Below are 55,992 nucleotides of genomic sequence, written 5' to 3'. Positions count from 1 at the left end.
GTCAACGAGATGGAGGGCGAGCAGACCGTCGCCCCGCTGCCGGCCGCCCTGGTGGACCGGGTGAAGCAGGTGCCGGGGGCGGCCTCGGCGACCGGTGTGGTCAACGCCGACGGCGCCCGGGTGATCGGCAGCAACGGCAAGGTCGTCACCTCGTTCGGCCCGCCGCAGTTGGGCGAGAACTGGACCGGCGAGAGCGAGCTGCTGAAGCTGCGTGAGGGGCGCGCGCCGCAGGCCGAGGACGAGATCGTCATCAACAAGGCGTTGGCCACGGCCGCGAAGGTGCAGGTCGGCCAGAAGGTCGGCGTGCTGACCGCGTTCGAGTCGAAGAAGCGGGACTTCACACTGGTCGGCGTCTTCGGTTACAGCGGTGACCGGGACTCGATCGGCGGGGTCAACGAGGTCTTCTTCACCACGCCGGTGGCCCAGCGGCTGATGCTGGGCGAGCCGGACGTGTTCAGCAGCATCACCGTTCAGGCCGCCGACGGGGTCTCGGACGAGAAGCTGCGCGACGACGTGGCACGCACCCTGGGCGCGGACTTCGAGGTGAAGACCGGCGAGCAGGTGGCCGCGGATGCCTCGGCCAGCCTGAAGGAGGGCCTGTCCTTCTTCAACAAGATCCTGCTCGGCTTCGCCGCGGTGGCGCTGCTGGTGGGCACCTTCCTGATCCTCAACACCTTCTCGATCATCGTGGCGCAGCGGACCCGGGAGTTGGCGCTGATGCGCGCCATCGGGGCCAGCGGCCGGCAGATCATCGGTTCGGTGGTGCTGGAGGCCATCGCGGTGGGGTTGATCGCGTCGGTGCTCGGCTTTGCCGCCGGTATCGGGGTGGGCGCGTTGCTGGCGTTCCTGTTCGGCAAGCTCGCCGGTGGGCTCACCCTGGCCGGCATCGGCGTGCCGGCGGCTGCGGTGATCGGTTCGTTCGCCGTCGGTCTGGTGATCACCGTGGTGGCGGCACTGCTGCCGGCGCTGCGGGCGTCCCGGATCCCGCCGATCGCGGCCATGCAGGACGTGGCCACCCCGGACCGACCGTTGACCAAGATCACCGTGGCCGGGTCGCTGGTCACCGGTATCGGCGCGGTGCTGCTGTTCCTCGGGCTCAGCGGCAACGCCGGTGGTCAGACGCTGTCGACCATCCTCGGTGGGGTGCTGTTCGCCTTCATCGGGGTGGCGCTGCTGACCCCGCTGATCAGCAAGCCGGTGGTGAGCCTGCTCGGGGCGATCTTCTCCTGGTCGGTGCCGGGCAAGCTGGGCCGGCTCAACTCGGGGCGCAACCCCCGTCGTACGGCCATCACGGCCGCCGCGCTGATGGTCGGCATCGCGCTGGTCACCGGCGTCACGGTGATCCTCGACTCGGCCAAGGGCAGCATCAGCGCGCTCGCCCAGGACACCATCAAGGCCGAGCTGGTGATCGCCGGCCAGCAGGGCGGCCCGCGTCCGCCGACCTTCGACCCGGGTGTGCTGGACCAGGCCAAGGCCCTGCCCGGTGTGCGGTTGGTCGACGGCGAGTACGGCGACATGGCGCGTATCGACGGCGAGGGCACCTGGGTCGCGGCGAGCAGTGACATCGCGTCGCTGCGGCAGATCTTCGGCGCGAAGCCCACCGCCGGTGACATCGACCGGCTCGGGCCGACCCAGATGCTCGCCAGCTCGGACACGGCCACGTCCCGTGGCTGGTCGGTGGGCTCCACGGTCAATGTGCAGCTGACCCGGGGCGAGGCACGCACCTACACGATCAGCGGCATCTACGAGTCGTCGCAGCTGACCAACCCGGTGACGCTGCCGGTGACCGCGGCGAAGGACTTCGCCATTCCGCAGCCCATCCAGGGCTTCATCCAGCTGGACCCGGGCACCCGGGTGTCCGACGTCCAGCCGCAGGTGGAGGCGTTGCTCGCGGACAGCCCCGAGGTGTCGGTGGCCGACCGCGACGCGTTCATCAAGCAGCAGACCAGTTCGCTCGACGGGCTGCTCACGATGATCCAGATCCTGCTCGCGCTGGCCATCGTGATCGCCGTGCTGGGCATCATCAACACCCTGGCCCTGTCGGTGCTGGAGCGGACCCGCGAGTTGGGTCTGCTGCGGGCGATCGGCCTGCGCCGGTCCCAGACCATGGGCATGATCACCGTCGAGGCGGTGGTGATCTCGGTGTTCGGCGCGCTGCTCGGCGTGGTGGTGGGCACCGGCCTCGGCGCCGCGGTGGTCGAGGCCCTCAAGGACGAGGGCATCACCGACCTGATCCTGCCGTGGGGGCAGATGGGTGTCTTCCTCGGTCTCGCCGCCATCATCGGCGTGGTGGCCGCGGTGCTCCCGGCCGTCCGGGCGGCCCGGATCAACGTCCTGGGCGCCATCGCCCACGACTGATCGGCACTGCCGAGGCCCCCGGTCGCCATCCGCGCGACCGGGGGCCTCGGCCTGTCCCATTCCCCCTCGGCCACCCGTACGCGACTGCCCGGCTGGTGTGCCGGCAGGACGGCGGGCGGGTCAGCTGGTCGCCGCGGCCCGATCGGTCAGCAGAACCGCGAGCAACGGCAGGTCCACGCCGGTCAGGCTCTCCACCTGGTGTACGCCGACAGTGCTCGGCAACGCCACCTCCGCCGGTACGGCCAGGACCGCCGCGCCCGAGGCGAGCGCGCTGGCCACCCCGGTCGGTGAGTCCTCGATCGCCACACAACGCTCGATCGGCACACCCAGCAGCCGGGCCGCGGTCAGGTACGGCTCGGGGTGCGGCTTTGCCGCCACCACCTCGTCGCCGGCGACCACCGTGTCGAAGTTGTCGCGACCGAGGGTGTCCAGGGCGATCTCGACCAGCGCCCGAGGGCTGGAGGTGACCAGCGCGGTGGGGATTCCCGCCGCGCGGACCGCGCGCAACAGGTCGAACGCGCCCGGCTGCCAGCGCAGACCGGTGCGGAACAGGTCCAGGATCCGGGCGTTGATCCACGCCGCGCTGATCTCCGGATCCCGTTCGGGCTGCCCCAGGTCGTCGTGCAGGATGCGCATCGACTCGGCCATGGCGGTGCCGATGATCGACTGACGGGCGTCGACGGAGAGTTCCCCGCCGTACTCCTTCGCGAGTTCCTGCAACGCGACGTCCCACAGCTTCTCGCTGTCGACCAACGTGCCGTCCATGTCGAAGAGCACAGCGGCGGGGTGATGGCTGCTCAGCGGAACCTCCAGGGTGGTGACCGACACCGGCGATCCTGCCAGCACCCCCCGGGGCCGGTGGCGGCAACGGGCGCCAGGGTGATCCGGGCAACCCCGTTCAGCCCAGGTCGCACTCCTTCAGGGAACCCTCGTAACCCCGGAAGAACATGTCGGTGCGCTGCTCGGCGGTGCCGTGCGCCCCTTCCGCGAACCACGGCTGGTCCGGGTCGTCGCCGACCGCCGCCACCCCCTCCCGGAACTCGTCCAGGTCGCCCTCGGCGAGGGTCAGGGCCTCCGAGCGCACCGAGTCGCCGAGGTACGCCCCGGCCATGCAGTCGGCCTGCAACTCCTGCTGGATGGTGAAGCTGTAGTTGATGCCGAGCCGCACCTGGATTGCGTGCGCGTACTCGTGCCCGAGCAGGTAGAACACGAACGCGTCGCCGACCTGGCGGAACGCCGCCACCGACCAGGTGACGTCGTACGCGATGAAGTCGCCCTGCGAGCAGTAGACGGCGTTGTTGCGGGGCAACGCCTGGCCGCCGCAGGACACCTCGCCGTCACGCTGGTACGGGATGATCCGCCGGATCGGTTGGAACCGCTGCCCGGATTCCTTGAACTGGGCCGCCCAGTACCGCTCGGCGACCGCCTGCGCGTCGGCGACGTCCTGCTCGAACTCGGCGACGCTGGTGGTGCTGTCGGCCCGGGTGGTGCTCGGCCCCGGTGAGGCTGCCGGCGGCTTCGCCCCGGGGCGCTCGGCCTCCGGCTCGGCCAGCCCACCGCCGGCGCAGGCGAGGGAGACCAGGGCGGCGACCAGCAGACCCGCCAACGGGCCCCGCGCATCGCGTCCGAACCGTGCGCCCACTGTGCCTCCCCAGACATCGGTGCTCAGGCTGGTAGTACCCCGACGACAGGACCGAAACGCCCGTCACCGGTTTCACGCACGGCACGGCCGGACGGTTCACGTGCCCTGGGGCCGGACGGGCTGCGGCGCAGCGGCCTGGGGTGGTGTCGCGCGGTCAACCACCGGCTGCGCCGCTCGTACGGCCAGTAGGGTCGCTCAACCGCTCGAATCCCGACCGCGCTGCCACGTGTCGCCCTGGTCACCGTGCCGCTCGGCCTCGTACCGCTGCTGCCGCACCCGAGCGTCCCGCCCGGCCCGAGGTTCGTCGCCCCCAACCTCACCGACCCGCCCCCGCCGCACCACAACGCCAAACGCCACCCCCGCCACGACGACGAAGACTCCCGCCACGACCCACACCACCGTCATACCGCCAATCTAGGCCTCACCCACCACCCCTGAACCCCGGTGATCATGGAGTTGCCGTCGTCCCACTCGGCGTGTCGTGACGCCAACTTCATGATCACCGGTTCTGGTGGGAGGCAGACCCGGGTGGGTGGGGTGTCCGGGTGGGGGTTTGGGGTTCGACGTTTCCTGTGGGGGCGCCGGGGTGGTGTCCTCGCAGGAGGAGGGGAAGAACCGTGAAGTACATGATTTTGCTCTACGGGTCGCAGCAGGACTACGACGTGCTGTCCGGGCGGGCTTCCAACCGGCCGGCGATGTCGGCCGAGCAGATCGCGGCGATGCACCAGCACATGGAGACCTTCCACCAGGCGCTGGCCGAGTCCGGGGAGCTGGTCGACGCCCGGGGCCTGAGCGAGCCGGTGCACGCCCGCCGTGTGCAGGTGCGCGAGGGAGCACCCGTGATCACCGACGGCCCGTACCCGGAGACGCAGGAGGTCCTCGCCGGTTACACCATCGTGGAGTGCGCCAGCTTCGACCGGGCCACCGAGATCGCCGCCGGCCTGGTCGACCCGGACGCCCCCGGTGGGTACGTGGACGTACGACCGGTGCTCGACGGTGTCGAGGACCTGGCCGGCTGACCCGGTGCCGGAGACTCCCGCCGAGGACCTGCTGCGCGAGCTGGCGCCGCAGGTCCTCGGCGCGCTGGTCCGCCGCTACGGGCACTTCGACACGGCCGAGGACGCGGTGCAGGAGGCGCTGATCACCGCGGCGCACGGTTGGCCGCGCGACGGCGTACCGGAGAATCCGCGTGGCTGGCTGATCACCGTGGCGTCCCGTCGGCTGACCGACCTGCTGCGTCGCGAGCAGGCCCGGATGCGGCGGGAGGACACGGTGGCCCGGTGGGTGCTGCCGGAGCAGTGGCGCGCCCCCGCCGCCGACCGTCCGCCGGCGGACGCCGACGACACGCTCATCCTCTTGTTCCTGTGCTGCCACCCGGCGCTGTCGGCGGCGTCGCAGATCGCGCTCACCCTGCGGGCGGTGGGCGGGCTGAGCACCGCCGAGGTGGCGCGCGCGTTCCTGGTGCCGGAGACGACGATGACCCGGCGGATCAGCCGGGGCAAGCAGCGGATCCGTGACAGTGGGCTGCGGTTCGCGCCGCCCACCGGCCCGGAGCGCGCCGACCGGCTCGCCGCCGTGCTGCACGTGCTCTACCTGATCTTCACGGAGGGGTACGCCCGCACTGCCGGGCCGGGGTTGCTGCGCGCCGACCTGACCGCCGAGGCGATCCGGCTGACCCGGCTGGTGCGCCGGCTGGTGCCCGAGGATCCCGAGGTCACCGGGCTGCTCGCGTTGATGCTGCTCACCGACGCCCGCGCTCCGGCGCGGATCGGCCCGCACGGTGAGCTGGTGCCGATGGCCGAGCAGGACCGCTCCCGGTGGCGGGCCGAGCAGATCGCCGAGGGGGTCGAGCTGATCACCGGGGCGCTGCCGCGCGGGGTGGTCGGGGCGTACCAGCTCCAGGCGGCCATCGCGGCCGTGCACGACGAGGCGCCCAGCGCGGCGGCCACCGACTGGGCGCAGATCACCGCCCTGTACGAGGTGCTTCTCGGGATGTCCGACAACCCGGTGGTGGGGCTCAACCACGCGGTGGCGGTGGCCATGAGCAGGGGCGGACCGGCCGGGTTGGCGCTGCTCGCCGACCTGGCCGACGACCCCCGCCTCGCCGACGACCCGCGACTGCCGGCCGCCCGCGCCCACCTGTGGGAACTGGAGGGCGAGCGGCTCGCCGCGCGGGAGGCGTACCGGATGGCGGCGGCCCGTTCGACGAACCTGGCGCAGCAGCGCTACCTGAACGCCCGCGCGGAGCGCCTCGCGGGCGACCCGCCGCCCGCCGGCTGATCCGCGCGGGCCCGTGCGGATCACGGCTGAGCCGGCCGGCCGTGCGGATCACGGGCTGAGCCGGCCGGCCGTGCGGATCACGGGCTGGCGGCCAGGAAGACGAAGGCGGCCATCAGCACCAGGTGTACGCCGCCCTGCAACACGTTGGCCCGGCCGGGCACCACCGTGAGGACGGCGGTCACGGCGGTGAGCGCGAGCAGCGTGAGCTGGGTGCCGCCGAGGCCGAGCAGCAGCGGGCCGTCCAGCCAGATCGAGGCGATCGCTATGGCCGGGATGGTCAGGCCGATGCTGGCCATCGCGGAGCCGAGCGCGAGGTTCAGGCTGGTCTGGACCCGGTCTCGGCGGGCGGCGCGGGCGGCGGCCAGGGTCTCCGGCAGCAGCACCAGCAGGGCGATGATCACGCCGACGAACGCGTGCGGCAGGTTCGCCGCCGCGACCCCGGCCTCGATGGTCGGGGAGACCGTCTTGGCGTCGCCGACCACCGCGACCAGCGCCACCAGCAGCAGGCCCAGGCTGACCAACGCCGCGCGGGTCGTGGGCGGCTTGGCGTGCTCCTCCGTCTCGATGACCTTGCCCCGGCTGTCGACCGGCAGGAAGTAGTCGCGGTGCCGGCCGGTCTGCACGAGCACGAACAGCCCGTACAGGGCCAGCGACGCGACGGCGGCGAAGACGAGTTGGGCCGGGCTGAACTCCGGGCCGGGGCGGGCCGTGGTGAAGCTGGGGATGACCAGGCTCAGGGTGGCCAGGGTGATCACGGTGGCCAGCGCACCGCCGGTGCCCTCCGGGTTGAACACGGCCACTCGGCGGCGCAGCGCACCGAGCAGCAGGGACAGGCCCAGTATCCCGTTACAGGTGATCATGACTGCGGCGAAGACGGTGTCGCGGGCGAGTGACTGGGTCTTCTCCGGCCCGCTGATCATGAGCGTGACGATCAGGGCCACCTCGATCACGGTGACCGCGACGGCGAGCACGAGGGACCCGTACGGCTCCCCCACCCGGTGGGCGACCACCTCAGCGTGGTGCACCGCCGCGAGCACCGCGCCGCCCAGCAGCACCGCGACAACCACGATGACGGGCCCAGGCAGGCTCCGCCCCCAGGTGACCATCAATATCAGGACGGCGAGCACAGGTACGACGAACGTCCAGTCGGTCAGGCGGGAGCGAAGGAGGGCGGCCATGCCATAAAGAGTGCCAGGTCAAGTGATCATGTGCCCACCATCGACGCGGCGACATGCGGCCGTTCGTGGCCTTCACCACGTCAACCCGTAACTCGGAGGTTACGCTTTCCCGGTGAACGAGGTGGCCACCGCGATCGCGGACCCGGTACGACGGCACATCCTGACCCTGCTGCGCGACGAGCCGTTGTCCGCTGGTGACATCGCCCGGCGATTCGTGATCAGCCGACCCGCGATCAGCCGCCACCTGCGGCTACTGCGCGAGAGCGGTCTGGTGCACGACGAGATGGTCGGCCGACAGAGGATCTACCGACTTGATCCGCGCCCGCTCGCCCCGCTGGTCGACTGGCTCGCCGCACTCGCGGCCACCGATCGGTGGGGCCGGCACCTCGACGCGCTGGAGACCGAGGTCTATCGCACCCGCCGAGAGAGCCGCAGCCGCGGCCCGGCGGAGCACCGAAGGGAGCACACGGCATGAACCGCACACCCGCCGGACGCCTGTTCCACACCGACACCGGCCACGATCTCGTCCTCACCCGGACCTTCCGCGCCCCGGCGGCGGACGTCTGGGCCAGCCTGACCGAGCCGGAGCGTACGGCCCGCTGGTTCGGCCCGTGGGAGGGCGACGCCAGCCCCGGACGGACCATCCGGGTCCAGATGGCGTACGAGGAGCAGCAGCCCTGGTGCGAGATGCGCATCGACGCGTGCGAACCGCGGCAGCGCCTCGCCGTGTCGATGGTCGACGACTACGGCAGCTGGCTGCTGGAGCTGTCGCTGACCGAGACCAATGGCACCACCGAACTGCGCTTCGTGCAGCACCTGAGCAGCGTGGAGGGCATCGCCGAGGTGGGCGCCGGTTGGGAGTACTACCTGGACATGCTGGTCGCCTCCCGGGACGGTTCGCCCCGCCCCGAGTTCGACGACTACCACCCGGCCATGCAGCAGTACTACCAAGGGCTGGTCACCACGCCCTAAGGGTCGAGGGCCTGCCGCAGCTTGGCGAACTCGGCGGTCAACGCCGGCAGCGGGAAGTGCGCGTTCAGGCCGCTGGGGTTCGGCAGCACCCAGACCTGGGCCGGCCCCAGCCGGTCCGGTCGCGGGCCCAGCCCGGCCTTCGGTCGGGCGAAGGCGATGCGGTACGCGCTCACCCCGAGGATCGCCACGCAGCGCGGCCGGTAGCGCTCGGCCTTCACCGCCAGCCCGGTCACCCCGGCCACCAGCTCCTCCGAGGTCAACTCGGCGGCGCGGGCGGTGGCCCGGTTGCTCAGGCTGGTGATGCCCAGACCCTGCCGCAGCAGCTCGTCGCGTTCCCAGGAGTGCAGCTGGCGGTCGGTGAAGCCGGCTCCGTGCAGGGCCGGCCAGAATCGGCTGCCCCGGCGGGCGAAGGGCTCCCCCACGGCGGCCGAGTAGAGGCCAGGGTTGTAGCCGCAGAACAGCACTCGCAGCCCGGGGCCGATGATGTCCGGCAGACCCCGGCCGGCCGCCGCCGCCACCTCCTGCGGGGTCGGCCGCCGCGCCGGCCCCGCACTCCCCGTCCACTTCACCGATCCTGCCGTACGCCCCGGCGCCGGACCCGGCGCACGCCGTGACACCCTCGACGGATGCAGTCAACCGACCACCTCGCCGCCAGCCGTTACGCGCGGATGCGCTGGAACACTCCGCTCTCGCCGGAGCACGCCGCGTTGCTGCTGCAACGGCTCGACGTCCGGCCCGGCGCGCGTGTGCTCGACCTCGGCTGTGGCTGGGGTGAGCTGCTGCTGCGGGCGGTCGCCGCCGGTGGTGTCTCCGGCCCGGTCGCGACGCGCGGCGTCGGCGTCGACACCGACGAGGCCGCGCTCGACCGAGGGCGGCGGCTGGCCGCGGGACGGTCGCTGAACCGGCACGTCGCCTTCGTGATGGGGGAAGCGGCGGCCTGGCAGGAGCCGGCCGACCGGGTCCTCTGCATCGGCTCGGCACACGCCTTCGGCGGCACCGAGGCCGCCCTCGACGCCCTCGCCGCCGTGGTAGGGCCCGGTGGGCGGCTGCTGTTCGGCGACGCGTACTGGGAACGGTCCCCCACGGCGGAGATCGCTGAGATCTTCGGCCCGGAGGTCCCGACCCTTCCCGGGCTGGTCGAGGCCGCCCGCCGGCGGGGCTGGCGGTTGCTGCACCTGAGCACCGCCGACCAGCGGGAGTGGGACGACTTCGAGTCCACCTGGCTCGCCGGCCGGCAGGAGTGGCTGCTGGCGTACCCGGAGGATCCCCGTGCGGCCGAGGTCCGTGCGGAACTCGACGACCGGTTGCGCCAGTACGTCGGCGGTTACCGGGGTGTCCTCGGCCTCGCCTACCTCGTCCTCGGCCGCTGACCGTCCGCAGTTGACGCCGCTGGCTACGCTGCGCGTGGTGAGCGCCGGATCCCGTCTCGCCCTGCCCTGGCGGATCCTCGTCGTGTCCGTCGGCGCCGTGCTGGTGTGGCTGCTTCTCGGGGCTCTTCTCGATCGCGATTACGACCGCCCGATCCACGTGGCCAGGGCCATCCTTACGACGGTGCTCGTCGTGCCCCTGGTGGTGGCCGCCCGTCGCCTGCTCGACCGTCGCCCCTGGACCGGTCTCGGGCTGCCTTCCCTGCGCGCCGGTTGGCGACGACTGCTGCTCGGCATGGCCTGCTGGCTCATTCCCGCCGCCGTGGGGTTCGCGCTCTGCCTCGGCTTCGGTTGGGTCGAGATCCGCCTGCGCACCTCCGCGACGGACGCCCTGGGGGTGGCGGCGCTACTGGTCGTCCTCGTCTTCCTGTACGAGGCGCTGCCGGAAGAGCTCGTCTTCCGCGGCTACCTCCAGCGCAACCTCGCCACCCGGTTACCGGCCTGGCAGGCCGTCCTCGGACAGTCGGTGTTGTTCACCCTGTTCGGGTTCCTCGTCGGCGCCGCCACCTCCCTAGACAGACTGCTGCTGTTCTTCGTCTTCGCTCTGCTCCTTGGTGGCTTCCGGGTCGCCACCGGCGACATCTGGGCGGGCATCGGCTTCCACGTGGCCTTCCAGACCGTCGCCCAACTGTTCGGCGACGTGGGCGCCGTCTTCGACGTGACCGGATCGGACGTCCTGGGACTCGTCGCCATGGGTGCCATACCGTTCGCGTTCGGCTGGACGGCCGTGCAACGGCTGCACCACAACCGCCTGAGCTGGCAGGCCCGTGAACCCGAGCCGACCGGTTGACGAGCACACCAACGGTTATGGCGTTCGCACGACATCACCGGCGTCGGCTCGCCCGGCTGGGTGACCGGACGGCGCCTGCGGAGCCCGTAGAGCACCGGTTGCATCCCGGTCCGGCGAGAGGCGCTGGCGGGGCCACCCGGCCGGGCGCCGCGCCAGCGGGTGGGTGGGCTGGTCGCCGGTGCGGGGCCTGGGCAGCACGAGGCAGACGATGGCGAGCAGCACGGCCGCGACGATGCCGTCGAGCCAGTAGTGGTTTCCCGTGGTCACGACAACCAGCAGGGTGACGAGCGGGTGTGCCAGCCACAGCCACCGCAGGCACCCGCCGGTCACCGCGATGAGTGCGACGGCGACGGCGAGAGCCCAGCCGACGTGCAGAGACGGCATGGCGGCGTACTGGTTGCTCAACGTGTCCGTGTCGGGTGGGCCGTAGACGGCGGGCCCGTAACGGCTGCCGGTGTCCACCATGCCGGTCAGGGCGGTCAGTCGCGGCGGTGCCAGCGGAACCAGGAAGTGCAGCGCCAGTGCGGCCGCGGTGAGCCCGGCGAGCATGCGACGCGTCCAGAGATACCACACGGGGTGGCGTACGTACAGCCAGATCAGACAGAGTGCCGTGGCGGGGAAGTGCACGTACGCGTAGTAGCCGTTGGCCAGGTGCACCAACAGTTCGTGGGAGAGCACCGGACGTTGGAAGGCGGCCTCGTTGGGCAGATGGAACAGGCGCTCCACCCGCCAGATCCATTCCCCGTCTCCCACGGCGGTCGCCCCCCGGTCGGCCCCCGCCACCCGAGCCGCCTTGTAGATGAGAAACAGTGCGGCCACGAGCCCCAGCTCACGTACAGCCCGTCGTAGTGCGGCGGCTCGCCGTGCGGGTGCCGCTGGCAGCTCCGCGGTATCCACAACTTCCTCGATTCGCTGACCTTCGCTCGTACCAGCCCTGGCTGGACAGACCAGGCCGCCGCCGTCTTCGGACGGCGGCGGCCCCGGGTCGGACTGCCCGACGTCAGCGTCGGGCAGTCGGTCCGTCCTGCGGGGTGTCGACGCGCACCTGGTCGAAGGCGGGAGCGCCGTCGATCGCGTCGGCGGCGACGGCCGTCGACGTGGCGGCGTCCGGCAGGTCGAGGCTGGTCCGCAGGGTGATCGGCTTGAGCAGGAGCGCGGCAATGATACCGACGACCCCGATGGCGGCGGAGATGAGGAAGATGTGTCCGGTGGCGTCGCCGTAAGCTGCCCGGACGATGTCCTGGACCTGCTCGGGAAGGGCGGTGATGTTGAGGTTGCTGCTGCCCTCCGAGCCGCCGGAGGCGGGGATCCCGGCGGCGGTGAGGTCGCGGGTGATCTGGTCGCCGACCCGGCGGGCGAGGACGGCACCGAGCACGGAGACGCCGATGGTGCCCCCGAGCGACCGGAAGAACGCGACGCTGGAACTGGCCGCGCCGATGTCCTTGAGGGAGACCGTGTTCTGAACGGCGAGAACGAGGTTCTGCATGGTCATGCCGACGCCGATGCCGACGGTGAACATGGCGACGCCGACCAGGACGAGCGACGTCTCGTGGTCGATGGTGCCGAGCAGTGCGAACCCGGCGACCAGCAGGATCGAACCGGCGACGATGTACGGCTTGATCTTTCCACTCTTGGTGATCAGCCGGCCGGCGACGATGGAGGAGCCGAGGACTCCGGCCATCATCGGGATGGTGAGCAGGCCCGCCTCGGTCGGACTGTAGCCGCGGCCGATCTGGAAGTACTGGCCGAGGAAGACGGCACCGCCGAACATGGCCATGCCGACCGCGAGGCTTCCGAGGATGGCCAGCGCGGTGGTGTGCTGGCGCACGATACCGAGCGGGACGACCGGCTCGGGCGCGCGCGACTCGACCCAGACCGCCAGGGCGAGCAGGACGAGCGAACCGCCCACCATGGCCGCGGTCTGCCAGGAGATCCAGGCGAACGAGCCGTCGACGAAGGAGATCCAGATCAGCAGCACGCTGACGCCAGCGGCGATCAGGCTGGCACCCAGGTAGTCGATCTTGACGTTCTCGCGCCGCGCGGTCGGCAGGTGCAGGGTGGCCTGGAGCAGGATCAGCGCGATGGCGGCCACCGGTACGCCGACGAAGAAGCACCAGCGCCAGCCGAGCCAGGACGTGTCGACGATGAGGCCGCCGAGCAGTGGGCCGCCGACCGTCGCGACGGCCATCACACCACCGAGGTAACCGTTGTAACGGCCCCGCTCGCGCGGCGGGATCATGGCCGCGATCGCCACCTGGACGAGCGCCTGAAGACCGCCGACCCCGATGCCCTGGAACGCGCGGGCGGCGATGAGCTGGCCGGCGCTCTGCGAGAAGCCCGCGATGACCGAGCCCACCAGGAAGACCACGATGGCGACCTGGATGAGGGTCTTCTTGTTGAACAAATCGGCTAGTTTACCCCAGATAGGGGTGGTTGCTGTCGCAGTGAGCAGGGTCGCGGTGACCACCCAGGTGTACTGGTTCTGCGAGCCGTTCAGCGCTCCGATGATCTTCGGTAGGGCGGTCGAGACGACCGTGCTGCTCAGCATCGCGACGAAGAGCACCAGCAGCAGGCCACTGAGCGCTTCCAGCGTCCGCCGATGGGTCATCGGCTCAGCGCCGGCCGTGATGGTGGGTGCGCTCATCGCGCGGCCTCCAGGTTGTCGTTGTCATTGTTTTCGAGGGCGACCTCGATGTCGCCGGCGAATCGGCCGAGGGCGGCGCTGAGCGCCGCCACCTCGCCGGGAGTCCAGTCGGCGAGCGCTCGTTGGAGCACCTCGCCGTACCAGCGGTGGCTGTCGGCCAGGGCGGCACGGCCGGCCGGGGTGACCGCCAGGAAGGTCGCCCGCTTGTCGGTCGGGTCTGGCCGCCGCTCGACCAGGCCGTGCGCGACGAGCGCCGCCACCGAGCGGCTGACGGTCGACGCGTCCAGCCGAGTGCGGTCGACCAGGTCGCGGGCGTGGCAGCCGCTGGAGAGCTGCTCGATCTGCACGAGCATGCCGAGCATGCCCGGCGGAATCGCCGGGCGTGCGTCGGCCCGGCGCTGCTTCAGCAGTCGAACGCTTCTGACCAGGTCGTACAGGCGAAGGCCGAGTTCACGAGCGCCGCTTTCCACGTCTGCTCCCACACGAGATTTGGTTGCCTCAAGCAAGCATTCACCGATCTTGCCCAGCAGGCAAGTTTGCTCATTGAGAAGTCGCTCACCGGCAACTAGCCTCGGTGCGATGGACGAGACGACCGGTCTGCGGGAGCGCAAGAAGGCAGCCACCCGCCTCGCCCTGCACGAGGCGGCCCTACGCCTCGCCGCCGACGAGGGCATCGACGCGGTGACGGTCGAGGCGATCGCCGACGCCGCCAACGTCTCCCGGCGGACCTTCTCCAACTACTTCTCCAGCAAGGAGCAGGCCCTCTTCTACGGCGACACCATGCGCCTGCACCGGCTGTTGCAGCTGATCCGGAAACAGCCCGTCGACGAGGCGCCGTGGACCGTCCTGAGCCGGGCAGCCGAGCGCCTCACCGAGGAGGTCTTCGGCGCCTCTGAGCCTTCCTGGCTGACCCAACGCCGAAAGCTGCGCGGGCACCCCGGCCTGGCCCCACACCAGGTGGCGGCGTACGCCGCGATCGAGCGCGACCTGGCCGCGGAACTCGCCCACCGGCTGACCGACGACGACGTGGCACTGCGCTCCCGCCTTCTGGCCGCGACCTTCCTGGCCATCCTGCGGGTCGCCGTCCAGCACTGGATCGAGCACCCGGGCGACCCGATCGCGGAAACCGTCCGGACCGCACTCGTCGCAGCCGCTCCCGCGGTGGCCCCCGGAGGCCACCGGACCAGCACCGGCACCTAGCGCCGCTCTCAGATCCCCGCAGAGCCCCAGGGCTTCGGTACCTCCGGTTCGCCCACGGGCTCAGCTTCCGCTGGCAGACGGGGATGTCGGAAAGCCCCGCCTCCGGGGGCCAATCCGTCGGTATTCCGGGATTCGGCGCGATCGGCGGGCGACGCACCTCAACGGCACGGATGCTGACACGTCGGCCGGACACCCGGTCCGCCGAAGAGGAGCTGTGCGCAGATGGCAACAACGGACAAGGCCTCGGGAGACCGGCTTGGGGCAACACTGGTCATGGCCTGCCTGGGGGTGTTCGTCGCATATCTGCCGGTGACGACAGTGTCGGTGAGCCTGCCGGCGATCCAACGAGGGCTGAACGCGTCGACCGCCGACCTGTCCTGGGTGTCGGACGCCTTCGTACTGCCGATGGCCGCCCTGATCCTGACCGCCGGCGTCTTCGGCGACGTGCACGGGCGCAAGAAAGTCTTCCAGGCCGGCCTGCTGTTCTGCGCCATCGGCGCGTCCGTCGCGCTGTCGGCACAGTCGATCGCGATGGTCTGGGTTGGCCAGGCGCTGGCCGGTGTGGGCGCGGCCGCTCTGCTGCCCGCCACGCTGGCGCTGATCAGCCACGCCGTGCCGGACCCGCGGAAGCGTGGCCGGTACATCAGCCTCTGGGCCACCTCCCTGATGCTCGCCCTCGCGCTGGGCCCACTCCTGGCCGGGGCGATCCTCGAGCACGCGTCCTGGCGGTGGATCTACCTGCCGGCCATCCCGCTGGCCCTGCTCACCGCCCTGATCGCCATTCCGCTGGTGACCGACTCGCGGGCGCCGGGAAGGCGGCACCTGGACTGGCCGGGACAGATCACGGCCGCCGTGGCCATCGTCGCTCTGGTCTTCGCCGTCATCGAGGGCGGCGCCGGCTCGTTCACCGACCCCGTCGTGCTCCTAGCGTTCGCCGTGGCCGCGCTCAGCCTCGCCTCGTTCGTCGTGATCGAGCGGCGGAGCGACTCGCCGATGCTGAGCCCCGCCCTGTTCGCCAGCCGCGGGTTCAACGCCACCGCCGTGATCGCCGCGGTCAGCTTCAAGGGCGTGATCGGCAGCATCTTCGTGCTCAGCCTCTACCTCGGCCTGGTCCAGCAGCTGTCGACCATGGAAGCGGCGCTGCGGCTGCTGACCAACACGGCGGTGCCGGTCGTCGTGGGGCCGTTGATCGGCCGCCTCATGCACCGCGTGCACGTGCGCTGGCTGCTCAGCGCCGGCCTGTTCATCGCGGCGATTGCCCTGTTCCTCCTCAGCACCGTCGATGCCGACACCTCGTTCGGGCAGCTGAGCTGGCGACTCGCGCTGTTCGGCCTGGGCCTCGGCGCGGTGCTGACCCCGATGACCGCCACCGCGGTGAGTTCCGTGCCGTTCCAGCTGGCCGGTATGGCCGCCGCGGGCAACAACGCGTTCCGCCAGGTCGGTGGCGCACTCGGCCCCGCGGTCCTGGGCGCCCTGCTGACCAGCAAGGCGGCCGGGTCGCTGCCGGGACACCTCACCGACGCCGGGGTCAACGGTGACCGCCAGCAGGCAGCGACCGCGGCGATGGACGACAGTGGCTTCCAGGCGGTCACCGCCGTCGACTACGGCGCTCAGCGGGACGTCGCTCTGAACGCCCTCGACAAGGCGTTCCTCGACGGCTTCCACCTGTCCCTGAGCGTGTCGGCCACGCTCATGCTCATCGCCGCCCTGGCCGCGGTCCTCCTGCTGGGCCAACCGCGCCCGGTAGGCGACCCACAGCCAGCGGCCCAGCGACTCGAATCCGTCCCGGCCTGACCTCGCCAACCGAAAGACGGTGGCGTCACCGGCTCCTACGCTGGTGACGCCGACGACGATCAGGAAGACCGTGACTCCTTCCCTGGACCAGCTCGACCTGCAACTGCTGCAGGCCCTGCAACTCGACGGTCGGGCCTCGTTCAGCCGGATCGCGGCCGCTCTCGGCGTCTCGGACCAGACCGTCGCCCGCCGTTTCCGCCGCCTGCAAACCCAGGCGGGTCTACGTGTGCTCGGCATGACCGACGAGAGCCGCGTCGGCCGCTCCAACTGGATCGTCCGGCTCCGGTGCACCCCGGACATGTCCGAACGGCTGGCCGACGCCCTCGCCCGCCGCCCGGACACCTCCTACGTCGCGCTGATTTCCGGCGGCAGTGAGGTGGTCTGCGAGATAAGGCCCCGCAGTCGCGCCGCCCGCGACGAACTGCTGCTGGGCCGGTTGCAGCGCACCCCACGGGTGATCGGGTTCAGCGCACACTGCCTGTTGCACCGCTTCTACGGCGGTCCCCTGCGCTGGCTGCAGAAGGCCAACGCCCTCAGCGCCGAGCAGGAGGCGGCGCTGCGCCCCGCGCCGCTGGAGGCAGCCGCCCCGGGCACCGTCACGGTCGACGACACCGACGAGGCGCTGCTCGCCGCGCTGTTCCGGGATGGCCGGACCAGCCTCGCCGACCTGCAGAGAGCGTGCGGCCAGTCCGAGGACGTGGTGCGGCGCCGTCTGGACCGGCTGCGCGGCGACGGCGTGCTCTACTTCGCCGTGCAGTATCTGCCGGAACACGTGGGCCGCGAGATCGGCGCGATGCTGTGGCTGACCGTGACGCCGTCCGCGCTGGCCGCGGTCGGGCATGCGCTCGCCGAGCACGCGGAGGTGGAGTTCGCGGCCGCGGCCACCGGCCCGACCAACATCATCGCTGCCGTCCGCTGCCGGGGCACCGAGGAGCTGTACACCTACCTGAACGACAAGATCGGCGCTCTGGACGGCATCCGCACCGTCGAGACCGCGCTGATGCTGCGCCAGATCAAACAGCTGACACTCGCGCCTGCGGCCGCACCGGGCTGAGGAGTCCTGGTGGCCCCGTCCAGTGGGTGGTAGCCGACGGGCGCGGGCTTGACGGAGCGCAGACATCGGAGGTTTACTGCGTCAGCGATGCATGTTGATGAGCGTCGATCGTCCAGATTGGTCGACGAGGTCGTCGTCGCTGCCATCGCGAACACGTCGTCGCCGTCGCGCCAGCCGTCTCCTGGCAGTGTCGGCACCGACGCGACGCTCCCCCCTCGGCGGGCGGGGAGCACTGCACGGCAACCCGCACTGCGCAGCGTCGCGCTCCCCCGCAGGACGATCCCCACCGGCACGGCACCACCCCGCACCATCTCAGCCGAGCATCGGCGGCCCGGCTCCGTACCACCGCCATCTCGACCCCGGCGAGCCCTCACAGCTCCGTGACGCGCGCCCGGGTCGACGCTCAGCAGAGGAGCAAGACCATGCGTTCCCGTCCCCGCCTGTTGGCACTCGTCACCGGCCTGGCCGTCATGCTGGCCAGCCTGGTCGCCCTGCCGACCCCCGCCTCGGCGGCACCCCTGACCAAGGTCCTGGTGTTCAGCAAGACCGCCGGCTTCCGGCACTCCTCCATCCCCAACGGCATCGCCGCGATCCAGCAGCTCGGCTCGGCCAACGGCTTCACCGTGACCTCGACCGAGGACGCCGCCCAGTTCACCACCTCCAACCTGGCCCAGTACCAGGCGGTGGTCTTCATGTCGACCACCGGCGACGTCCTCAACGCCAGCCAGCAGAGCGCGTTCGAGTCGTACATCGCCGCCGGTGGCGGCTACGTCGGCGTGCACGCCGCGGCCGACACCGAGTACAGCTGGCCGTGGTACGGCTCGCTGGTCGGAGCGTGGTTCGACTCGCACCCGGCGATCCAGAACGCCACCGTGAAGATCGAGGACCAGACCAACCCGTCGACCGCCCACCTCGGCACCACCTGGGTCCGCTCCGACGAGTGGTACAACTACCGCACCAACCCCCGGTCCAGCGCGCGGGTCCTGGCCAGCCTCGACGAGTCGTCCTACAGCGGCGGCAACATGGGCGGCGACCACCCGATCACCTGGTGCAAGGCGTACGGCGGCGGGCGTGCCTGGTACACGGGCCTCGGACACACCGAGGCGTCGTACACCGACCCGAACTTCACCCGCATGCTGCTCGGCGGCCTCCAGGTCGCCGCGGGCTCCGTGACGGCCGACTGCTCGCCGCGCACCACCACCCCGCCGCCCACCGCCAGCGGCTCGACCCTGCGGGCCCGCGCCAACAACCTGTACGTGAGCGCGCCCAACTCGACCACCGCGCTGATCGCCAACAAGACCTCCGTCGGCACCACCGAGCGGTTCGACCTGGTCAACCTCGCCAACGGCAACGTGGCGCTGCGCGCCAAGGGCAACGGGCAGTTCGTCGCGGCCGAGAACGCCGGGGCCGCCGCGCTGATCGCCAACCGGGCCACCGCAGGCGCCTGGGAGACGTTCCAGCTGGTCCGCAACTCCGACGGCACGGTGAGCCTGCGGGCCACGGTGAACAACCGCTACGTCGCCGCCGACAACGCGGGCGCGTCCCCGCTGATCGCCAACCGGACCTCCATCGGTCAGTGGGAGAAGTTCGACCTGGTCACCACCAACTGACCTGGTCCCCCCGCTCGCTCTCCACCACCACCTGGTCGTGGTGCGCCCCCGCGTGCCCGTCCCCCGGTCGTCGAGAAAGGACGATCATGCTCTCGTATCCCCGGCGCTGGCCCCGGGCGCTCTTCGCGGCGGTTCTCACCGTCGCAAGCGCGGCCCTCGCTGTGGCTGCACCGTCCACCGCGCAAGCTGCGGTGATTCCCGCCTCCGACTATCAGCAGGTCAAGCTCGCCACCGGCTCGGGCGAGCTGGGTGAGGCCATGTCCCTGGCCGTCCTGCCCAACCGCTCGGTGCTGCACACCGCCCGCAACGGTGTCCTACGGGTGACCGACGTGGCCGGCAACACCAAGGTCTCCGGCACCCTGTCGGTCTACACCCACGACGAGGAGGGGTTGCAGGGCGTCGCCGTCGACCCCAACTTCGCCAGCAACCGGTGGATCTACCTGTACTACTCCCCCACGCTGAGCACCCCGTCCGGGGACGCCCCGACCACCGGCTCGCAGTCCGACTGGGACCGGTGGAAGGGGCACCTGCGGCTGTCCCGGTTCACCCTCAACAGCGACGACACGCTCAACCTGGGCACCGAGAAGATCGTGCTCCAGGTCGCCAACGACCGTGGTCAGTGCTGCCACGTCGGCGGTGACCTGGATTTCGACGGTGCCGGCAACCTGTACCTGACCACCGGCGACGACACCAACCCGTTCGAGTCGTCCGGCTACGCGCCACTCGACGAGCGAACCAACCGCAACCCGCAGTTCGACGCCCAGCGCTCGGCGGGCAACACCAACGACCTGCGGGGCAAGCTGCTGCGGATCAAGCCGCAGGCGGACGGCACGTACACCATCCCGTCGGGCAACCTGTTCGCCCCCGGCACGGCCAACACCCGTCCGGAGATCTACGCGATGGGTCTGCGCAACCCGTTCCGGATGAGCGTCGACAAGGCCACCGGCGTCGTCTACCTCGGCGACTACGGCCCCGACGCCGGATCCACGAACTCCAGCCGTGGCCCGCAGGGTCAGGTGGAGTTCAACCGCATCGCGGCACCGGGTAACTACGGTTGGCCGTACTGCACGGGCAGCAACACCAGCACGGAAACATACAACGAATACACCTTCCCGTCCGGGCCGTCGCAGTCCAAGTACAACTGCACGGGCGGGCCGACCAACAACTCGTTCCGCAACACCGGCCTCGGCACGCTGCCGGCGGCGAAGCCGGCCTGGATCAAGTACGCGGGCGACTCCGGTTCGCCGTCGGAGTTCGGCAGCGGCTCGGAGTCGCCGATGGGTGGGCCGGTCTACCGGTACGACGCCTCGCTCAACTCCAGCATCAAGTTCCCGGCCTCGCTGAACGGTCAGTTCTTCGCCGGCGAGTACGGCCGCCGCTGGATCAAGGCCATCGCGGTCAACTCCGACGGCTCGCGCGGGGAGATCTCCAACTTCCCGTGGACCGGCACCCAGGTCATGGACATGGCCTTCGGCCCGGACGGCGCGTTGTACGTGCTGGACTACGGCACCGGCTCGAACAACCAGGCGCTCTTCCGGATCGAGTACATCGGTGGTGGCAACCGCAGCCCGATCGCGGTCGCCTCGGCGAACCCCACGTCGGGGGCGAACCCGCTGACGGTCAACTTCTCGTCGGCCGGCAGCTCCGACCCGGAGGGTGGGGCGCTCAGCTACCTGTGGACGTTCGGCGACGGCACCACGTCGACGGCGGCCAACCCCACCAAGACGTACACCACCAACGGCTCGTACAGCCCCACCCTGAAGGTCACCGACCCGACCGGCCTGTCCGGCACGGCGAGCCTGATCGTCACGGTGGGCAACACCGCGCCGACGGTGTCACTCACCGCCCCCACCGACGGGCAACTGTTCAACTTCGGTGACACGGTGCCGTACCAGATCTCGGTGAGCGACCCGCAGGACGGCACGATCGACTGCTCCAAGGTGAGCCTGACCTACGCGCTGGGCCACGACAGCCACGCCCACCAGATCACCTCGAAGACCGGGTGCAGTGGCTCGATCACCGTGCCGACCGACGGTGAGCACGACTCGGCCGCCAACATCTACGGGGTCTTCGACGCCGCGTACACCGACAACGGCGGGCTGACCACGCACAGCATCAAGACTTTGCAACCGAAGCACCGTCAGGGTGAGCACTTCGGCGGTCAGTCCGGCGTCCAGGCCACCGACCACACCAACGCCGAGGGTGGCCGCACGGCAGGGTTCATCGAGAACAACGACTGGATCTCCTACCAGCCGTACAACCTGGCCAACGCCAACCGCCTCACCGTGCGGGCGTCGTCGGCCGGCGCCGGTGGCACGATCGAGGTCCGGGCCGGGTCGGCCACCGGCACTCTGCTGGGCACCGTCACGGTGCCGGTCACCGGTAACTGGGAGACCTTCGTCGAGGCGTCCGGCACGATCAGCAACCCACCCACCGCGTCGACGACGCTGTACCTGGTGTTCAAGGGAGGGTCCGGCTACCTGTTCGATGTCGACGCGTTCACCTTCACCACCGGCACCGGTAGCAGCACGCCGGTGAGCACGCTGCGGGCACAGGTCAACAACCAGTACGTGTCGGCGGTCGGCACCACCGCGTTGATCGCCAACAAGGCAAGTGTCGGTGGCACGACCGAACAGTTCGACCGGGTGGACGCCGGCAACGGCGCCATCGCCCTGCGGTCGCGCGCCAACGGGCTCTACGTCTCGGCCACGAACGCGGGCGCCGCAGCGTTGGTCGCCAACGCCACGTCGATCGGATCGTGGGAGACGTTCCAGCTCATCACCAACTCGGATGGAACGGTGAGCCTGCGCGCCACGGTCAACAACCAGATCGTGTGCGCCGAGAACGCCGGGGCCGGATCCCTGATCGCCAACCGCACGTCGGTCGGGGCCTGGGAGAGGTTCATCCTGACCACCGGCTGACCGGGAATGTGCACGGGGCCCGGCCTGGTAACCGACCAGGCCGGGCCCTACCGCGTGAAGTAGGCGGCGCTTCCCGCGTCCGCCGGGTAGTAGGACTCGACCGCGATCTCCTCGATCGTGATGTCCATCGGGGTGCCGAACGTGGTGATGGTCGAGAACAGCCGCAGCTCGCGCCCGCCGACCCGAAGGATCATCGGCAGCACCACGTCGGCGTCGACCCGTTCGCTCGTCGGTTCCCCGGGCTGCGGGCTGAGCAGTTCCTGGTAGAGCGCGGCGAGCGCCGCGTCGGGAGCTGCGGCGAGCTGGCGCGAGATCCGGCTGCGGAACACCGCCCGCACGTCCGCCAGGTTGACGACCAGAGAAGCGAGCCCTCGCGGGTCCAGGCCGAGCCGGACCAGGTTCACCGGTGGTCGCAACAGGTCGGGGGCCACGTACGCGAAGAACGGGTCGACCGCGCGGTTGGTCATCAGAATGTTCCATTGGCGGTCGAAGACCAGCGCCGGATACGGCTCGTGCGCCTGGAGCACCCTGCGGACCGCGTCGAGGGCACCCGACAGGGCGGTGTCGTCGAGCGGACGCTGCGCGTACCGGGGCGCGAAGCCTGCGGCGAGCAACAGCTGGTTGCGGTCACGCAGTGGCACGTGAAGCTGGTCCGCGAGCCGGAGGATCATGTCGGCGCTCGGCGTGGACTTGCCGGTCTCGACCAGGCTGACGTGCCGAGCCGACACATCCGCGGCGATCGCCAGGTCGAGTTGGCTGAGCCCTCGGCGCTTGCGCCACTGCCGCAGGAGTTCCCCGACCGCATACACGATCATGAGCCTACTCATCGTCGCTCGGGACGCCATGAAGTGCGATGTCATCGACAAGCGCACGAGGCCGGGGAAACACTTGCGGCCATGACCACCGAGAACAAGAGCATCGTGGGGCGGGCGTTGGCGGGGCTTGTCGACACCGGCGACGTCGACACGCTCGCCTCGTACCTGAGTGAGGACTTCACCCATCACCGGTCGGATTCGACGACCTCGACCAGGGCGCAGTGGCTCGCCGCGGTCCGCGCCGCGCTGGGCCCGACCGCCGGCATGCGGGTCGACATCCTGCACCTGCTGGCCGACGGTGACCACGTCGTGGTGCACTCGCGACGCCGACTCCCCGATGGAGGGCCGGAGATCGTGGTCGTCGACGTCCTGCGAATCGCCGACGGGTTGATCGCGGAGGTGTGGGAAGTCATCGAGCCGGCGGCCCAGACCGCCGCCAACGACGCGTGGTGGGACGCGGATGCCTAGATCGGAAAGCGACCGTGGCGCCAGTGCCAGTGGCCTCCGGCCCGCAGGTGGTCGATGATCGCGCGCTGGAGCACCGTGCGGCGCGGCAGCTCGTCGAGCGGCGTGGTCAGGGTCCGGAACCCGAACCGCAGCACCTCGACGTCGGCGTCCGGCCCCGCCGACTCGTCGTAGGGCTCCAGCTCGAACCGGCGTTGGAACCGCACGATGTTGGAGTCCTCGGGAAGGTACTCCCGCAGCTGGGGGTCGAGCAGCCACGAGGCGCAGGAGAACGCGGTGTACTGCTCATCGGGGAAGTGTCGGGGGAAGAACGCGCGGGCCTCGTCGAGCGACGCCTCGATCGCCGTCGGGGTCAACGGCCCCGACTCGGGGACGTGCAGGCCGATCGCGCCGTCGCCACGCTGGTGCTGGAGCCGGCCCAGCTCGTAGACGCTGCCGCGCCAGTGCAGCGTCAGCCAGCTCTGCATGATCGGCCAGCCCTCGCCGCGCATCCGTCGGTCGATGGCGAGGTTGCGGCCCAGGTCAGCCAGGGTCACCCAGGTCACGGCATCGGCGATGCCGTGGTCGCGGTGGTACCCGCGCACGACGTCGACCAGTGCCAGGTACGCGTACACGTAGAGATGGCGCCAGGCAGGCCCGCGCTCTCGCGGCAGCTCCGGGCCGGGCGACAGCCAGTCGTAACCCGCGAGGTCGGCGCGGACCATGGCGATCGAGCGGTCGAGCAGCCAGCGCAGCTCCGGGGTCCACAGCGGAGAGTCGGGGTCCGGCCAACCCGCGATGATCTCCGCGGCATCGTCCGGCTGCACGGCGAGCCGGTCGAGGATCGCGGGTGCGTCGGCCTTGGCTGGCAACGGCGCTGACGGCCCGTCACCGGCGAGCCGGTGCACGCGGTCGACCTCCTCGACGGGCACCCCGAGTCGAGCCGCGATGTCGTCCAGATCCACGCCGACGACCCTACCGGCCGGCGGGCATTTCAGGAGTCCGCCGGCACCCCGGCGTCGAGCTGCCCGATCATCGGCGCGAGAAGGTCGTTGAGCTCCCGGGCCAACACCGCCACCGCGCGGCGCGCCGCCGCGGCGACCTCGTCGTCCGGACCGGCGGGCGTCGGCGGCAGGTCGTCGAGCGGGACCGGCGCCTCCACCTGAAGCAACGCGCGCAGATGCGGGCGGCGCGTCTGGTCCTCCTCCGTGGGTGTGGTGAACTGGCCGAACAGCTGGGGCCAGTCCTGCCAACCACGGTCGCGCTGCCACTGCTTGGTCCAGGTCAGCTCGGCCGGCCAGCGGGAGGCCACTGTCACCGCGCAGACCAGGCTGCCGTCCCAAGGGCTGCGCGCGCAGGTCGCCGAGATGATCCGCCGGTGCCAGCGCACGAAGCCCGGCGACAGTTCGGTGGCCAACCGCCAGGCGGTCACCGCGAACGCCACGGGCGCGAAGTCACCCCAGGTGTCGGCGAACTCGTCGATCCGACGAAACACCTCGGCCTCGTACCGGCCGCGCCCGTCGGTGCCGTGCTCACGGTCGAACTGCTCGTCCAGCCAGAAGGCGCGCGGATCCGGCATCCTCAACCCCCGCTTATGAGAAGTTCTCGGACACACGGTGGTGCATCTCGCAGTCAGGCAACCGTCACTGACCGTATACGACACGCCCACTGTAGACCCTCCGCCCGAGCTTAACGTCTGCGGGAGGACGTCGGAGCGTATCGGCTCCGACCATCAGCTTCGGGAGGCTCCGTGCGTAGGCGACTCGGATTCATCACGGTGGGCGGCATGGTGCTGGCCGCTCTCACCGTCGCGCAGCCGCCGGCCCAGGCGGGCGCGACCGCTGCCGCCGGGTCCGCGACCGTGGCCGAAGCGCAAGCCACCATCCACGGGCGGCCGTCCACCGACGCCGACACCGCGGCGAGGTTGAGCACCGCCTACTGGACGCCGGAACGAATGCGAGCGGCACGACCCGCCCCCATGCCGGACGGGGTCGACGCACCCGACGGGGAGGCTGTCGACCGCCCCGGCCGAATCGGCGCTCCCCGCGACGTGGCAGCGCCTGCGGCACCACGGTCCTCGGCCGCCACCCTGAGCGCGGCCCCGGCGGGCAGGGGCCAGGGAACCCAGGCGGTGAACGCCTCGCCCGGCGTCGGTCGGGTCTTCTTCACCCACAACAATGAGGACTTCTTCTGCTCCGGCGGCACCATCAACAACCCCCAGGCGAACATGGTGTCCACCGCTGGTCACTGCGTACACCCGGGTGACGGCGGATCGGTCTGGTTCGACAACTGGGTGTACGCGCCGGAGTTCACCGAGGGCGTACCGCTGCACGGCCTGTGGTCGGCCAAGGAGTTCACCTCGGTCGAGGGTTGGGTCGACTGGGGCTACCTCTGGTGGGACTTCGCCTTCGTCACGATGCACCCCCTCAGCGGTGACCGGCTCGTGCATGTCACCGGCGGGCAGGGGCTCAGCGTCAACAAGTCCAAGTCGTTCTCCACGATGCTGCTCGGCTACCCGGGCGAGCCGCCGTTCGACGGGCAGTCGCAGTACTACTCCTCCGGCACCACAAAGGCCGCCGGGACTCAGCGCGTCAAGTTGAAGGACTGCCCGCTCAACCGGGGCGCCAGCGGAGGGCCGTTCCTGCGCGCTTGGGACAACGACCTCCGGTTCGGGTACGTCAACTCTGTGATGTCCTACAAGTTCTCCGGCAACATGTACGGCCCCTACTTCGACGACGACGTCCTGGACATCTACACCGTCGCGAAGAACAAGCAGTGACCGGCCGGTCGTGCTGATCGCCAACGGGACGTCCATCAGTCAGTGGGAGAAGCTCGACCTCGTCACCGGCTGAACGGCGGCAGGCCCGGCCTGGACAGTGAGACCAGGCCGGGCAACGCCAGGAGGCAATGGAGAGCCCTCAGCTGTGCTGCGGGATGTCCGTCGTGTACGCCAGCTCGCGGCCCGCCTCCACGTCGGAGGTCAGTGCATCGATCCGGGCCTTGGCCAGCGAGTAGGAGTCCGAGCCGAGCAGTTGGTGCAGAGGGGCCTCACCCGAGACGGCCACCTCGATGATGGCGGTCGCGGCCCGGGCCGGGTCACCGAGCTGGGTGCCCGGCATCGCCAGGTGCGCCTCGGTCATCTCCCGGATCGACTCGTAGCCGGACACGGTGGTCGGCGGCAGGCCAAGGGAGTGCGTACGCAGAAAATCGGTCTGCATGTAGCCGGGCTCCACGAGGTTGACCCGCACGCCGAAGTCACCAACTTCCGCGGCCAGTGACTCGGTCAGCCCTTCCAGGGCGTACTTTCCGGCGCAGTAGAGACCCCAGCCCGGGAAGGAGGTCAGACCGAGGATCGAGGAGATGTTGATGATGTGACCGCTGCGCTGGGCGCGCAGGGACGGCAGCACCGCACGAAGTACGTTCCAGAGGCCAAAGATCTGCACGTCGAACATCTGCCGGGCGTCGGCGTCGGTGACCTCCTCGATGGCGGCGAGGAAGCCGTAGCCGGCGTTGTTCACGACCACGTCGATCGCGCCGAAACGGTCGGTGGTGGAGCGGATCGCGGCCGCGACCGCCGGCTCGTCCGCGAGGTTCAGCTCAAGGGGCAGCAGGCGGGCCTGGTCCACAGATCCCAGGGCCCCGTCGAGGCGCTCAGCCGACCTGGTCGTCGCCGCGACGTTGTCACCGCGCTCGAGGAGCTGCCTGACCAACTCCAGGCCGAGGCCCCGGGATGTGCCCGTGACGAACCAGGTGGCGGGTCCGGTGGTGGGGTACGACATCGTGTTCTCCTTGTGACTGGAGTGGCAGCGCTGTGCCCTGCCGGGAACGCGTTCCATGCTGCTGCCGGGCGGGCGGGCCGAACACCTCTGGCCAGGCCCAGCCGTACCTGGGAACGACATGCCCACCCAGCCCCTGGGCGCGGGCCGCCGCGCGCGCCATCATTGGCGACATGGTGCGACGCACAGAACTGGCCGGCTTCCTGCGGAAATGCCGGGCTGACACGACTCCGGAGGCAGCGGGAATCCTCCCGCTGCCGGGGCGACGCGTCCGCGGCCTGCGCCGGGAGGAGGTGGCTCAGCTCGCCGGGGTGAGCGTCGACTACTACACCCGACTCGAACAGGGTCGGCACAGCAGTCCGTCGGAGGCGGTCATCGACGCGTTGGGCCGTGTCTTCCACCTCGACGCGGCCGCCCGGGCTCACCTTGTCGACCTGGCCCGGCCGGCCCGGCACCGCACCGCGCAGGTGCCGGGCCAGCGGGTCCGGCCTGCGATGCACCAGATGATCGCCTCGATGGTCGACCACCCGGCCTTCATCGTCGGGCGCCGCACCGACATCCTCGCGTCGAACCTGCTGGCCCGCGCCCTCCTCACCAACTGGACCCAACTGCCACCCCGCGAGCGCAACTACACGCGCTGGGTCCTCCTCGACCCCGGCGCCCGCGAGGTCTACCCCGAATGGGCCACCGTGGCGGCTGACGTCGTCGGCACGCTGCGCCTCTACGCCGGCCGCAACCCCGACGACCCGCAGCTCAACGAACTCGTCGGCGAGCTGACCATCAAAAGCCCGCAGTTCCGTACGTGGTGGCACAACCACCGCGTGCACGAGCGCACCCACGGCACCAAGCACATGGTCCACCCCGCCGTGGGACCGATGACCATCCGATACGAGGCGCTGGCACTACCCGGCGACGACGACCAGACGCTCTTCATCTACACCACGGACCCCGGTAGCAGCTCCCACGACAACCTGCGCCTGCTCGCGCTCTGGGCGACACAGCAGCGGTACGCCCCCACGACCGGCGCATCCACGGCCGCTCCCGCCCGAATCGAGGACAGCCCGACCAGGTCTCCGGGCTCAGCCTGATTCCGACGGGCGTCGATCTCCCCTTGACAACGGGTGGTCTCCACGGTGGACGATTCAGCGTGCGAATTCTTGTGGTGGGTGGCAGCGGCCTGATCGGCGCTCACGTCGTGGACGTGCTCCGGGAACGTGGCCATGCCGCGACCACCGTGGCGCGTACCGCCCAGCCGGGCGTCGACCATCTGCTCGACGTCGGGTCCGCCTCGATCGAGGACCTGCGGCCGTTGCTCGCCGGTCACGACGGCGTCGTGTACGCCACCCGCACCGAGGAGCAACGGCCGCTGCCCAAGCCGATCTATCCCGAGTTCCGCCGCGACAACGTCGACCCGGTGGTACGCCTGTTCACCGCCGCCCGACTCGAAGGCCTCACCCGGGGCGTCGTGATGGGCTCCTACTACACCTACTTCGACCGGCTCCACCCGCAGTGGCGCCTCGCCGAACGGCACACGTACATCCGGTGCCGCCTGGAGCAGGCCCGGGAGGGGCGGGCTGCCGCCGGCGAGGGCCTGCCCGTCGCCGTACTCGAACTGCCCTTCGTCTTCGGCCGGGCCGGCGACCGACTGCCCAACTGGGCCGGTCCGCTGGACCGATGGGCACGCTCGCGTACCCCGCTGGTCGCCCCCACCGGTGGCAGCGCCGCGGCCTCCGCCCGCAGCGTGGCCGAGGTCGCGGTCGACGCCCTGGAGCAGGCCAGCGGCGCGGATATCCCGGTCGCCGACGAGAACCTCACCTGGCACGACATGATCGCGCGCATCGCCGACGCGGTCGGTCGGCCTCGCCGGGTCGCGCGGATGCCGTCCGGCGCCGCGAAGGCCGCGCTGCGACTGGGCGGCGCGCTACAGGCCCTCGGCCGCAAGGAGTCGGGGGTCAACCCCAGCTACCTCGCCGACCTCCTGCTCGCGGACCTGTTCATCGAACCGACGAGCGGTCGACCGCTGGACCCGGCCCTACGCGAAACCTTCCCGAGCGGCGCGGGGGCCTAGCGCACCCCAAGATCCGCACTACTTCAGGGATGTAGTGGTCTCCACCGCTCAGGAGGCCCCTATATCCGTGAAGTAGGGGGCCGACCCACGACCGCCGTCAGCGGAGCTGTTCGGCCAGGCCGACGATGATGCCCTCCGGGCCGCGGACGTAGCAGAGCCGGTAGATGTCCTCGAACCGCTCCACCTCACCGACGAGCTCGGCGCCGTGGCCGCGCAGCCGGGTGATCACGTCCTCGATGTCGTCGACGGCGAACATGACCCGCCGAATCCCCAACGTGTTCGCCGGCGCGTCCTTCGGCTCCGCGCTGATCGCCGCCGGTCGGTGGAACATCGCCAGCTCGACCTTGCCGTGGCCGTCCGGGGTTCGCAGCATCGCGACCTCCTGCCGGACGTCGTCGATCCCGATGACCCGCTCCACCCACCGTCCCTCGACCGGCCCTCGCCCCTCCAACTCCATGCCGAGTTCGACGAAGAACGCGATGACCGCGTCGAGGTCCTCGACAACGATGAGGACGTTGTCCATCCGCTGGATCGCCATGCTGGATCTCCCTGCTCTGGTGCGCTCACAGTGACCGCATCCTCCCCGAGGACGGAGCCACTCGGCGGTTCTCGACATTCAGAACGGGCTGTCTGCCGCGTCGTACTGGCAACCAGAGGTCATTGCCGTTGCTTCACGCTGTCCCTGTGCCCCGGGTGTGCCGCGGACGGCCCGATGGCCGTGAACGGCTCTCGAAGTTTGGCGGGCAGGTCGCCCAAGGTGGCGAAAAACGGCCCGCCCCAGCTCGGGTCGGTGTCGTTGTGCTCGGTGGTCCGGAAGACGGTCATACCGACCGCTGCCGCCCCCGCCAGCTCACCGTCTGCACCGTCGCCAACAAAGACACACTCCGCCGGCCCAACGCCCAGGCGCTCGGCAGCAAGGTGATAGATCGCCGGGTCGGGCTTGGCCAGCCCGACATCGCAGGAGAAGACCGCGACATCGAACCGTTGGGCGAGCGGACTCTGCGGCCATGCCTGGGCAGTTTCCGAGGTGGCGTTGCTGATGAGGGCCAACGGATGCCCGTCGCCGCGAAGCGCGTCGAGCACGTCCACGGTGGCGGTCGAGACGCTGTCCAGTACCCGGCGCGCAAGGGCTCGCCGATGCTCACCGGCCCGTGTCACCTGTTCGTCGGTTGGTGTGCCGCCGAGGCGTCCGGCGAGGATGCGGATGGTCTCCTCCACGTCCCACCGGACCAGCCGGTCCCGCCAGGTGGCGTGGTACGCGGCGACCAACTCGGCCGGAGCCACCCCGACCATGACCGCCATCTCGCCGACTACCCGGTCACGCTCCTCGTCGGCCCCCTGAACCAGGGTGTGAAAGAGGTCGAAAACCACTGGTCGAGACATCTCAGCATCCTACTGAGATCGTCACCGCAGTCACCTTGCACGCCAGCCTCCGGCGTCACTTCGTACGGCAGACGAGGGCAAGGTTGGCATGGCCTAGCGGCGCTGTCCCTCGTATCGCCCAGCGACAGCCGGGCCCAGGTCGGCCGGGAGGTGGGCGACGGCCAGCGCCACTGCCTCCGTGGCGGTCGCGGTCTCGCCGAGCACCTCACGCCGTCCCCAGACCCGGAAGTTTGAGGGCGAACCATGCGCGCTGAGACTGACCGGGCTCGGCGAGAACGGATATCCCGTGGTGGTGGAGAAGTTCAAGACGGAGTGACTCGTGTACGGGTACAGCTGCCGTAGCCTCGGCTCGTTGTGGGCCGCCTCGATCAGCGCCCTGTGGTTTGGCCCATCGGTCTCTGTGGTGCTCTGTCTGAGCCACTGCCATTCGGCCGCCACCACGCCCGCCGGGCCTTGCTCGACGACCTCGCCTCGGCGAGTCAGCACGACGAATGGCACCGAACGCCTGATGTCGTGCAATGGCATGCCGGAACGCCAGTTGTGCGCCGCTCGGACGACCTCGACCAGGTCACCGGTGGTGCCAGCGATCAACTGGATTCCCTGCCCCCATCCTTCGATTCTGAAGCGGCGTTCATCGGTGCTCGCACTAACCGTGAGATCGTCACGAACCGAAGACCCACTGGGGACACTCGCCCACGTCAGGGGCGAGGACCATTCCAATGTTCGGGCCGATCCGAGTGAGAGGCCATGATCAGCGGCGACGGCGTCGAGGGCGGCGGCAAGGCTGCCTGCGGCCGCCACCTCGGGGTACAGGTCTTCCACGGTGGGATCGCTGAGCATGCGAGCATTCTGCCGCAACCCGGTGCCAGCAGCCGTCCGTGCGTCCAGGGCCGATTGGCGCGAACACCGGCGGACGATGCGGACGACCTCTGGGACCCTTGCCGACGTGGACGAGACGCTCAACGTGCTGGGCCTGGCAGAACGCACCCACGAGCTGCTCATGCCCCGGGCCGCCGCGCGCTGGCCCAAGGACCGTCCCCGCCCAACACTGACCGTGTTCGAACTGCTGATCGATGGAACTCCGTTCCTCGACATGGTTCACGCGCGACGACCCGGCTACTCACTCCGCTCACCGCTCTGGGTCGGCTATCCGCGAATCCTGCAATCCCATGCCCGGGCACTGCTCGGCGAAGCGCCGTCGGACCTGGCCGCCGATGATCCGCCAGATCATGTCGCGCTACTCATGTGCCCCAGTTGCGGCACCGGGGGCTGCGGCGTGCTGTCTGCCCGGCTGCTGCGACGAAGCGGCCGCGTGCAGTGGACCGACATCGGTCGCCAGGTGCCCGACCTGGGAGATCTCGGTACGTTGACGTTCGATGCCGACCAGTACGCCGCAACCCTGAGGCCCCTGGCCGAGCTGCTGCCCTGCGGTGACTAGTCCCGGTCCCACTCCGTCGAAGCGCTGAGCACCAGCGGGATCGTGTCGACCAGCTCTTGCGGTCCGTCGATCTGCCACGCACGTACACAACAGCCGCAGCCGGTCTCCGTTATTGAGGTCAACGACTCGCGATATCGCGCGATCCAGGCTTCGGCGTCGGCCACCTCGCCGGGGATGTCCACGCGGGCCATCATGCTGAATCGGGACACGGCGACACCGTAGCGGGAACTTCAGGCCCCCGCGCACTACCAGTGCCGGTGCCCGTGTGGGCCGGCGACCCCTCGACCTCCAGGCGGCAATTGCTGCGCGCCTACCTGCTGCCCTGTCAAGCTTTGGCTCCGCGGCGACAGGCGCATCCGCCGTCTGGCGGTCAAAGCATCAGGGTGAGCCCTTCCTCAGCCGCCAGCAAGCAATGGGTGACCAGTCACGACACTGCGGGTAGCGTGGCCCACGGTGGTGCCGCCGGTTGTAGCGGTCGGCGGCCCACCACCCAGACCGCTACCTGGGAGCACAGCGATGACGTCCCACGTCGACCCGCGCTTCGGTGCCGCGCTCCGGCAGCTCCGTGAGCAATCCGGCCTGTCCCTGCGGGCACTCGCGCAACTCACTCACCGGGGTAAGAGTCACCTTCACGAACTCGAAATCGGCAGCAAAGCGCCCACCGTCGACACCGCCCAACACCTCGACCAGGTGCTCAACGCCGGTGGCGCCCTCGCCCGGCTGGTCACCGCGCCCATCGACCACGAAGTTGAAGCCGACGACCTGCTGCAACGCGTCGCCGCCAGCGACGTCAGCAACCACACCCTCACACGCATCGAACAAGGCGTCGACGACCTCGCCAGCCTGTACCCCACCACCGCCCCGGCCGACCTGCTGCCCATGGTGCGCCAACACCTCGCCCACGTCGGCAGGCTGCTCGCCGGACGGGTCACCCTCGCCCAACAGCGGCGCCTCGTCGTCGCCGGTGGGTGGTTGGCAGTACTGCGGGCCACGGTACACATCGACCTGCAACAGCCCGGCGCCGCCAGCGCCCACCTCACCGCCGCTTCCGGGCTCGCCGACCACGCCGACCACCCGGAGATCCTGGGCTGGTGCCTGGAAACCAGGGCGTGGGAGGTGCTGACCATCGGCGACTACCGGGGTGCCCTCCGCCTAGCGCAGCAGGCGCAGGAGGTGGCTCCCGTCGGTAGTTCCGCCCATATCCAGGCGACAGCGCAGGAGGCGCGGGCGTGGGCGCGGATGGGCGACGTCCGTAAGACACGCCGGACGTTGGACCGGGTGGAACGGTTGACCTCGAACCTGCCGGTACCGGAGAGGGCGGAGCACCACTACCGGTACGACCCGTCGAAGGCTCAGGCGTACATGGCCACCACGTTGGCGTGGGCGGGTGACCCGGGCGCGGAGCGGGTGGCCCGGCAGGTTCTGGCGCATTTGGATCCGCGCGGTGACGGTGGTGAACGGCCGCGACGGTCGGCGTCGGCTCGCCTCGACTTGGGGTTGGCGCTCGCCTCCTCCGGTCGCCCTGATGAGGCGTCCGCGTTCGCCGCCGAGGCGGTGGCGTCGGGGCGTGTGGTGCCGTCGAACTGGTGGCGGGCGCGGGAGGTGTTGCGCCGGGTGGAGCAGGCGGGCGCACCGGAGGCCGCCGACTTGCGGGACGTGTTGGAGCAGTTCAGGCCCACCGCTGGCAGATAGCGGACAGGTTTGGTGATCGGCGGACAGCCGCCGCCTTCAAGTCGTCGTTGACCGGCCGTAACGTCCCGTTCACGGGACGGCGGTGGCGAACATCCGAACCCGACGTGATGTGTGCGACGGTCGCCGCCGTTCCGCCGAGAGGCGGGGGCGTCCGTGCCGGGGATGACCGGGCGCCCCTCCAGCCACTGACGGAGGGGACAGCGTTGATGTCGGAGGTACCAACAACCGTTCGGGCGGGTAGCGCCCTTCACGCGGAACGGTCGGTGGCGGCACTGGACAGTCGACTGGGTGGTGCGCACATGCCCCGTCGGCCGCAGTGGGACTGTCAGGCGTGCGAGCAGCCTTGGCCGTGCGACCCGGCGCGGGTACGGCTGGCAGAGGAGTTCGGCGCCAACCGGGTCAACCTGTCCATGTACGTCAGTGGCCTGCTCGATGTGGCCTTGGAAGAGTTGCCGACCGCCCACACCGCCGACCTGTACGACAGGTTCGTGGCCTGGACTCGCTGACCGAAACGACGAAGACGCCGCGCCAGCCCAGTGAAGGACTGGCGGGGCGTCTCGTTGCGGCCTGCTGCTGGGGAAGGGCAGGCCGTCTCGTTACCGTTTCGACGGGAACAGCGACTGTTACGGGGTAACCCCTAACTGGGGTTAGTGGGTTGAGGTCAAGCGGTGGGCTACTGCTTGGGGCTATCGGCGGCGGCGTTGGGCACGACGTACACGCCGAGCGCACCCAGCACGGCCAGGGCAACTGAGATGCTCTCCGTCGCGGTCAGGGTGTCATCGATGGGGTTGAGGCATATCTGCTGGGCACCCAGTAGATTCGATATGCCCACCAGGTGTTCAGATCCGGCGACGAGGTTCTTTCCCGGGAACACCGCCGTACGGGAGCGGGACGCCCAAGGCACGCCAGAGGTCGTGGAGCACCTGCCCGAGCCGTTCGCTGTCGTCTGTCGACAACTGAGCGATAGGCATGCCGGCGGCCTGGTGCTCGCGGATGTTGTAGATCAGCTCCGCGAGCGACGTGGCTGTCGGCCGATCGAGGCGGAGAACAACTTCCTCTTCCTCACGCATGTCCCGCACCCTACGGCGGCCCAGCCACGATCCGGACCGCCCGTCCATGCCGAAGTCGGTAAACCTATCTGGGCCACGTCGACCCGGGCTTCACTCTGCGGACCTACACGTATCTCCTGCCGACCAGCAAGGACCGCACGCGCCGGGCCATTGATGCGGCCTTCGGTGAGGACCAGGCCGCCAATGACGGACCAGAAGCCATTGACAGCCTGGAGACGGCATGATCATGGATCAGCGGCCTTCCAGGCGACCTGAGGTGCAGCTCAGGTCGCCTGCCGTCGTCACTTGGCGTTGAAGTAGTTGGCCTCCGGGTGGTGGACCACGATCGCGTCGGTGGCCTGCTCCGGCATGAGCTGGAACTCCTCGGACAGCTCGACCCCGATCCGGTCCGCGCCGAGCAGATCCATGATCTTCGCCCGGTCCTCCAGGTCGGGGCAGGCCGGGTAGCCGAACGCGTACCGGCAGCCCCGGTAGTCGTTGTGCAGGATGCCGGCCAGGTCCGCCGGGTCGTCGTGCCCCAGCGGACGACCGTCGGGCAGGGTCATCTCGGCGCGGATGCGCTGGTGCCAGTATTCGGCGAGGGCCTCGGTGAGCTGCACGGAGAGGCCGTGCACCTCCAGATAGTCGCGGTACTCGTTGCGGGCGAACAGCTTCGCCGCGTACTCGCTGACCGGCTGGCCGACGGTGACCAGTTGCAACGCGACCACATCGAGCTGGTCGCCCTGGGGCCTGAAGAAGTCCGCAAGGCAGAGCCGCCGCTCCTGCCGCTGGCGGGGGAAGGAGAACCGGGCGCGCTCCGCGTGCCCGTTCTCGTCGAGCACCACCAGGTCATTGCCTTCGGAGTACGCGGGGAAGTAGCCGTACACCACGGCTGCCTCAAGGACCTGGTCGGCGATCAGCCGGTCCAGCCAGTACCGCAGACGCGGCCGGCCCTCGGTTTCGACCAGTTCCTCGTAGGAGGGGCCGCTGCCGCCCCGGGCGCCACGCAGCCCCCACTGCCCGGAGAAGGTGGCCCGCTCGTCGAGCAGCGCCGCGTAGTCGGCCATCGGCACGCCCTTGACCACGCGGGTGCCGAAGAACGGCGGCGTGGGCACCGACACGTCGGCGGCCACGTCGGAGCGGACCGAGGAGTCGTGCAACTCCGGCAGCGACGTGGTCACCATCGAGCGCTGCCGTTCCCGGCGTGCCCGCCGGGCGGCGAGGGCCGCCTCCCGCTCCGGGTCGATCACCGGGGCGCCACCGCGCTTGGCGGTCATCACCCTGTCCATCAGGGACAGACCCTCGAACGCGTCCCGCGCGTAGTGCACCTGCCCGGGGAACGTCGACCGCAGGTCGTCCTCGACGTACGCGCGGGTCAGCGCCGCCCCACCCAGCAGGACGGGCCAACGCTCCGCGACCCCGCGGGTGGCCATCTCGGCCAGGTTCTCCTTCATGATGACGGTGCTCTTCACCAGCAGCCCGGACATGCCGATCGCGTCGGCGCGGTGCTGCTCGGCGGCATCGAGGATGGCGCTGATCGGCTGCTTGATGCCGATGTTCACCACCTCGTATCCGTTGTTGGACAGGATGATGTCGACCAGGTTCTTGCCGATGTCGTGCACGTCGCCGCGCACGGTGGCGAGCACGATGCGGCCCTTGCCGCCGTCCTCGATGGTCTCCATGTGCGGTTCCAGATAGGCCACCGCGGTCTTCATCACCTCGGCGGACTGAAGCACGAACGGCAGCTGCATCTGGCCGGAGCCGAACAGCTCACCGACCACCTTCATGCCGTCCAGCAGGATGTCGTTGATGATCGACAGTGGGGACCGACCGCCGGCCATCGCCTCGTCCAGGTCGGCCTCCAGGCCGTTGCGCTCACCGTCGATGATCCGTCGCTTGAGCCGCTCGTCCAACGGCAGCGCGGCCAACTCCTGTGCCCGGCTGGCCCGGGCGCTGGTCACGTCGACGCCCTCGAAGAGCTCCAGGAAACGCTGCACCGGGTCGTACCCCTCGCGACGCCGGTCGTACACCAGGTCCAGGGCGACCTCGCGCTGCTCGTCGGGGATCTTCGACATCGGCAGGATCTTGCTGGCGTGCACGATCGCCGAGGTCAGGCCGGCCTGCACGCACTCATGCAGGAAGACCGAGTTGAGCACCTGCCGGGCCGCCGGGTTGAGCCCGAACGAGATGTTCGAGATGCCCAGGGTGAAGTTGACACCCGGGTAGCGGCGGGAGATCTCCCGGATCGCCTCGATCGTCTCGATGCCGTCGCGGCGGGTCTCCTCCTGGCCGGTGGCGATCGGGAAGGTCAGCGCGTCGATCAGGATGTCGGAGCGGTCCACGCCCCACCGGTCGGTCAGGTCGTCGATCAACCGCGCCGCGACCCGGACCTTCCACTCCTGGGTACGAGCCTGGCCCTCCTCGTCGATGAGCAGCGCCACCACCGCCGCGCCGTGCTCTCGGACGATCGGCATCACCCGCGCGTACCGGGATTCGGGGCCGTCGCCGTCCTCGAAGTTCACCGAGTTGACCACACAGCGGCCGCCGAGCATCTCCAAGCCGGCCTCCACCACGTTCGGCTCGGTGGAGTCCAACATGATCGGCAGGGTGGACGCGGTGGCGAAGCGGCCGGCCAGCTCCCGCATGTCCTGCGTGCCGTCGCGGCCGACGTAGTCCACGCACAGGTCGAGCAGGTGCGAGCCGTCGCGCGCCTGGCTGCGGGCAATCTCCACACAGGCCCGCCAGTCGCCGGCGAGCATCGCCTCCCGGAACGCCTTCGAGCCGTTGGCGTTGGTCCGCTCCCCCACCATCAGCACCGACGCGTCCTGGGCGAACGGCACCGGGTGGTAGACCGAGGAGACGCCCGCCTCGTGCCGGGGTTCGCGGGCCGGGGCGGTGACGCCGTGCAGCCGCTCGGACAGCACCCGGATGTGCTCCGGCGTGGTGCCGCAGCAGCCGCCGATCAGCCCCACGCCGTACTCGGTGACGAACCGCTCCAGGGCGTCGGCCAGCTCCACGGGAGTCAGCGGGAAGTACGCCCCGTCGGCGGTCAGCACCGGCAGGCCGGCGTTCGGCATCACCGACAGCGGGATGCGGGAGTGCTGCGACAGGTAACGCAGGTGCTCGCTCATCTCGGCCGGGCCGGTCGAGCAGTTGAGCCCGATCAGGTCCACGCCGAGCGGCTCGATCGCGGCGAGGGCCGCACCGATCTCGCTGCCCACCAGCATGGTGCCGGTGGTCTCCACGGCTACGTGACAGATGATCGGCACCCGCTGGCCCAGCTCGGCCATCGCCCGCTTCGACCCGACCACTGCCGCCTTGACCTGAAGCAGGTCCTGGCAGGTCTCGATGATCAGCGCGTCCGCGCCGCCGACGATCAGACCCGCGGCGTTCTCCTGGTAGGCGTCGCGCAGGGTCGAGTAGGCGGCGTGCCCGAGGGTGGGCAGCTTGGTGCCCGGCCCGATCGAACCGAGCACGAACCGGGGCCGCTGCGGGGTGCTGGCCGCGTCGGCCGCCTCCCGGGCGATCCGGGCGCCCGCCTCGGACAACTCGCGGATGCGGTGCGGGATGTCGTACTCGGCGAGGTTGGCGAGGTTGGCCCCGAAGGTGTTGGTCTCCACGCAGTCGGCACCGACGGCCAGGTAGGCGTCGTGCACCCCGCGCACCACGTCCGGGCGGGTGACGTTGAGGATCTCGTTGCACCCCTCAAGCCCGTCGAAGTCGTCGAGCGTGAGGTCCGCGGCCTGAAGCATCGTGCCCATCGCGCCGTCGGCGATGAGAATGCGATCAGCCAGCACATCCATCAATGAAGTCCGCACCCGTTCAGGTTAGTGCGATTCGGCCGGACTCCACGACCATCCTCGAGCGATCCCCTATTGTGTCACGGGGATCACGCTGTCTGGTTCGTTCGGGTATGACCTGCTGCCGGCGCGGCCGACCGGCGCGGCCGACGGGCCGCACCCTCGCCCTGCACGTAGGCTGACGGACGTGAAGGACAACAGGGACGCCGCCGTGCCACACGGTATGACGACCGGGCGCGGTCCCGGCGCCAGCCGCGACGAGCAGGGTGAGGTGACGGCGTGACCGAGTTCGACGGACTGCCGGTGCTGCGGTCCCCGGTGGCGATCGCCGCGTTCGAGGGCTGGAATGACGCCGCCGACGCGTCCACCGCCGCGGTCGAGCACCTGGAGCAGGTCTGGAACGCCCGGCAGATCGCCGAGCTGGATCCGGAGGACTTCTACGACTTCCAGGTCAGCCGGCCCACCATCACCATGGCCGACGGGGAGACCCGGCGGGTGGAGTGGCCGACGACAAGGTTCATGGTGGCCAGCCCGGAGGGCACCGACCGTGACGTGGTGCTGATCCGCGGCATCGAGCCGAGCATGCGCTGGCGGACGTTCTGCGAGCAGGTGCTGGAGATCTGCCACAGCCTGGAGGTGGAACGGGTGGTGCTGCTCGGCGCGTTGCTGGCCGACGTGCCGTACACCCGGCCGCTGCCGATCAGCGGCAGCGCCTCCGACGCGCAGGCCGCCGAGCGCTACCAGCTCACCCCCACCCGGTACGACGGGCCGACCGGCATCGTCGGCGTGCTGCACGACGCCTGCACCCGCGCCGAGGTGGACGCCGTCTCGTTCTGGGTGCACGTGCCGCACTACGCCAACAACCCGCCCTGCCCGAAGGCCACCGTCGCCCTGCTGCACCGGGTCGAGGAGGTCGTCGACCTGCCGGTGCCGATGGCCGACCTGGCCGAGGAGTCCGCCGAGTGGGAGCAGCGGGTGCGCAGCGCCGCCGAGCAGGACGCGGAGCTGGGCGAGTACGTCCGCGAGCTGGAAGAACGGGTCGGCGACGAGGGGATTACCCCGTTGACCGGTGACGAGATCGCCCAGGAGTTCGAGAAGTACCTGCGCCGCCGGGGCGGTTCGGCCGGCCCCACCGCCGGCTCCTGGTAGCACCGATTCGCTGCGGGCCTTCGGACCTTTCGTGGTCCGGGGGCCCGTTTTCGCGTGTCCAGGGTGGCGCCGTCACACCCGCTGGGGCATCCTAGGAACCTAGATGTGATCAAGGAGGCGGGTGTGCAGATCAATCCCGGGGCCGCGGAGTTCCCGCACCGACAGATCGCCGCGCAGCTCAAGGCCCAGGTCCGTCGCGGCGACTGGGGACCTGGCGAGCGGCTACCGTCCATCCCGGCCATCGCCGAGATGTTCGGCGTCGCCAAGCAGACCGTGCAACGCGCCGTCGACCAACTGCGGGTCGAGGGCATCCTGATCACCAAACCCGGCTCCGGTACGTACGTCCGGGGCACCCGCCGCCGCCTCAACCGCCTCTCCCGAGGCCGGTACGGCGGATTCCGCGGCTACCACACCGACCTGGCCGCCCGATACCGTCAACAGCTCGTCTCCGTGGGGCACGCCCCCGCCCCCGCCGAGGTGGCCGACGCCTTCGGCGTGTCCGACGGCACCAACCTGCTCTGCCGCCGGCACCTCGTCCGCACCGACGACTCCCCCGTCGAGGTGGGCGCCTCCTGGTTCCTGCCCCGCGACACCGCCGGCACCTCGCTGGAGCGCACCGAGGCGTTCGGCCGGCCGCTCTACCAGGAGGCCGAGGAGGCGACCGGACGGCGCTACGTCTCGGCCACCGACACGATCAGCGCCCGCCAGCCGAGCCGGGAGGAGGCCGAGACCCTCCAGATCCGGCCGGACACCCCGGTGCTGCACCTGCTGCACGTCGCGTACGACGCGCACCGCAAGCCGATCGAGGTGTCCCAGGCGACCTGGCCCGGCCCCATGACCACCCTCACCGAGGAGTACAAGATCCCCGGCCCGACCCCCGGCCCGGAGCCCGACCCCGGCCTGGTCCTGGGCTAACGCCCCGCCCGCCCACCCCGCGCGCCCGCCCCCACCTCGGTCGATCATGAGGTTGACGGGCCGGGCAGAGATCGAAATGCCCGTCAACCTCATGATCACGGAGCTGAGCGAGTGGGCCGTGCTCGGTTTCCTGGAAGTCGGGGCATCGCACCGCCCGGGACACCGCGACTTTCTGGAAACCGAGTCGATCAACCGCGCACGCGCACGCGCGCGGGCTAGAGGCGGATGCCCAGGAGGGCGTCCACCGTCTTCGCGAAGAGGGCGGGCGCCTCGGAGTCGTCCGTCGCGCCGGCGAGGGTCGCCTCGGCCCAGCGGTCGGCTACCGCCAGGGCTCCCGGGGTGTCGAGATCGTCGGCCAGGCGTGCGCGTACCTCGGACAGCAGCTCAGCCCCGGACGGCCCGGCGGACGCGGCGGCGGCCCGCCGCCAACGGTCCAGGCGCTCGTACGCGGCGGTGAGCAGGTCGTCGGTCCAGGTGCGGTCGCTGCGGTAGTGCCCGGAGATCAGCGCCAGCCGGATCGCCATCGGGTCGACCTTGTCGGCGCGCAGCCGGGACACGAAGACCAGGTTGCCGCGGGACTTGGACATCTTCTCGCCGTCCAGACCGATCATGCCGGCGTGGACGTAGTGCTCGGCGAAAGGCGCCTGGCCGGTGAGCCGCTCGGCGTGCGCGGCGGACGCCTCGTGGTGCGGGAACAGCAGGTCGTTGCCGCCGCCCTGCACGTCGATCCGGTCGCCGAGCAGGTTGAGCGCGATCACCGCGCACTCGATGTGCCAGCCGGGGCGGCCCGGGCCCAACTCGCCGCCCGGCCAGGACGGCTCGCCCTCGCGGGCGCCGCGCCACAGCAGCGGGTCAAGTGGGTCCCGCTTGCCGGCCCGGTCGGGGTCGCCGCCGCGCTCGGGGAAGATCTCCAGCATCTGCTCGCGGGTCAGGTTCGACTCGTAGCCGAAGCGGGGCGTGGCGGAGATGTCGAAGTAGACGTCGCCGGTGCCGTCGTCGAGCCGGTACGCGGCGCCGTCCTTGAGCAGCACCTCGACCTTGTCGGCGATGTCCGGGATCGACTCCACAGCGCCCACGTAGTGCGCCGGCGGGATGATCCGCAGCGCCTCCATGTCCTCCCGGAACAGCGCCGTCTCGCGCATCGCCAGGACCACCCAGTCCTCGCCGTCGCGGGCGGCCCGCTCCAGCAGGGGGTCGTCGATGTCGGTGACGTTCTGCACGTAGCGCACCGGGCGGCCGGCGTCGCGCCACATCCGCTGCACCAGGTCAAAGGTGATCATGGTGGCGGCGTGACCGAGGTGCGTGGCGTCGTACGGGGTGATGCCGCAGACGTACATGCTTCCCGCGTCGGCCGGCTCGCTCGGGTGGACACCCTGCCGCGCCGAGTCGTACAACGCCAGTGGCTCGCCCCTGCCCGGCAGCCGTGGCACCTCGTGTCCCGCCCAAGACTCCATGGGATCAGCCTAGCCAGCCCGGCGACGACGCCGGAGCACCCCACGGGTGATCAAGATGACAGCGGGTCACATGGGCGGCCAGGGCATCGCCGGCCAGTCCTCCGGAGGCTGGGGGAAGCAGCCGGTCTCGCGCAGCCGGTCGACCCGGGCGGCCACCTCGGCCACCTCGCTGATCGTCAGGTGGTCGGCCAACTCCGCGCCGAGCGCACCGGCGACCTGCCCGGCCAGTGCGTCGAGCATCTCCACGGCGTCCGCGGGCAGCCGCTTACCGGCCCAACCCCAGAGCACCGTGCGCAGCTTGTCCTCCACGTGGAAGCTGACCCCGTGGTCCACGCCGTAGATCCGGTCGTCGGCGCCGACGAGCACGTGACCGCCCTTACGGTCGGCGTTGTTGAGCACCGCGTCGAGCACAGCGAGCCGGGCCAGCCGTGGGTCGTCGGCGTGGGCGAGGGCGTACGCGGCGCCGTCGTCGTCGCGGGCCGCGGCGATCGGGATCCAGCGTGGCGGCAACTCCCCGGCGGGCAGGAAACCGACGAGCGGTTCGGCGTCCTCCGGCTCGTCGATCCACAGCTGGCAGGAGCCGGGGCCGAACGGGCCGTCCCGCAGCACGGTGGGCGGCACCAGGTCCCATCCGGTGGCCCGGGAGACCAGGTACGCCGAGACCTCCCGACCGGCCAGGGTGCCGTCGGGGAAGTCCCAGAGTGGGCGCTCGCCACGGACCGGCTTGTAGACGCAGCGGGCGGTCAACCCGTCCAGGGTCAGGATGCCGCGCAGCGTCGTGTTCGACGCGTCGACCAGCCGACCTTCCAGGTCGAGGACGCCGTCACGCAGCAGCCGCAGCGCGGCGTCGCCGTCCTGGCGAGGCTGGAGGCCGGACGAGGTCACCGGTGATAACCGTTGTGCCGCGGGCAGAGGTGCCCGGCGGGGTCCAACGGTTGGCCGCAGAGCGGGCACGGTGGCCGGCCCGCGTTGACCACTCGCCGGGCCCGCTCGATGAACTGGCGGGTCGCCTGCGGGGTGAGCCGGACCCGGAGCCGATCCAGGTCCTCGTCCGGCTCTTCGTCCTCGTCGTCGTCCTCGTCGTCGTCCTCGTCGCCGAGCTCGACCTCGGGTTCCACCTCGCCCGCCGCGATCGCCTCGATCACCACGGTCGCGGTGTCCACGTCGAAGGCCAGCCCGAGCGTCCCGACCCGGAACTCCTCGTCGACCGGAGTATCCAGCGGCTCGTTGTCGCCGATCACCGGCGCCAGCTCGGGCAGGTCCACCCCGAAGCGACGCTGCGCCTCGGTGAGCAGCTCCTCAAGCTTCTCGGCGAGCAGGGACACCTGGACCTTCTCCAGCGCGACGCTGACCAGCCTGCCGCCGCCGCGGGCCTGCAGGAAGAACGCGCGCTCCCCCGGCGGCCCGACAGTCCCGGCGACGAACCGCTCCGGCGGTTCGAAGGCGTGCACCTGGTGGGTCATACCCACGACCCTATCCGGCCCGCCTTGGCATCGCGCACCCCACCGACGCGAATCGCCGCCGCGGCGGCGCGCCCGGCGTACGAGGGCCTACACCCGGGCGTGGCGGCCTTTCTGGCGTGCGCCGACGGTCCGGCCGGGGGCGGTGTCGTGACGCGCCTCACCGCGACGCACCCGCCCCACCGCCGACGGCCGCGTCCGAGTCGGCCACGCGGTTCGCGCGCCGACGCCGCTTGGCTGGCGGTGGCACCAGCGCCGCCAGGTCGCCACCGGTGTCGTTGAGTCGCACCAGAAACGGACGCAGCGGCGTGAACCGGATCGCCGTCACCGACGCCGGGTCGGCCACGATCCGCTGAAAGGCATCCAGGTGCACGCCGAGCGCGTCCGCCACGATGGCCTTGATCACATCGCCGTGGCTGCACGCCAACCAGACCGCCTCGGGCCCGTGCTCGGCGGTCACCCGGGCGTCCCAGGTACGCACCGCTGCCACGGCACGTGCCGCCATCGCCGCCATCGCCTCCCCACCCGGGAAGACCGCCGCGCTGGGGTGCTGCTGGACCACCGGCCAGAGCGGCTCCTTGGCGAGCTTCTTCAGCGGCTGCCCCTCCCAGCTGCCGTAGTCGCACTCGATCAGCCCGTCCTCGACCACCGGGGCGGCCTGCGGAAGCGCCAACTCCAGGGTCTGCCGGCACCGGATGAGAGGGCTGGTCACCACGGCGGCCAGCGGCACCGCCCGCAACCGCTCGCCCACCGCGGTGGCCTGGGCGCGCCCGGTCTCGTCCAACTCGACCGGCTGGCGGCCGGCCAGGCCGCCGTCGGCGTTCGCGGTGGTTCGGCCGTGTCGCAGAAGCAGAAGGGTCGCCACGGGGACCACCCTATGACCTGCGTCCGACCGGGGGCGCGGCCCTCCGGTGTACGCACTGTCCGCGCCGGGCGCCGTCCCGGAGCGAAAGCGGCATGGCAGACCGGTGGATCGGTAAAATTCCCGATGCCCGGCTTGTCCGGGTTCCGCTGGGAGGGTGTGGAACACGATGGGCGACTCAGCGGCATCCGCGCGGCCCTCGATCACGTCGGACCCACAGGACGTGTACCGGGAGTTCCGGCAGCCGCTCCTGGTCCTCGCCCTCACCACCGGTATCGCCGGCTTCGTGGACGCCTTCGCCTTCCTGCGCTACGGGGCATTCGTCGCCAACCAGTCGGGCAACGCCGTCCTCCTGGGCATCGGCCTGGCCGGACGACACGCAGCCTGGCCCGAGTCCGCGGCCTCACTGATCGCGTTCGCCGCCGGGACGGGCGTGGTCTCACAGGTACGCGCGGCACGGAGCCGGTGGTCGCCGTCCCTCCGAGGGCTCGCCTGCGCCGTGGTCACGCTGGCGCTCTGGGCGGTGCTCAACGTCCTGCTCCACCACGGCCGGCAGGGCGGGCCGTCGCGGATCGCGCTGGCCGCCGCAGGTGGCTTCGCCATGGGCGCGCTGGCGACCCTGTTCGTTCGCACGGCCGGGATCACCACCGCCATCACCTACCAGTCGGGCACGGTGGCGAAGATCGGCGAACGCGTCGGGCGTTGGCTCGCCGGACCGGACACCCGCCGGAAGCGGGCCCGGCAGGGGACCTTCCTCGGGCTCCTGGCGCTGATCTGTTACGCCACCGGGGGCGGCATCGGAACAGTGGCGCAGGAACAACCACAATGGGTGCCGGCCTGGGGGACGCTCGCCCTGGCCGCCCTGTCGTTCCTGGTCCGTTCCCGCCGCTGCAGGAGGTGACCGAGGCCGGAATCACCCCCCGCCGACGTGCACCCACAAGCTCAGCGGAGGTCCGTCGCCAGCTGGACGTCCTGCACGAAGCACTCCGAGCGCTCGGCACCGTAACGACCCAGCACGTCCAGCACGGCGGACACCGACTCTCGTTCCACCACGACCTCGACCCGGGCGCGGCCCACGAGGTCCTGGTCCTGCCAGTAGCCCCGAGGCAGCGAACGTGCGGTCGGTTCGGCGGTGGAGACCGTGGCGTCGAAGAGCACGATCGAGGTGGCTCCCGCACCGACCAGGGCGTCCCGTAGCTCCCGGGTCGTCGGCAGCAGCGTCGGATTGACCGTCGCGGTGACCAGCCGGGCGTTCTGGACCGACCCGGCGGGCCGTTCGGCGCCGCGTTCCCGCCCGGGTTCGCGCCGACGCTGCGGTGCGCCGGTGCCGTTGAGGCCCGCCACGCCGCCCAGGTGGTACGCGTCGGCGTCCTGCTGGGTGTGGTCGAGGTTGTCCTGCTCGTCGGCGGGGGCACGGAGCCCGAGGACGGCCTGCACCGCGGCGGCGATCGCCCAACTGAGCACGAAGGAGAAGGCCACCACGGCGACCACGCCGACGATCTGGTGCCAGAGCAGGGATCCGCCGCCGCCGTAGAAGAGGCCGTCCTTGCCGAGCGGGTTGACGCCGCTGTCGCCGAAGAAGCCGACCAGCAGCGAGCCGAGCATGCCGCCGACGAAGTGGACCGCGAGGACGTCCAGCGCGTCGTCGAGCCGGAGCAGATACTTCAACCGCAACGCGAAGTGGCAGACGAATCCGGCGATCGCTCCGATGGCGATGGCGGAGAGTGTGTTGACGTACCCGGCGGCGGGGGTGACCGTCGCGAGCCCCGCGACCGCACCGGAGACACCGCCCACGACGGTGCTGTGGCCGTCCTTCAACCGCTCCGCCACCAGCCAGACGAGCATGCCGGCGGCGGCCGCGAGATGGGTGTTGATCAACGCCTGGGCGGCGAGCCCGTTGGCCTGGAGTCCGTCCCCGCCGTTGAAGCCGAACCATCCGAACCAGAGGATGCCCGCCCCGAGGATGGTCAGCGGGATCGAGTTGGGCGGGGAGGCGGTGCGTGGCCAGCCTCGACGGCGCCCGACGACCAGCAGGGTGCCGAGTACGGCGGCTCCCGCCGAGGCGTGCACGACCATGCCACCGGCCCAGTCCTGGGTGCCGAACTTGGCCAGCCAGCCGTCGGGGTGCCAGAGCCAGTGCGCGACCGGCGCGTAGACCACGATGGACCAGATCGCCAGGAACGCGACCCAGCCGGCAAACCTCAGCCGGCCTGCCGTGGCGCCGGTGATCAGCGCGGGGGTGATCACCGCGAACATCATCTGGTACGCGACGAACGCCAGGGTCGGGATGGTCACCTGGCCGGTGACCACGTGCAGGTGTGGCGCGGGCGGCACCCGGAGATCGTTGAGCCCGAAGAGTTCGAGGTTGCCGAAGAGGCCGGTGCCGGCGTCGTCCCCGAAGGCGATGGTGTAGCCGACCAGCACCCAGGTCAGGCTGACGACCCCCAACGCGACCATGTTCTGCTGCAACATCGCGAGCACGTTGCGGGTGCGGACCATTCCGCCGTAGAAGGCGGCCAGGCCAGGGGTCATGAACAACACCAGGCCGGTGCACACCAGCACCCAGGCGGTGTCGCCCGGGTTCACCGCGTCCTGAGCGAGCACGGGAGCTCACCTCTTCCTCTCGGTACGGTCAGACGGAGTGCTTCACCGCCGAGACGACGGTCTCCTTGGCGCGTTCGTGGTTGGGCACCGGGGCGAAGTGCCGTTTGGGCAGCAGCAGCAGCCAGGTCGCGATGTTGAACGGCGCGGTCAGCACCGGGATGGCCAGCGGGGTGAGCATGCTCGTCAGGGACATCTGGACGAAGAGCGTCAGGGCGATGCCGAAGAGGGTGTACACGGTCACCAGCGCACCGGGACGGTGCAGCACCGCGCCCACGGCGATTGCCGTCAGTACCGCGTTGAAGCCGAACAGTCCCTTGTCCAGCGAGGTCGCGTCGGCCCCGAACCAGAGCGCGAGCAGGGTCGCGCCGACGGTGCCGATCACCGCGAACAGCGCGGACCAGCGGGAGTTGACCAGCAGCGCGACCAGGATGATCAACCCGGTGACCCAGCTGTTGATCAGATAAACCTGGGACACCCCGCGTAGAAAGGTGGGGACCAGGTCCCAGGTGAAGCGACCATCGGTCAACTGCCCCTCACCGGGAAACATCGGCTTCAGGTTGGTCAGCACCGTGAACCGGTCGAACTGGTACGCGGCAAGCAGCAGCACCCAGGTGGTCAGCACGAACGGCATGGTGAAGGCGGTCAGGCCCCAGGTCTTGAAGATCGCGTTCAGGGCCAGGGTGACCACTGTCGTGGCCACCGCGCCGAGCACCAGGTAGAGCCACATCAGCGGCCGGTCGTCGAGGAAGGTCGGAACCGCGATCCCGGTCAGCAGCGGGCTGAAGCCAAACAGTCCCTTGCGCAACGAGGGCTCGTCCACCCGCAGGGCGACGGCCGTGGCGGTGCCGACGACGAGACCGAGAACAGCTCCCCCGAGGATCCGTGGTTGCCCGTTCTCGAACGCTCCCCAGGCGATCGCGACCAGGACGAGCAGCCCGGTGAGCGGGTTGTTCTGCAGGACGACCTGTGCGGGCCCGCGCAGGCAGGCGTCGACGAAGCCGATCAGAGGGTTGTGGTCACTCAGCTTGTCCCAACTGCGGGTCACGCTCGGCACGGCATCTCCTCAGCCCGTCATCGCCAGCTGAAGGCCGGCGGGAAGGTCCGGCCGGTCACCTCTTCGCGGGCGGCCACACAGAAGGCACGTACCGCGGCACGCACCGGCTCCGTCTCCTGCCCGAGGACCTTGAAGATGAGGCCCGCGTCGTTGGGCAGTCGACTGACGGCGCTGGCCAGCGGCGTCTCCTCGTCCCAGACCGGCGCCGAGGTCCGTTCGAAGACGCGGGCGGCCCGCTCCGGCCCGGTGAGGAGCACGACGTTGCCGAAGATGTGGAAGCGATCCATGACGCCGAGCCGCGCCACCGGGAACTGCCCGGGAGCCACCACGAACTTCTCCACGAACAACTGCCGGCCGTCCGGTCGCTCCGCGCGCAGCGAGGAGGAGAAGAGGTCGTAGGCGAAGAGTTCGCCGTCGCGGTAGTACTTCCGGCCGGGCTGAAGGACCTCGCCGTAGAGCATGGTGGCGCTCTCCGGGAGCCGCACCTGGGTGTCGGTGACGAACCGGCTGCCCCGGTACGGGATCACGGGCTCCGGGAGGTATTCGAGATAGGTCTCCTCGGCCAGGGTGAAGCGCTGGATCTGCGAGCCGTAGTTCGCGTCCATCTCCTGGATCTTGGTGGCGGCCTGGGTGACCAGGTGCGCCTGGCTGCCCGGTGCCAGGTCGACGTCCATGTGCAGGCGGTCGCCCTGGAGCACGCCGCCAGAGGTGGTGAGGATCATGACGCAGGGCAGCTGCGGCATCTCCTGGTCCCAGTAGAGCGCCCGCTGGACCAGCAGCGGTGACTGCCGGTAGAGATCGTGCAGGATCGTCCGATCGCCGCGCCGCTCGAACCCGAGCCGCAGCACGCCCACCTTGCCGTTGGACGCCGCGGGCAACTGCGCCGGTTGGTCCTGGTACGCCTCCAGTTCCCGCGCGCCGTCCAGTGTGATCATGCGACCACTTCGGCGTCGAAGAGCGCGTTGCGGCGGATCAGCGAGACCAGTTCGTCGATGCCCTCTCCGGTCTTGCAGTTGGTGAACACGACCGGCTTGCCATTGCGCATCACGTCCGCGTCACGCGCCATGAGGTCGAGGTCGGCATCCACGTAGGGGGCGAGATCCGTCTTGTTGATCACGAGGATGTCGGACTTGGAGATCCCCGGACCGTTCTTGCGCGGGATCTTGTCGCCGGCCGCCACGTCGATGACGTAGATGAAGTAGTCGACCAGGGCAGGGCTGAACGTCAGGGTGAGGTTGTCGCCGCCGCTCTCGATCAGCACCACGTCGCTGTCCGGGAACCGGGACTCCATGTCCTCCACCGCCGCCAGGTTCATGCTCGGGTCCTCGCGCACGGCCGTGTGCGGGCAGGCCCCGGTCTCCACCCCGAGGATCCGTTCCTCGACGAGGACCCCGGTCAGGGCGCGCCGGACGTGTTTCGCGTCCTCGGTGGTGACGACGTCGTTCGTGATCACCAGTACGCGCAGCCCGTTGTCCACGAAACGGGGCACGACAGCCTCGATGATCGCGGTCTTGCCGCTGCCCACGGGGCCGCCTACGCCGATACGACTTGCCGACTTCATGATGTGACCAGTCCTTCTGGGAGACGTGTTGAGGGTCAGAAACGTGTGGATCGCGGAGGTCAGCGCTCAGCTCATGAACATCCGCACGTGGATGTGCTGGTGCGCGCCGGCCAGGACGTCGATGTGCGGCCCGAAGGTCTGCATGTCGTCGAGGCCGGCGGTGCGCACGTCGCGGTAGTCGTCGGTGACCTTCTCGTTGACCGCGAACAGGATCGACTGCGCGTCGAGGTGGTCGACGCGCATCAACCGGATGGCGGCGCTGAGCACCGTCGACGCGGCGCCGTACTGGTGGGCCGCGAAGGCGTCCTCCTCGGGCACCCCGAGGTCGGCGAAGACCACCCCGAGCGCGACCGGATAGGTGACCGGCGCGCCGGTCGCCGACTCGCCGAGCCGCTTCTTGAGCAGGGTCTCCCCGACGATCCGGGTCGCGGCCTCCGCCAGCTTGCGCCCCATGCGTACGGACATGGTCCGCATCTCTTCGTTGATCTTGCGCAGGTGGACGGCCTCGTCGGCGCGCCGGATCCGGTCGAGGTCTCCCGCGGTGGCGGCACGGTGCCCGGCGAGCAGGGCGACACCGTCCCCGGTGGCGGCGAGCCGGGTGACCGTCCGGACGTACTCCTGGAGGGTCTCCCGGTCGTGGACGACGCCGTGCTGGACGGCCATCTCCAGGCCGCCGGAGAAGGAGAAGGCGCCGACCGGGAAGACCGAGTCGCCGAACTGCAGCAGCTTCAGGGTTTCGGCCATGGTGCGCACCGTCCGGCCCCGCTCAGTTGAGGTCGGCGGGGAGGTGGGAGTGCGGCGTCGAGTCGGCGCCACCGAACAACCGCCGCGACTCGTGCGGCGCGAGGTACGCGATGACCTCGGTGCCGGGAACGAACTCGTGGGTGATTCCGGTGAAGGCGTGGGTGCGCATCACCGAGTCCATGACCTTGCGGTCCACCGTCAGCGGGACGTACATCTTGGTGCCCTTGACCACGGCCGGCCAGTGCTGGTTGCCGATGGCGTGACCGAGCTCGACGGCCGAGCGGATGAGCAGCTCGGCCGACTCGCCGCGCAGCTTGTCGAGGTGGACCACCATCACCTCGCCCAGCTGCACCCGGGCCACCACCGCGGTGGCGGTGAGGTCGTCCCAGGCCAGGACGTCACCGTCGCGCAGCCGGACGCCACGCGCGAGCGCGACCGACAGCTCCGCCCCGGAGCTGGTCATCTTGCGGATGCGGCTCTTCTGGGCGTCCCACTGGTCGAGGACCAGGTCGTCGATGCGCGCTTCCTTCAGGCGGAGCGTCCAGTCCGGCTCGTTCATGTTCCCGAGCACCGTCTCGACGAGCACGGCTTCTCCTTTCGGTCGGTGTGCCGGGACCAGGCACGTGCGAGGCGGTCCCGACGGGGTCAGCTGAAGAAGTAGAGCTGGCTCAGGGGCAGGTTCCGGGCCGGCGGCACCGTCGCGTGGACGCCGTCCATCTTCACGGCGAAGGTCTCCGGATCGACCTCGAGCTTGGGAAGCCGGTCGTTGCGGACCATGTCCCGCTTGGTGAGCCCACGGGTCCGGTACACGGGCATGACCTGCCGTTGCAGGCCGAGCTGCTCGGCGATGCCGGCTTCGTGCGCGGCCCGGGACACGAAGGTCACGCAGGTCTGGGCGAGCTGGCTGCCGTACGCGGCGAACGAGGGCCGGTAGTAGACCGGTTGCGGTGTCGGCAGCGAGGCGTTCGGGTCACCCATGATCGACCAGGCGATCATGCCGCCCTTGAGGACCAGCTTCGGCTTCGCGCCGAAGAAGGCCGGCTCCCAGAGCACGAGGTCGGCCATCTTGCCCGGCGTGACCGAGCCCAGCACGTGCGAGATCCCCTGGGTGATCGCCGGGTTGATGGTCATCTTGGCGACGTACCGCAGCACCCGGAAGTTGTCGTTGGCGCTGGAGTCCTCGGCGAGCTTGCCGCGCGCGGTCTTCATCTGCCCGGCGAGCTGGATGGTCCGCAGCCAGGTCTCGCCCACCCGCCCCATGGCCTGCGAGTCGCTCTGCATCATCGAGATGACGCCCTCGTCGAGCAGGACGTCCTCGGCCGCGATCGTCTCGGTCCGGATCCGGCTCTCCACGAAGGCCACGTCCGAGGGGACCTGCGGGTTGAAGTTGTGACAGACCATGATCATGTCGTACAGCTCGGACTGACTGTTGATGCCGTACGGCACCGTCGGCGTGGTCGAGCTGGGCAGCACGTTCATCTGGCTGGCGACCTTGATCACGTCCGGCGCGTGCCCTCCACCGGCGCCCTCGGTGTGGAAGGTGTGGATCGTCCGGCCCTCGAACGCGGCGATGCTGTCCTCGAGGTAGCCGCTCTCGTTGAGGGTGTCGGTGTGGATGCTGACCTGCACGTCGAATTCGTCGGCGACGTCCAGGCAGGCCCGGATCACCGCCGGCGGCGCACCCCAGTCCTCGTGGATCTTGAAGCTCGGCGCGCCGGCCATGATCTGTTCCACCAACGGCGCACGGCCGGTGCTGTTGCCCTTCGCCATCAGGCCGATGTTGATCGGGATGGTCTCGAAGGCCCGCATCATCGCGTGGATGTTCCACGGACCCGGGGTGATGGTCACGCCGTTGGTGCTGTCGGTCGGGCCGGTGCCGCCGCCCCAGAGGGTGGTCACGCCGTTGCTCAGGGCGGCGTACGCCTGCAGCGGCGTCACCAGGTGCACGTGCGTGTCGATGCCCCCGGCGGTCAGGATGAGGTGCTCGCCGGAGATGGCCTCGGTACCCGGACCGGTCACCAGCTCGGGGGTGACCCCGTCCATGACGTTCGGGTTGCCGGCCTTGCCGATGCCAGCGATCTTGCCGTCCTTGACCCCGACGTCGGCCTTGATCACGCCGAGGGTCGCGTCGACGACGGTCACGTTCGTGATGACCAGGTCCAGGCCACCCTGCGCGTTGGTGTACTGGTTGTTGACCCCCATGCCGTCGCGCAGGGTCTTGCCCCCGCCGTACATCACCTCGTCGCCGAGGACCCGGAGATCCTTCTCGATCTCGATGTACAGGTCGGTGTCGCCGAGCCTGATCTGGTCGCCCGTCGTCGGGCCGTACATTCCGGAATATTCTTGCCGTGAAATCTGGCTCATCGAATCATCTCTCCTGCCCGAGGCTGGCAACCCTGCGGGATAGCGGATCTACTGTTTCTTGCCCTTGGGGCTGTCCTGCTGCTCCGGGGCGAACTTGAACCCCCGGGTCCTGGCGTTGTGGATCGCCTCGGTGCGGTCCGGCCGGTAGCTGGGAGTCGACTCGCTGCCGCTCCACCCCTGCACCAGGCCGTTGAATCCGTACACGCGCTGCTGCCCGCCGAAGGGAATGAGCTCGACCGTCTTCTTGTCGCCCGGCTCGAAGCGGATGGAGGTCGTCGCCGGGATGTTCAGGCGCCTGCCGAAGGCGGCCTCACGATCGAAGGCGAGCATCCGGTTGGCCTCGAAGAAGTGGAAGTGTGAGCCGATCTGGATCGGTCGGTCACCGGTGTTGTGGACGACAACCTCGGTGACCGGTCGCCCCGCGTTCAACTCCAGCGGCTGGTCGCTCAGCACGTAGCCCCCGATGGGTCGCACGTGCTTCGAATTGGGACCGGGATGTTGCTTGGCCATTTCCTGCTCCGCCTTTCTGGGGATCGCCTCTGGGCTGGCTGCGCCTATCGAATCGGTGAGTGCACGGTGACCAGTCGTGAGCCGTCGGTGAAGACCGCCTCGACCTGGATCATGGGCAGCATGTCCGGCACGCCCGGCATCACGTCGTCGGCGCTGAGGGTGCTGCGGGCCTCGTTCATGACCTCTTCGACGGTCTTGCCCTCCCGTGCCCCCTCCAGGGCCGCCGCGCAGATCACCGCGACGGCCTCGGGGTGGTTCAGCTTGATCCCCCTGGCCTTGCGGGCGTTGGCGACGATCGCCATCGAGAGGATCGTCAGCTTGTCGAATTCCCTTGGTGTCAGATGCACGTCCTGGTCCTTCGCGACTGTCGGTCGGGAGCCGCCATTCCGCCGGGAGGACTCGCCACAGGGTGAGCACTCAGCTCAACCCGAATGAGATTATTTGTCCGATAGATCCGGTTTAAGCGACTTCAAGCGAACCGTACGCCGGGCCCGCTGCGTCACGGGTCAGAAGCCGAGAATCACGCCGTACCGGACGACTGGCCGTCGGCTCGGTGAGGGTGCCGAGCACGAGCGTCGGTCTGCCACATCTGCTGAATCTGTTCGAGGGTCCTGCCCTTGGTCTCCGGCAGGTACCGCCAGACGAACAGGAAGCCGAGCACACAGGTGCCGGCGAAGAGGGCGAACACCCCCGATCTCCCCAGAGCGTCGAGCATGCTCAGGAAGAACTGCGTGATGAGGTACTCGGTCCCCCAGTGGGTAGCGGAGGCGATCGCGACGCACCGGCCCCGGATGCGGCCCGGGAAGATCTCGTTGATCACGGTCCAGGCGGTCGGTCCGATCGACATCGCGTAGAACGCCACGAACATGACCACCCCGATCAGCAGGAAGATGCCCGCGTCGGTGGGACGATGCCCGGCCGCTCCGGCCGTACGCGCCGCCGGGTCCATCCTGGCGAAACTGACGCTGACAACCACGAGCGAGACCGCCATGCCCAGCAGCCCGACCAGCAGCAGCGGCCGGCGACCGAGCCGATCCAGGAAGGCGACCGCGACCAGCGTGAAGAGTGAGTCGACCCCACCGATGGCCCAGGTGGTCGCGGCCAGTTGCGCCTGCGGGGTGTGGAACCCGGCGAACGAGAAGATCTCATCGGCGTAGTAGATGATCCCGTTGATCCCGGTCAGTTGCTGGAACAGCGCCATGCCGACACCGAGCACCAACGGACGCCGCCACTGCGGTGACAGCACCTCCCGCCAACCCGCCTTACCGGCCGCGAGGCTCTCCTCGATGGCATGCAGTCGCTGGGGCACCTTCCGCTCCGGCACGGTCGCTCTCAGGGACGCCTCCGCCCGGCGCCTGTCCCCCCGTCCGAAGTACCAGACAGCCGAGTCGGGGATCACGGTGGTGACCAGGGCGAGGGCTAGACCCAGCAGCGCCGCCGCCACCAGCAGGTAACGCCACGAGTTCCCGGCCTCGAACAACTCGTCCGCCAGGTAACCGACGAAGATGGCGAACGTGGTGGAGAACTGGTAGACCGCCAGGAGACTGCCGCGGATCCGTTCCGGCGCGGCCTCCGCCGCGTACATCGGTCCGGCGACCGAGGCCACCCCGATGCCCAGCCCCAGGATCAACCGCGCACCGAACATGACCCCGATCACCGGTGCCAACGCCTGCAGGATCGTGCCCACCGCGAACGTGGCGGCGGCGACCCACAGCGCCTTCCGGCGACCGATCCGGTCCGCGAGGTGACCACCGAGCAACGCACCCACCAACGCTCCGGGGGTCACCCAGCTCGCCGCCACCTCGACGGCGAAGGTGTCCGCGTGGAAGGTCTGGCGAATGTCGCGCAGCGCACCGCTGATGACACCCTGGTCGTAGCCGAAGAACGCACCGGAGAGCACGACGATCGAGACGACCGCGACGAGGTTGCGTCTCGGTGGCCGCCCCCGGCCGCGCTTCGGGCCAGCGCTGGCAGTCACGGTCGCCCCCTCCGACGCGAGCCACCGACAGATCCCACCCGGGGAGACAGCCCGATATCAGGAGACTAGAGCCGCTAAGTCCTCATTGTGCGGAACAACGGAAACGGCCAGCTCCTCCCGATCCGGACACGAAACGGCCCCCGCCCCCTCTGCGAGGGGCGGGGGCCGGTGCGGGCGGATCAGGTGGCGCTGATCGTGCCGGTCATCAGCAGAGCCAGGACCAGGGTGCCGAGCGCGACCCGGTACAGCACGAAGACGTACAGGGTGTGGTGGGCGACATAGCGCAGCAGCCAGGCGATGGCCGCGTAGCCGATGCCGAACGCGATGACGGTGGCCACGATCGTCTGGGCCACGGTGGGCACGGACGTGCCCGGCGCGGACGGTTCGAAGACGTCCCCGAGGCTGAACACGCCGGACATCACCACCGCCGGAATGGCCAGCAGGAACGAGTACCGTGCCGCGGCCTCCCGGGTCAGGTTGAGCAGCAGGCCGGCGGTGAGCGTGCCGCCGGAGCGGGACACCCCGGGGACCAGCGCCATGGCCTGGGCGAAGCCCATCACGACGCCGTCCTTCATCCGGAAGTTCTCCAGGGTGCGGGTCTGCCGCCCCCAGTACTCCGCGAACGCCAACACGAACGCGAACACGATCAGCGTGGTCGCCACCACCCACAGGTTGCGCCCGGCGGTCTTGATCTGGTCCTTGAACACGAAACCGAACAGCCCGATCGGGATCGAGCCGACGATCACGTACCAGCCCATCCGGTAGTCGAGGCTGGAGCGGACCGACTTGTCCCGGATGCCCACCAGCCAGGTCCGGGTGATCCGCCAGATGTCCTTCGCGAAGTAGATCAGCACGGCCGCTTCGGTGCCGAGCTGGGTGACCGCGGTGAACGACGCGCCGGCGTCCCGGTCGAAGAAGATCGCCGAGGTGATCCGCAGATGCCCCGACGAGCTGACCGGAAGGAACTCGGTCAGTCCCTGGACGATGCCCAGGACGATGGCC

Annotated in this window: 56 protein-coding genes (2 of these 56 cut by a window edge); 22 read left to right on the top strand and 34 right to left on the bottom strand. The window is 70.1% G+C overall.

Features of this window, described 5'->3' with window-relative positions; genetic code table 11:
• Positions 1 to 2,358: the 3' portion of an ABC transporter permease gene (locus ACFYP0_RS01030; RefSeq protein ID WP_386993859.1), read on the top strand. It extends 198 nt beyond the left edge of the window; only the last 2,358 of its 2,556 coding nucleotides appear in the window; its start codon lies off the left edge, out of view; the stop codon is at positions 2,356 to 2,358.
• Between the two features lie 120 nt (positions 2,359 to 2,478).
• Here ACFYP0_RS01030 and ACFYP0_RS01025 read toward each other — a convergent pair whose 3' ends face one another.
• The 3 genes from ACFYP0_RS01025 to ACFYP0_RS01015 all read right to left on the bottom strand — a co-directional run bounded on the left by ACFYP0_RS01025 (position 2,479) and on the right by ACFYP0_RS01015 (position 4,405).
• Positions 2,479 to 3,135 carry an HAD family hydrolase gene (locus ACFYP0_RS01025; protein WP_124855374.1) on the bottom strand — a complete coding sequence of 219 codons (657 nt, stop codon included), beginning with the start codon at positions 3,133 to 3,135 and terminating at the stop codon, positions 2,479 to 2,481.
• A 121-nt stretch (positions 3,136 to 3,256) separates the two neighbouring features.
• Positions 3,257 to 4,000 (bottom strand): neutral zinc metallopeptidase, encoded by a 744-nt coding sequence (locus tag ACFYP0_RS01020; RefSeq protein ID WP_355496417.1) that lies wholly within the window; start codon positions 3,998 to 4,000, stop codon positions 3,257 to 3,259.
• 195 nt (positions 4,001 to 4,195) lie between these two features.
• Positions 4,196 to 4,405 (bottom strand): hypothetical protein, encoded by a 210-nt coding sequence (locus tag ACFYP0_RS01015; RefSeq protein WP_355496420.1) that lies wholly within the window; start codon positions 4,403 to 4,405, stop codon positions 4,196 to 4,198.
• A 221-nt stretch (positions 4,406 to 4,626) separates the two neighbouring features.
• Between ACFYP0_RS01015 and ACFYP0_RS01010 the strand changes: the two genes are divergently transcribed.
• The gene (locus ACFYP0_RS01010; RefSeq protein ID WP_244218850.1) at positions 4,627 to 5,019 is read left to right on the top strand and encodes a YciI family protein; all 393 of its coding nucleotides are present in this window, start codon (positions 4,627 to 4,629) and stop codon (positions 5,017 to 5,019) included.
• A 4-nt stretch (positions 5,020 to 5,023) separates the two neighbouring features.
• On the top strand, positions 5,024 to 6,280 hold the full coding sequence (locus ACFYP0_RS01005; RefSeq protein WP_386994823.1) for an RNA polymerase sigma factor: 1,257 nt from the start codon (positions 5,024 to 5,026) through the stop codon (positions 6,278 to 6,280).
• Positions 6,281 to 6,357: 77 nt separating this feature from the next.
• Here the strand turns inward: ACFYP0_RS01005 and ACFYP0_RS01000 are convergent, their stop codons facing one another.
• Positions 6,358 to 7,458 (bottom strand): calcium:proton antiporter, encoded by a 1,101-nt coding sequence (locus ACFYP0_RS01000; protein ID WP_210925602.1) that lies wholly within the window; start codon positions 7,456 to 7,458, stop codon positions 6,358 to 6,360.
• A gap of 112 nt (positions 7,459 to 7,570) precedes the next feature.
• Here ACFYP0_RS01000 and ACFYP0_RS00995 point away from each other — a divergent pair, with 112 nt between their 5' ends.
• Together ACFYP0_RS00995 and ACFYP0_RS00990 are read left to right on the top strand one after the other, a co-directional pair.
• A complete protein-coding gene (locus ACFYP0_RS00995; RefSeq protein WP_355496426.1) occupies positions 7,571 to 7,933 on the top strand; it encodes a metalloregulator ArsR/SmtB family transcription factor in 363 nt (120 codons plus the stop codon).
• Positions 7,930 to 8,430 carry an SRPBCC family protein gene (locus ACFYP0_RS00990; RefSeq protein ID WP_355496429.1) on the top strand — a complete coding sequence of 167 codons (501 nt, stop codon included), beginning with the start codon at positions 7,930 to 7,932 and terminating at the stop codon, positions 8,428 to 8,430. Before ACFYP0_RS00995 ends, ACFYP0_RS00990 begins: the two co-directional genes overlap by 4 nt.
• On the opposite strand, the gene mug is transcribed toward ACFYP0_RS00990, so the two are convergent.
• Positions 8,427 to 8,999 (bottom strand): G/U mismatch-specific DNA glycosylase, encoded by a 573-nt coding sequence (mug, locus tag ACFYP0_RS00985; RefSeq protein ID WP_386993856.1) that lies wholly within the window; start codon positions 8,997 to 8,999, stop codon positions 8,427 to 8,429. The genes ACFYP0_RS00990 and mug overlap by 4 nt on opposite strands.
• A gap of 57 nt (positions 9,000 to 9,056) precedes the next feature.
• Between mug and ACFYP0_RS00980 the strand changes: the two genes are divergently transcribed.
• A complete protein-coding gene (locus ACFYP0_RS00980; protein ID WP_356976589.1) occupies positions 9,057 to 9,800 on the top strand; it encodes an SAM-dependent methyltransferase in 744 nt (247 codons plus the stop codon).
• A 37-nt stretch (positions 9,801 to 9,837) separates the two neighbouring features.
• Positions 9,838 to 10,647, top strand: a complete 810-nt coding sequence (locus tag ACFYP0_RS00975) for a CPBP family intramembrane glutamic endopeptidase (RefSeq protein ID WP_356976591.1) — start codon at positions 9,838 to 9,840, stop codon at positions 10,645 to 10,647.
• Between the two features lie 15 nt (positions 10,648 to 10,662).
• On the opposite strand, the gene ACFYP0_RS00970 is transcribed toward ACFYP0_RS00975, so the two are convergent.
• From ACFYP0_RS00970 to ACFYP0_RS00960, 3 genes are all read right to left on the bottom strand, one after another.
• Positions 10,663 to 11,466 carry a phosphatase PAP2 family protein gene (locus tag ACFYP0_RS00970; protein WP_356976594.1) on the bottom strand — a complete coding sequence of 268 codons (804 nt, stop codon included), beginning with the start codon at positions 11,464 to 11,466 and terminating at the stop codon, positions 10,663 to 10,665.
• A gap of 181 nt (positions 11,467 to 11,647) precedes the next feature.
• Positions 11,648 to 13,291 (bottom strand): MDR family MFS transporter, encoded by a 1,644-nt coding sequence (locus tag ACFYP0_RS00965; RefSeq protein ID WP_356980124.1) that lies wholly within the window; start codon positions 13,289 to 13,291, stop codon positions 11,648 to 11,650.
• Complete coding sequence (locus tag ACFYP0_RS00960; protein WP_356980122.1) at positions 13,288 to 13,761, bottom strand: MarR family winged helix-turn-helix transcriptional regulator; 474 nt, start codon at positions 13,759 to 13,761, stop codon at positions 13,288 to 13,290. Before ACFYP0_RS00960 ends, ACFYP0_RS00965 begins: the two co-directional genes overlap by 4 nt.
• A gap of 109 nt (positions 13,762 to 13,870) precedes the next feature.
• On the opposite strand from ACFYP0_RS00960, the gene ACFYP0_RS00955 reads away from it, so the two are divergent.
• From ACFYP0_RS00955 to ACFYP0_RS00935, 5 genes are all read left to right on the top strand, one after another.
• Positions 13,871 to 14,491 carry a TetR/AcrR family transcriptional regulator gene (locus ACFYP0_RS00955; RefSeq protein WP_356980120.1) on the top strand — a complete coding sequence of 207 codons (621 nt, stop codon included), beginning with the start codon at positions 13,871 to 13,873 and terminating at the stop codon, positions 14,489 to 14,491.
• Positions 14,492 to 14,713: 222 nt separating this feature from the next.
• Positions 14,714 to 16,285, top strand: coding sequence for an MFS transporter (locus ACFYP0_RS00950; RefSeq protein ID WP_356980118.1), 1,572 nt, complete (start codon positions 14,714 to 14,716; stop codon positions 16,283 to 16,285).
• 70 nt (positions 16,286 to 16,355) lie between these two features.
• Positions 16,356 to 17,339 (top strand): Lrp/AsnC family transcriptional regulator, encoded by a 984-nt coding sequence (locus tag ACFYP0_RS00945; RefSeq protein WP_356980116.1) that lies wholly within the window; start codon positions 16,356 to 16,358, stop codon positions 17,337 to 17,339.
• Between the two features lie 422 nt (positions 17,340 to 17,761).
• Positions 17,762 to 18,949 carry a ThuA domain-containing protein gene (locus tag ACFYP0_RS00940; protein WP_356980114.1) on the top strand — a complete coding sequence of 396 codons (1,188 nt, stop codon included), beginning with the start codon at positions 17,762 to 17,764 and terminating at the stop codon, positions 18,947 to 18,949.
• An 86-nt stretch (positions 18,950 to 19,035) separates the two neighbouring features.
• Entirely contained in the window at positions 19,036 to 21,870 is a 2,835-nt protein-coding gene (locus ACFYP0_RS00935; RefSeq protein WP_356980112.1) for a PQQ-dependent sugar dehydrogenase, read from the top strand.
• A gap of 47 nt (positions 21,871 to 21,917) precedes the next feature.
• Here the strand turns inward: ACFYP0_RS00935 and ACFYP0_RS00930 are convergent, their stop codons facing one another.
• Positions 21,918 to 22,685, bottom strand: coding sequence for a helix-turn-helix domain-containing protein (locus ACFYP0_RS00930; RefSeq protein WP_356980110.1), 768 nt, complete (start codon positions 22,683 to 22,685; stop codon positions 21,918 to 21,920).
• Between the two features lie 81 nt (positions 22,686 to 22,766).
• On the opposite strand from ACFYP0_RS00930, the gene ACFYP0_RS00925 reads away from it, so the two are divergent.
• On the top strand, positions 22,767 to 23,153 hold the full coding sequence (locus ACFYP0_RS00925; RefSeq protein WP_356980108.1) for a nuclear transport factor 2 family protein: 387 nt from the start codon (positions 22,767 to 22,769) through the stop codon (positions 23,151 to 23,153).
• On the opposite strand, the gene ACFYP0_RS00920 is transcribed toward ACFYP0_RS00925, so the two are convergent.
• Entirely contained in the window at positions 23,150 to 24,094 is a 945-nt protein-coding gene (locus ACFYP0_RS00920) for an acyltransferase domain-containing protein (protein ID WP_356980106.1), read from the bottom strand. The genes ACFYP0_RS00925 and ACFYP0_RS00920 overlap by 4 nt on opposite strands.
• Before the next feature lie 29 nt (positions 24,095 to 24,123).
• Complete coding sequence (locus tag ACFYP0_RS00915; protein WP_356980104.1) at positions 24,124 to 24,708, bottom strand: hypothetical protein; 585 nt, start codon at positions 24,706 to 24,708, stop codon at positions 24,124 to 24,126.
• A 171-nt stretch (positions 24,709 to 24,879) separates the two neighbouring features.
• Here ACFYP0_RS00915 and ACFYP0_RS00910 point away from each other — a divergent pair, with 171 nt between their 5' ends.
• On the top strand, positions 24,880 to 25,908 hold the full coding sequence (locus ACFYP0_RS00910; RefSeq protein ID WP_356980102.1) for a trypsin-like serine peptidase: 1,029 nt from the start codon (positions 24,880 to 24,882) through the stop codon (positions 25,906 to 25,908).
• 139 nt (positions 25,909 to 26,047) lie between these two features.
• Here the strand turns inward: ACFYP0_RS00910 and ACFYP0_RS00905 are convergent, their stop codons facing one another.
• Positions 26,048 to 26,908, bottom strand: a complete 861-nt coding sequence (locus tag ACFYP0_RS00905) for an SDR family NAD(P)-dependent oxidoreductase (RefSeq protein ID WP_356980100.1) — start codon at positions 26,906 to 26,908, stop codon at positions 26,048 to 26,050.
• Between the two features lie 170 nt (positions 26,909 to 27,078).
• Between ACFYP0_RS00905 and ACFYP0_RS00900 the strand changes: the two genes are divergently transcribed.
• Together ACFYP0_RS00900 and ACFYP0_RS00895 are read left to right on the top strand one after the other, a co-directional pair.
• Positions 27,079 to 27,993, top strand: a complete 915-nt coding sequence (locus ACFYP0_RS00900) for a helix-turn-helix transcriptional regulator (protein WP_356980098.1) — start codon at positions 27,079 to 27,081, stop codon at positions 27,991 to 27,993.
• Positions 27,994 to 28,052: 59 nt separating this feature from the next.
• Entirely contained in the window at positions 28,053 to 28,973 is a 921-nt protein-coding gene (locus ACFYP0_RS00895) for an NAD-dependent epimerase/dehydratase family protein (protein WP_356980096.1), read from the top strand.
• A gap of 97 nt (positions 28,974 to 29,070) precedes the next feature.
• Here ACFYP0_RS00895 and ACFYP0_RS00890 read toward each other — a convergent pair whose 3' ends face one another.
• The 3 genes from ACFYP0_RS00890 to ACFYP0_RS00880 form a co-directional block, all read right to left on the bottom strand.
• Positions 29,071 to 29,511, bottom strand: a complete 441-nt coding sequence (locus ACFYP0_RS00890; protein WP_356980094.1) for a VOC family protein — start codon at positions 29,509 to 29,511, stop codon at positions 29,071 to 29,073.
• A gap of 119 nt (positions 29,512 to 29,630) precedes the next feature.
• Positions 29,631 to 30,356, bottom strand: coding sequence for an HAD family hydrolase (locus tag ACFYP0_RS00885; protein WP_356980092.1), 726 nt, complete (start codon positions 30,354 to 30,356; stop codon positions 29,631 to 29,633).
• Positions 30,357 to 30,449: 93 nt separating this feature from the next.
• Complete coding sequence (locus ACFYP0_RS00880) at positions 30,450 to 31,196, bottom strand: DUF6193 family natural product biosynthesis protein (protein WP_356980090.1); 747 nt, start codon at positions 31,194 to 31,196, stop codon at positions 30,450 to 30,452.
• A 106-nt stretch (positions 31,197 to 31,302) separates the two neighbouring features.
• Here ACFYP0_RS00880 and ACFYP0_RS00875 point away from each other — a divergent pair, with 106 nt between their 5' ends.
• A complete protein-coding gene (locus ACFYP0_RS00875) occupies positions 31,303 to 31,794 on the top strand; it encodes a hypothetical protein (protein WP_124854685.1) in 492 nt (163 codons plus the stop codon).
• On the opposite strand, the gene ACFYP0_RS00870 is transcribed toward ACFYP0_RS00875, so the two are convergent.
• Positions 31,791 to 32,003 (bottom strand): hypothetical protein, encoded by a 213-nt coding sequence (locus ACFYP0_RS00870; RefSeq protein ID WP_124854684.1) that lies wholly within the window; start codon positions 32,001 to 32,003, stop codon positions 31,791 to 31,793. The two genes, ACFYP0_RS00875 and ACFYP0_RS00870, sit on opposite strands and share 4 nt — an antisense overlap.
• A 307-nt stretch (positions 32,004 to 32,310) precedes the next feature.
• Here ACFYP0_RS00870 and ACFYP0_RS00865 point away from each other — a divergent pair, with 307 nt between their 5' ends.
• Both ACFYP0_RS00865 and ACFYP0_RS00860 read left to right on the top strand, forming a co-directional pair.
• A complete protein-coding gene (locus ACFYP0_RS00865; RefSeq protein WP_356980087.1) occupies positions 32,311 to 33,486 on the top strand; it encodes a helix-turn-helix domain-containing protein in 1,176 nt (391 codons plus the stop codon).
• A gap of 299 nt (positions 33,487 to 33,785) precedes the next feature.
• Positions 33,786 to 33,992: a hypothetical protein gene (locus tag ACFYP0_RS00860; protein ID WP_356980085.1), complete on the top strand. Its 207-nt coding sequence runs from the start codon at positions 33,786 to 33,788 to the stop codon at positions 33,990 to 33,992.
• Between the two features lie 167 nt (positions 33,993 to 34,159).
• Here ACFYP0_RS00860 and ACFYP0_RS00855 read toward each other — a convergent pair whose 3' ends face one another.
• The 3 genes from ACFYP0_RS00855 to metH all read right to left on the bottom strand — a co-directional run bounded on the left by ACFYP0_RS00855 (position 34,160) and on the right by metH (position 38,338).
• Complete coding sequence (locus ACFYP0_RS00855) at positions 34,160 to 34,318, bottom strand: hypothetical protein (RefSeq protein WP_356980083.1); 159 nt, start codon at positions 34,316 to 34,318, stop codon at positions 34,160 to 34,162.
• Positions 34,319 to 34,325: 7 nt separating this feature from the next.
• On the bottom strand, positions 34,326 to 34,556 hold the full coding sequence (locus ACFYP0_RS00850; RefSeq protein ID WP_356980081.1) for a hypothetical protein: 231 nt from the start codon (positions 34,554 to 34,556) through the stop codon (positions 34,326 to 34,328).
• A 281-nt stretch (positions 34,557 to 34,837) separates the two neighbouring features.
• A complete protein-coding gene (metH, locus tag ACFYP0_RS00845) occupies positions 34,838 to 38,338 on the bottom strand; it encodes a methionine synthase (RefSeq protein ID WP_386994820.1) in 3,501 nt (1,166 codons plus the stop codon).
• Positions 38,339 to 38,614: 276 nt separating this feature from the next.
• On the opposite strand from metH, the gene ACFYP0_RS00840 reads away from it, so the two are divergent.
• Both ACFYP0_RS00840 and ACFYP0_RS00835 read left to right on the top strand, forming a co-directional pair.
• Positions 38,615 to 39,484, top strand: coding sequence for a PAC2 family protein (locus ACFYP0_RS00840; protein WP_124854679.1), 870 nt, complete (start codon positions 38,615 to 38,617; stop codon positions 39,482 to 39,484).
• A 123-nt stretch (positions 39,485 to 39,607) separates the two neighbouring features.
• The gene (locus ACFYP0_RS00835) at positions 39,608 to 40,399 is read left to right on the top strand and encodes a GntR family transcriptional regulator (protein WP_356980077.1); all 792 of its coding nucleotides are present in this window, start codon (positions 39,608 to 39,610) and stop codon (positions 40,397 to 40,399) included.
• A 215-nt stretch (positions 40,400 to 40,614) separates the two neighbouring features.
• Here the strand turns inward: ACFYP0_RS00835 and mshC are convergent, their stop codons facing one another.
• From mshC to ACFYP0_RS00815, 4 genes are all read right to left on the bottom strand, one after another.
• A complete protein-coding gene (mshC, locus tag ACFYP0_RS00830; RefSeq protein ID WP_386993843.1) occupies positions 40,615 to 41,853 on the bottom strand; it encodes a cysteine--1-D-myo-inosityl 2-amino-2-deoxy-alpha-D-glucopyranoside ligase in 1,239 nt (412 codons plus the stop codon).
• Between the two features lie 66 nt (positions 41,854 to 41,919).
• The gene (locus ACFYP0_RS00825; protein WP_112587406.1) at positions 41,920 to 42,738 is read right to left on the bottom strand and encodes an SCO1664 family protein; all 819 of its coding nucleotides are present in this window, start codon (positions 42,736 to 42,738) and stop codon (positions 41,920 to 41,922) included.
• Positions 42,735 to 43,316 (bottom strand): DUF3090 domain-containing protein, encoded by a 582-nt coding sequence (locus ACFYP0_RS00820; protein WP_124854676.1) that lies wholly within the window; start codon positions 43,314 to 43,316, stop codon positions 42,735 to 42,737. The genes ACFYP0_RS00825 and ACFYP0_RS00820 overlap by 4 nt, the downstream gene beginning before the upstream one ends.
• A 157-nt stretch (positions 43,317 to 43,473) precedes the next feature.
• On the bottom strand, positions 43,474 to 44,187 hold the full coding sequence (locus tag ACFYP0_RS00815) for an MSMEG_4193 family putative phosphomutase (RefSeq protein WP_355496504.1): 714 nt from the start codon (positions 44,185 to 44,187) through the stop codon (positions 43,474 to 43,476).
• A gap of 157 nt (positions 44,188 to 44,344) precedes the next feature.
• Between ACFYP0_RS00815 and ACFYP0_RS00810 the strand changes: the two genes are divergently transcribed.
• A complete protein-coding gene (locus ACFYP0_RS00810; protein WP_356980072.1) occupies positions 44,345 to 45,076 on the top strand; it encodes a YoaK family protein in 732 nt (243 codons plus the stop codon).
• Between the two features lie 41 nt (positions 45,077 to 45,117).
• Here the strand turns inward: ACFYP0_RS00810 and ACFYP0_RS00805 are convergent, their stop codons facing one another.
• The 11 genes from ACFYP0_RS00805 to ACFYP0_RS00755 all read right to left on the bottom strand — a co-directional run.
• Positions 45,118 to 46,779 carry an ammonium transporter gene (locus ACFYP0_RS00805; RefSeq protein ID WP_356980070.1) on the bottom strand — a complete coding sequence of 554 codons (1,662 nt, stop codon included), beginning with the start codon at positions 46,777 to 46,779 and terminating at the stop codon, positions 45,118 to 45,120.
• Between the two features lie 28 nt (positions 46,780 to 46,807).
• On the bottom strand, positions 46,808 to 47,833 hold the full coding sequence (gene yut / locus ACFYP0_RS00800) for an urea transporter (protein ID WP_356980068.1): 1,026 nt from the start codon (positions 47,831 to 47,833) through the stop codon (positions 46,808 to 46,810).
• Positions 47,834 to 47,850: 17 nt separating this feature from the next.
• Positions 47,851 to 48,768 (bottom strand): urease accessory protein UreD, encoded by a 918-nt coding sequence (locus tag ACFYP0_RS00795; protein ID WP_355496514.1) that lies wholly within the window; start codon positions 48,766 to 48,768, stop codon positions 47,851 to 47,853.
• The gene (gene ureG / locus ACFYP0_RS00790) at positions 48,765 to 49,394 is read right to left on the bottom strand and encodes an urease accessory protein UreG (protein ID WP_124854671.1); all 630 of its coding nucleotides are present in this window, start codon (positions 49,392 to 49,394) and stop codon (positions 48,765 to 48,767) included. Before ureG ends, ACFYP0_RS00795 begins: the two co-directional genes overlap by 4 nt.
• Positions 49,395 to 49,460: 66 nt before the next feature.
• Positions 49,461 to 50,138 (bottom strand): urease accessory protein UreF, encoded by a 678-nt coding sequence (locus ACFYP0_RS00785; protein WP_356980066.1) that lies wholly within the window; start codon positions 50,136 to 50,138, stop codon positions 49,461 to 49,463.
• 22 nt (positions 50,139 to 50,160) lie between these two features.
• Positions 50,161 to 50,724: an urease accessory protein UreE gene (gene ureE, locus ACFYP0_RS00780; protein WP_124854669.1), complete on the bottom strand. Its 564-nt coding sequence runs from the start codon at positions 50,722 to 50,724 to the stop codon at positions 50,161 to 50,163.
• Positions 50,725 to 50,783: 59 nt separating this feature from the next.
• A complete protein-coding gene (locus ACFYP0_RS00775) occupies positions 50,784 to 52,502 on the bottom strand; it encodes an urease subunit alpha (RefSeq protein ID WP_124854668.1) in 1,719 nt (572 codons plus the stop codon).
• Between the two features lie 48 nt (positions 52,503 to 52,550).
• On the bottom strand, positions 52,551 to 52,976 hold the full coding sequence (locus ACFYP0_RS00770; protein WP_425899448.1) for an urease subunit beta: 426 nt from the start codon (positions 52,974 to 52,976) through the stop codon (positions 52,551 to 52,553).
• A gap of 80 nt (positions 52,977 to 53,056) precedes the next feature.
• Positions 53,057 to 53,359 (bottom strand): urease subunit gamma, encoded by a 303-nt coding sequence (locus ACFYP0_RS00765; protein ID WP_088948057.1) that lies wholly within the window; start codon positions 53,357 to 53,359, stop codon positions 53,057 to 53,059.
• Positions 53,360 to 53,532: 173 nt separating this feature from the next.
• A complete protein-coding gene (locus ACFYP0_RS00760) occupies positions 53,533 to 54,990 on the bottom strand; it encodes a sugar porter family MFS transporter (protein WP_356980063.1) in 1,458 nt (485 codons plus the stop codon).
• 179 nt (positions 54,991 to 55,169) lie between these two features.
• Positions 55,170 to 55,992, bottom strand: the 3' portion of a protein-coding gene (locus tag ACFYP0_RS00755; RefSeq protein ID WP_356980061.1) for an undecaprenyl-diphosphate phosphatase. It continues 14 nt past the right edge of the window; only the last 823 of its 837 coding nucleotides appear in the window; its start codon lies off the right edge, out of view — the gene reads right to left on this strand; its stop codon occupies positions 55,170 to 55,172.

It is taken from the genome of Micromonospora arida, from assembly GCF_042873195.1.
In the GTDB taxonomy this organism is placed as follows: Bacteria; Actinomycetota; Actinomycetes; order Mycobacteriales; family Micromonosporaceae; genus Micromonospora; species Micromonospora arida.
Note: the sequence above shows the minus strand (reverse complement) of the source record. Positions and strands in the feature narration are given on the sequence as shown.

Excerpts from the sequence above, each read along its gene's own strand:
- ACFYP0_RS00915 (WP_356980104.1), bottom strand. The coding sequence starts at position 24,708 with ATGCCGGATCCGCGCGCCTTCTGGCTGGACGAGCAGTTCGACCGTGAG.
- ACFYP0_RS00930 (WP_356980110.1), bottom strand. The coding sequence starts at position 22,685 with ATGATCGTGTATGCGGTCGGGGAACTCCTGCGGCAGTGGCGCAAGCGC.
- ACFYP0_RS00865 (WP_356980087.1), top strand. The coding sequence starts at position 32,311 with ATGACGTCCCACGTCGACCCGCGCTTCGGTGCCGCGCTCCGGCAGCTC.
- ACFYP0_RS00955 (WP_356980120.1), top strand. The coding sequence starts at position 13,871 with ATGGACGAGACGACCGGTCTGCGGGAGCGCAAGAAGGCAGCCACCCGC.
- ACFYP0_RS00795 (WP_355496514.1), bottom strand. The coding sequence starts at position 48,768 with ATGATCACACTGGACGGCGCGCGGGAACTGGAGGCGTACCAGGACCAA.
- ACFYP0_RS00950 (WP_356980118.1), top strand. The coding sequence starts at position 14,714 with ATGGCAACAACGGACAAGGCCTCGGGAGACCGGCTTGGGGCAACACTG.
- ureG (WP_124854671.1), bottom strand. The coding sequence starts at position 49,394 with ATGAAGTCGGCAAGTCGTATCGGCGTAGGCGGCCCCGTGGGCAGCGGC.
- ACFYP0_RS00980 (WP_356976589.1), top strand. The coding sequence starts at position 9,057 with ATGCAGTCAACCGACCACCTCGCCGCCAGCCGTTACGCGCGGATGCGC.
- ACFYP0_RS00900 (WP_356980098.1), top strand. The coding sequence starts at position 27,079 with ATGGTGCGACGCACAGAACTGGCCGGCTTCCTGCGGAAATGCCGGGCT.
- ACFYP0_RS00935 (WP_356980112.1), top strand. The coding sequence starts at position 19,036 with ATGCTCTCGTATCCCCGGCGCTGGCCCCGGGCGCTCTTCGCGGCGGTT.
- ACFYP0_RS00860 (WP_356980085.1), top strand. The coding sequence starts at position 33,786 with ATGCCCCGTCGGCCGCAGTGGGACTGTCAGGCGTGCGAGCAGCCTTGG.
- ACFYP0_RS00925 (WP_356980108.1), top strand. The coding sequence starts at position 22,767 with ATGACCACCGAGAACAAGAGCATCGTGGGGCGGGCGTTGGCGGGGCTT.
- ACFYP0_RS01015 (WP_355496420.1), bottom strand. The coding sequence starts at position 4,405 with ATGACGGTGGTGTGGGTCGTGGCGGGAGTCTTCGTCGTCGTGGCGGGG.
- ACFYP0_RS01000 (WP_210925602.1), bottom strand. The coding sequence starts at position 7,458 with ATGGCCGCCCTCCTTCGCTCCCGCCTGACCGACTGGACGTTCGTCGTA.
- ACFYP0_RS00940 (WP_356980114.1), top strand. The coding sequence starts at position 17,762 with ATGCGTTCCCGTCCCCGCCTGTTGGCACTCGTCACCGGCCTGGCCGTC.
- ACFYP0_RS00850 (WP_356980081.1), bottom strand. The coding sequence starts at position 34,556 with ATGCGTGAGGAAGAGGAAGTTGTTCTCCGCCTCGATCGGCCGACAGCC.
- ACFYP0_RS00810 (WP_356980072.1), top strand. The coding sequence starts at position 44,345 with ATGGGCGACTCAGCGGCATCCGCGCGGCCCTCGATCACGTCGGACCCA.
- ACFYP0_RS00880 (WP_356980090.1), bottom strand. The coding sequence starts at position 31,196 with ATGCTCAGCGATCCCACCGTGGAAGACCTGTACCCCGAGGTGGCGGCC.
- ACFYP0_RS00885 (WP_356980092.1), bottom strand. The coding sequence starts at position 30,356 with ATGTCTCGACCAGTGGTTTTCGACCTCTTTCACACCCTGGTTCAGGGG.
- mshC (WP_386993843.1), bottom strand. The coding sequence starts at position 41,853 with ATGGAGTCTTGGGCGGGACACGAGGTGCCACGGCTGCCGGGCAGGGGC.
- ACFYP0_RS00965 (WP_356980124.1), bottom strand. The coding sequence starts at position 13,291 with ATGAGCGCACCCACCATCACGGCCGGCGCTGAGCCGATGACCCATCGG.
- ACFYP0_RS01010 (WP_244218850.1), top strand. The coding sequence starts at position 4,627 with ATGATTTTGCTCTACGGGTCGCAGCAGGACTACGACGTGCTGTCCGGG.
- ACFYP0_RS00990 (WP_355496429.1), top strand. The coding sequence starts at position 7,930 with ATGAACCGCACACCCGCCGGACGCCTGTTCCACACCGACACCGGCCAC.
- ACFYP0_RS00905 (WP_356980100.1), bottom strand. The coding sequence starts at position 26,908 with ATGTCGTACCCCACCACCGGACCCGCCACCTGGTTCGTCACGGGCACA.
- ACFYP0_RS00890 (WP_356980094.1), bottom strand. The coding sequence starts at position 29,511 with ATGGCGATCCAGCGGATGGACAACGTCCTCATCGTTGTCGAGGACCTC.
- ACFYP0_RS00785 (WP_356980066.1), bottom strand. The coding sequence starts at position 50,138 with ATGGCCGAAACCCTGAAGCTGCTGCAGTTCGGCGACTCGGTCTTCCCG.
- ACFYP0_RS00820 (WP_124854676.1), bottom strand. The coding sequence starts at position 43,316 with ATGACCCACCAGGTGCACGCCTTCGAACCGCCGGAGCGGTTCGTCGCC.
- metH (WP_386994820.1), bottom strand. The coding sequence starts at position 38,338 with ATGGATGTGCTGGCTGATCGCATTCTCATCGCCGACGGCGCGATGGGC.
- ACFYP0_RS00775 (WP_124854668.1), bottom strand. The coding sequence starts at position 52,502 with ATGAGCCAGATTTCACGGCAAGAATATTCCGGAATGTACGGCCCGACG.